This window comes from Paenibacillus sp. FSL R5-0810, from assembly GCF_038002285.1.
In the GTDB taxonomy this organism is placed as follows: Bacteria; Bacillota; Bacilli; order Paenibacillales; family Paenibacillaceae; genus Paenibacillus_AQ; species Paenibacillus_AQ lactis.
The window spans coordinates 634,387-691,345 of sequence record NZ_JBBOCF010000001.1 but is presented as its reverse complement, the minus strand read 5'-3'; the positions used below and the strand labels follow the sequence as shown (position 1 = coordinate 691,345).

General features: G+C 53.2%; 59 protein-coding genes and 2 pseudogenes (2 of these 61 running past the window's edge). 12 read left to right on the top strand and 49 right to left on the bottom strand.

Features of this window, described 5'->3' with window-relative positions:
- Positions 1–565: the beginning of a hypothetical protein gene (locus tag MKX76_RS03225; protein WP_341032974.1), read on the bottom strand. Its footprint begins 1,460 nt before the window's first position; the window shows 565 of its 2,025 coding nt (coding positions 1–565); the start codon lies at positions 563–565; its stop codon lies beyond the left edge, outside the window.
- 84 nt (positions 566–649) lie between these two features.
- Positions 650–1,297: a ribonuclease HII gene (locus MKX76_RS03220; protein WP_260985684.1), complete on the bottom strand. Its 648-nt coding sequence runs from the start codon at positions 1,295–1,297 to the stop codon at positions 650–652.
- Between the two features lie 303 nt (positions 1,298–1,600).
- Between MKX76_RS03220 and MKX76_RS03215 the strand changes: the two genes are divergently transcribed.
- On the top strand, positions 1,601–2,824 hold the full coding sequence (locus tag MKX76_RS03215; protein WP_251537509.1) for an RNA polymerase sigma factor: 1,224 nt from the start codon (positions 1,601–1,603) through the stop codon (positions 2,822–2,824).
- 106 nt (positions 2,825–2,930) lie between these two features.
- Here the strand turns inward: MKX76_RS03215 and MKX76_RS03210 are convergent, their stop codons facing one another.
- From MKX76_RS03210 to MKX76_RS03180, 7 genes are all read right to left on the bottom strand, one after another.
- Positions 2,931–3,500 (bottom strand): YdcF family protein, encoded by a 570-nt coding sequence (locus MKX76_RS03210; protein WP_144879740.1) that lies wholly within the window; start codon positions 3,498–3,500, stop codon positions 2,931–2,933.
- Positions 3,501–3,664: 164 nt separating this feature from the next.
- Entirely contained in the window at positions 3,665–7,477 is a 3,813-nt protein-coding gene (locus MKX76_RS03205) for a GH32 C-terminal domain-containing protein (RefSeq protein ID WP_213617089.1), read from the bottom strand.
- Between the two features lie 144 nt (positions 7,478–7,621).
- Entirely contained in the window at positions 7,622–8,512 is an 891-nt protein-coding gene (locus tag MKX76_RS03200) for an ROK family protein (protein WP_007132087.1), read from the bottom strand.
- A gap of 38 nt (positions 8,513–8,550) precedes the next feature.
- Entirely contained in the window at positions 8,551–10,014 is a 1,464-nt protein-coding gene (locus MKX76_RS03195) for a glycoside hydrolase family 32 protein (RefSeq protein ID WP_213617091.1), read from the bottom strand.
- A gap of 78 nt (positions 10,015–10,092) precedes the next feature.
- Entirely contained in the window at positions 10,093–11,691 is a 1,599-nt protein-coding gene (locus MKX76_RS03190) for an ABC transporter substrate-binding protein (RefSeq protein WP_028406846.1), read from the bottom strand.
- A 43-nt stretch (positions 11,692–11,734) separates the two neighbouring features.
- On the bottom strand, positions 11,735–12,616 hold the full coding sequence (locus MKX76_RS03185; protein WP_007132090.1) for a carbohydrate ABC transporter permease: 882 nt from the start codon (positions 12,614–12,616) through the stop codon (positions 11,735–11,737).
- A gap of 16 nt (positions 12,617–12,632) precedes the next feature.
- Positions 12,633–13,562: an ABC transporter permease gene (locus MKX76_RS03180; RefSeq protein ID WP_050954082.1), complete on the bottom strand. Its 930-nt coding sequence runs from the start codon at positions 13,560–13,562 to the stop codon at positions 12,633–12,635.
- Positions 13,563–14,047: 485 nt separating this feature from the next.
- On the opposite strand from MKX76_RS03180, the gene MKX76_RS03175 reads away from it, so the two are divergent.
- A complete protein-coding gene (locus tag MKX76_RS03175; RefSeq protein ID WP_007132092.1) occupies positions 14,048–15,082 on the top strand; it encodes a LacI family DNA-binding transcriptional regulator in 1,035 nt (344 codons plus the stop codon).
- Between the two features lie 127 nt (positions 15,083–15,209).
- Here MKX76_RS03175 and ylqF read toward each other — a convergent pair whose 3' ends face one another.
- The 13 genes from ylqF to wecB form a co-directional block, all read right to left on the bottom strand.
- Entirely contained in the window at positions 15,210–16,076 is an 867-nt protein-coding gene (gene ylqF / locus MKX76_RS03170) for a ribosome biogenesis GTPase YlqF (RefSeq protein WP_007132093.1), read from the bottom strand.
- Between the two features lie 58 nt (positions 16,077–16,134).
- The gene (gene lepB, locus MKX76_RS03165; protein ID WP_007132094.1) at positions 16,135–16,746 is read right to left on the bottom strand and encodes a signal peptidase I; all 612 of its coding nucleotides are present in this window, start codon (positions 16,744–16,746) and stop codon (positions 16,135–16,137) included.
- A gap of 101 nt (positions 16,747–16,847) precedes the next feature.
- Positions 16,848–17,192 (bottom strand): 50S ribosomal protein L19, encoded by a 345-nt coding sequence (gene rplS / locus MKX76_RS03160; protein ID WP_007132095.1) that lies wholly within the window; start codon positions 17,190–17,192, stop codon positions 16,848–16,850.
- A gap of 228 nt (positions 17,193–17,420) precedes the next feature.
- On the bottom strand, positions 17,421–17,564 hold the full coding sequence (locus MKX76_RS03155) for a hypothetical protein (protein WP_007132096.1): 144 nt from the start codon (positions 17,562–17,564) through the stop codon (positions 17,421–17,423).
- Positions 17,565–17,639: 75 nt separating this feature from the next.
- Positions 17,640–19,265, bottom strand: a complete 1,626-nt coding sequence (locus MKX76_RS03150) for a collagen-like repeat preface domain-containing protein (RefSeq protein WP_007132097.1) — start codon at positions 19,263–19,265, stop codon at positions 17,640–17,642.
- Between the two features lie 229 nt (positions 19,266–19,494).
- Positions 19,495–20,310 carry a tRNA (guanosine(37)-N1)-methyltransferase TrmD gene (gene trmD / locus MKX76_RS03145; RefSeq protein ID WP_007132098.1) on the bottom strand — a complete coding sequence of 272 codons (816 nt, stop codon included), beginning with the start codon at positions 20,308–20,310 and terminating at the stop codon, positions 19,495–19,497.
- A gap of 3 nt (positions 20,311–20,313) precedes the next feature.
- Positions 20,314–20,835 (bottom strand): ribosome maturation factor RimM, encoded by a 522-nt coding sequence (rimM, locus tag MKX76_RS03140; protein ID WP_007132099.1) that lies wholly within the window; start codon positions 20,833–20,835, stop codon positions 20,314–20,316.
- A gap of 112 nt (positions 20,836–20,947) precedes the next feature.
- Positions 20,948–21,178 (bottom strand): KH domain-containing protein, encoded by a 231-nt coding sequence (locus tag MKX76_RS03135; RefSeq protein ID WP_007132100.1) that lies wholly within the window; start codon positions 21,176–21,178, stop codon positions 20,948–20,950.
- Positions 21,179–21,199: 21 nt separating this feature from the next.
- Positions 21,200–21,472 (bottom strand): 30S ribosomal protein S16, encoded by a 273-nt coding sequence (gene rpsP, locus MKX76_RS03130; protein ID WP_007132101.1) that lies wholly within the window; start codon positions 21,470–21,472, stop codon positions 21,200–21,202.
- Between the two features lie 45 nt (positions 21,473–21,517).
- Positions 21,518–22,897, bottom strand: a complete 1,380-nt coding sequence (ffh, locus tag MKX76_RS03125; protein WP_007132102.1) for a signal recognition particle protein — start codon at positions 22,895–22,897, stop codon at positions 21,518–21,520.
- A gap of 21 nt (positions 22,898–22,918) precedes the next feature.
- Positions 22,919–23,275 carry a putative DNA-binding protein gene (locus MKX76_RS03120; protein WP_007132103.1) on the bottom strand — a complete coding sequence of 119 codons (357 nt, stop codon included), beginning with the start codon at positions 23,273–23,275 and terminating at the stop codon, positions 22,919–22,921.
- A gap of 135 nt (positions 23,276–23,410) precedes the next feature.
- A complete protein-coding gene (gene trhA / locus MKX76_RS03115; RefSeq protein WP_007132104.1) occupies positions 23,411–24,058 on the bottom strand; it encodes a PAQR family membrane homeostasis protein TrhA in 648 nt (215 codons plus the stop codon).
- A gap of 82 nt (positions 24,059–24,140) precedes the next feature.
- Positions 24,141–25,256 (bottom strand): non-hydrolyzing UDP-N-acetylglucosamine 2-epimerase, encoded by a 1,116-nt coding sequence (wecB, locus tag MKX76_RS03110; protein WP_007132105.1) that lies wholly within the window; start codon positions 25,254–25,256, stop codon positions 24,141–24,143.
- 192 nt (positions 25,257–25,448) lie between these two features.
- On the opposite strand from wecB, the gene MKX76_RS03105 reads away from it, so the two are divergent.
- The 5 genes from MKX76_RS03105 to MKX76_RS03085 all read left to right on the top strand — a co-directional run bounded on the left by MKX76_RS03105 (position 25,449) and on the right by MKX76_RS03085 (position 29,349).
- A complete protein-coding gene (locus tag MKX76_RS03105; RefSeq protein WP_007132106.1) occupies positions 25,449–26,477 on the top strand; it encodes a glycosyltransferase in 1,029 nt (342 codons plus the stop codon).
- Positions 26,474–27,691, top strand: a complete 1,218-nt coding sequence (locus tag MKX76_RS03100; protein ID WP_007132107.1) for a glycosyltransferase family 2 protein — start codon at positions 26,474–26,476, stop codon at positions 27,689–27,691. Before MKX76_RS03105 ends, MKX76_RS03100 begins: the two co-directional genes overlap by 4 nt.
- Before the next feature lie 42 nt (positions 27,692–27,733).
- The gene (locus MKX76_RS03095) at positions 27,734–28,741 is read left to right on the top strand and encodes a polysaccharide pyruvyl transferase family protein (protein WP_007132108.1); all 1,008 of its coding nucleotides are present in this window, start codon (positions 27,734–27,736) and stop codon (positions 28,739–28,741) included.
- Between the two features lie 18 nt (positions 28,742–28,759).
- Positions 28,760–29,080, top strand: a complete 321-nt coding sequence (locus MKX76_RS03090) for a hypothetical protein (protein ID WP_007132109.1) — start codon at positions 28,760–28,762, stop codon at positions 29,078–29,080.
- Between the two features lie 65 nt (positions 29,081–29,145).
- The gene (locus MKX76_RS03085; protein ID WP_007132110.1) at positions 29,146–29,349 is read left to right on the top strand and encodes a hypothetical protein; all 204 of its coding nucleotides are present in this window, start codon (positions 29,146–29,148) and stop codon (positions 29,347–29,349) included.
- A gap of 157 nt (positions 29,350–29,506) precedes the next feature.
- Here MKX76_RS03085 and ftsY read toward each other — a convergent pair whose 3' ends face one another.
- The 12 genes and pseudogenes from ftsY to MKX76_RS03025 all read right to left on the bottom strand — a co-directional run bounded on the left by ftsY (position 29,507) and on the right by MKX76_RS03025 (position 42,034).
- Positions 29,507–30,505: a signal recognition particle-docking protein FtsY gene (ftsY, locus tag MKX76_RS03080; RefSeq protein WP_007132112.1), complete on the bottom strand. Its 999-nt coding sequence runs from the start codon at positions 30,503–30,505 to the stop codon at positions 29,507–29,509.
- Between the two features lie 29 nt (positions 30,506–30,534).
- Entirely contained in the window at positions 30,535–34,104 is a 3,570-nt protein-coding gene (smc, locus tag MKX76_RS03075) for a chromosome segregation protein SMC (protein ID WP_007132113.1), read from the bottom strand.
- 210 nt (positions 34,105–34,314) lie between these two features.
- A complete protein-coding gene (gene rnc, locus MKX76_RS03070) occupies positions 34,315–35,013 on the bottom strand; it encodes a ribonuclease III (RefSeq protein ID WP_028406687.1) in 699 nt (232 codons plus the stop codon).
- A 12-nt stretch (positions 35,014–35,025) separates the two neighbouring features.
- Positions 35,026–36,264, bottom strand: a complete 1,239-nt coding sequence (gene fabF, locus MKX76_RS03065) for a beta-ketoacyl-ACP synthase II (protein WP_341032973.1) — start codon at positions 36,262–36,264, stop codon at positions 35,026–35,028.
- Positions 36,265–36,425: 161 nt separating this feature from the next.
- Positions 36,426–36,659 carry an acyl carrier protein gene (acpP, locus tag MKX76_RS03060; RefSeq protein WP_007132116.1) on the bottom strand — a complete coding sequence of 78 codons (234 nt, stop codon included), beginning with the start codon at positions 36,657–36,659 and terminating at the stop codon, positions 36,426–36,428.
- A gap of 113 nt (positions 36,660–36,772) precedes the next feature.
- A complete protein-coding gene (fabG, locus tag MKX76_RS03055; protein WP_007132117.1) occupies positions 36,773–37,522 on the bottom strand; it encodes a 3-oxoacyl-[acyl-carrier-protein] reductase in 750 nt (249 codons plus the stop codon).
- Positions 37,523–37,563: 41 nt separating this feature from the next.
- Positions 37,564–38,496: an ACP S-malonyltransferase gene (gene fabD, locus MKX76_RS03050; RefSeq protein WP_007132118.1), complete on the bottom strand. Its 933-nt coding sequence runs from the start codon at positions 38,494–38,496 to the stop codon at positions 37,564–37,566.
- Between the two features lie 52 nt (positions 38,497–38,548).
- Positions 38,549–39,538: a beta-ketoacyl-ACP synthase III gene (locus MKX76_RS03045; RefSeq protein WP_007132119.1), complete on the bottom strand. Its 990-nt coding sequence runs from the start codon at positions 39,536–39,538 to the stop codon at positions 38,549–38,551.
- 8 nt (positions 39,539–39,546) lie between these two features.
- A complete protein-coding gene (gene plsX, locus MKX76_RS03040; RefSeq protein WP_007132120.1) occupies positions 39,547–40,533 on the bottom strand; it encodes a phosphate acyltransferase PlsX in 987 nt (328 codons plus the stop codon).
- Positions 40,517–41,117 (bottom strand): annotated as a pseudogene (gene fapR, locus MKX76_RS03035) (transcription factor FapR). The gene plsX and the pseudogene fapR overlap by 17 nt, the downstream one beginning before the upstream one ends.
- A 181-nt stretch (positions 41,118–41,298) precedes the next feature.
- Complete coding sequence (gene rpmF / locus MKX76_RS03030) at positions 41,299–41,472, bottom strand: 50S ribosomal protein L32 (RefSeq protein ID WP_006211382.1); 174 nt, start codon at positions 41,470–41,472, stop codon at positions 41,299–41,301.
- Between the two features lie 52 nt (positions 41,473–41,524).
- Positions 41,525–42,034 (bottom strand): YceD family protein, encoded by a 510-nt coding sequence (locus MKX76_RS03025; RefSeq protein WP_007132122.1) that lies wholly within the window; start codon positions 42,032–42,034, stop codon positions 41,525–41,527.
- A gap of 199 nt (positions 42,035–42,233) precedes the next feature.
- Here MKX76_RS03025 and MKX76_RS03020 point away from each other — a divergent pair, with 199 nt between their 5' ends.
- Positions 42,234–43,469 carry a nucleotidyltransferase gene (locus MKX76_RS03020; protein WP_007132123.1) on the top strand — a complete coding sequence of 412 codons (1,236 nt, stop codon included), beginning with the start codon at positions 42,234–42,236 and terminating at the stop codon, positions 43,467–43,469.
- Here MKX76_RS03020 and MKX76_RS03015 read toward each other — a convergent pair.
- Positions 43,459–44,499: a SepM family pheromone-processing serine protease gene (locus MKX76_RS03015; protein ID WP_007132124.1), complete on the bottom strand. Its 1,041-nt coding sequence runs from the start codon at positions 44,497–44,499 to the stop codon at positions 43,459–43,461. The genes MKX76_RS03020 and MKX76_RS03015 overlap by 11 nt on opposite strands.
- A 110-nt stretch (positions 44,500–44,609) precedes the next feature.
- On the opposite strand from MKX76_RS03015, the gene MKX76_RS03010 reads away from it, so the two are divergent.
- A complete protein-coding gene (locus MKX76_RS03010) occupies positions 44,610–45,821 on the top strand; it encodes a nucleoside recognition domain-containing protein (RefSeq protein ID WP_007132125.1) in 1,212 nt (403 codons plus the stop codon).
- On the opposite strand, the gene coaD is transcribed toward MKX76_RS03010, so the two are convergent.
- From coaD to MKX76_RS02995, 3 genes are all read right to left on the bottom strand, one after another.
- Complete coding sequence (coaD, locus tag MKX76_RS03005) at positions 45,799–46,314, bottom strand: pantetheine-phosphate adenylyltransferase (RefSeq protein ID WP_007132126.1); 516 nt, start codon at positions 46,312–46,314, stop codon at positions 45,799–45,801. The genes MKX76_RS03010 and coaD overlap by 23 nt on opposite strands.
- A complete protein-coding gene (gene rsmD, locus MKX76_RS03000; RefSeq protein ID WP_028406694.1) occupies positions 46,298–46,909 on the bottom strand; it encodes a 16S rRNA (guanine(966)-N(2))-methyltransferase RsmD in 612 nt (203 codons plus the stop codon). Before rsmD ends, coaD begins: the two co-directional genes overlap by 17 nt.
- Before the next feature lie 577 nt (positions 46,910–47,486).
- Positions 47,487–48,086 carry a short chain dehydrogenase gene (locus MKX76_RS02995; protein WP_007132128.1) on the bottom strand — a complete coding sequence of 200 codons (600 nt, stop codon included), beginning with the start codon at positions 48,084–48,086 and terminating at the stop codon, positions 47,487–47,489.
- Positions 48,087–48,263: 177 nt separating this feature from the next.
- Here MKX76_RS02995 and MKX76_RS02990 point away from each other — a divergent pair, with 177 nt between their 5' ends.
- A complete protein-coding gene (locus tag MKX76_RS02990) occupies positions 48,264–48,947 on the top strand; it encodes a stalk domain-containing protein (protein WP_007132129.1) in 684 nt (227 codons plus the stop codon).
- Between the two features lie 92 nt (positions 48,948–49,039).
- Here MKX76_RS02990 and MKX76_RS02985 read toward each other — a convergent pair whose 3' ends face one another.
- Both MKX76_RS02985 and MKX76_RS02980 read right to left on the bottom strand, forming a co-directional pair.
- Positions 49,040–49,171 (bottom strand): sporulation protein YjcZ, encoded by a 132-nt coding sequence (locus MKX76_RS02985; RefSeq protein ID WP_077567186.1) that lies wholly within the window; start codon positions 49,169–49,171, stop codon positions 49,040–49,042.
- A 170-nt stretch (positions 49,172–49,341) separates the two neighbouring features.
- On the bottom strand, positions 49,342–49,584 hold the full coding sequence (locus MKX76_RS02980; RefSeq protein ID WP_341032972.1) for a helix-turn-helix domain-containing protein: 243 nt from the start codon (positions 49,582–49,584) through the stop codon (positions 49,342–49,344).
- A 177-nt stretch (positions 49,585–49,761) separates the two neighbouring features.
- Between MKX76_RS02980 and MKX76_RS02975 the strand changes: the two genes are divergently transcribed.
- The gene (locus MKX76_RS02975) at positions 49,762–50,433 is read left to right on the top strand and encodes a tetratricopeptide repeat protein (protein ID WP_341032971.1); all 672 of its coding nucleotides are present in this window, start codon (positions 49,762–49,764) and stop codon (positions 50,431–50,433) included.
- A 104-nt stretch (positions 50,434–50,537) separates the two neighbouring features.
- On the opposite strand, the gene MKX76_RS02970 is transcribed toward MKX76_RS02975, so the two are convergent.
- From MKX76_RS02970 to rpiA, 4 genes and pseudogenes are all read right to left on the bottom strand, one after another.
- Complete coding sequence (locus MKX76_RS02970; protein ID WP_007132132.1) at positions 50,538–51,173, bottom strand: GDSL-type esterase/lipase family protein; 636 nt, start codon at positions 51,171–51,173, stop codon at positions 50,538–50,540.
- A gap of 120 nt (positions 51,174–51,293) precedes the next feature.
- A pseudogene (locus MKX76_RS02965) lies at positions 51,294–51,730 on the bottom strand (GNAT family N-acetyltransferase).
- A 50-nt stretch (positions 51,731–51,780) separates the two neighbouring features.
- Positions 51,781–52,230, bottom strand: a complete 450-nt coding sequence (locus MKX76_RS02960) for a MarR family winged helix-turn-helix transcriptional regulator (protein WP_007132134.1) — start codon at positions 52,228–52,230, stop codon at positions 51,781–51,783.
- A gap of 65 nt (positions 52,231–52,295) precedes the next feature.
- Complete coding sequence (rpiA, locus tag MKX76_RS02955; RefSeq protein WP_341032970.1) at positions 52,296–52,994, bottom strand: ribose-5-phosphate isomerase RpiA; 699 nt, start codon at positions 52,992–52,994, stop codon at positions 52,296–52,298.
- Positions 52,995–53,083: 89 nt separating this feature from the next.
- Here rpiA and MKX76_RS02950 point away from each other — a divergent pair, with 89 nt between their 5' ends.
- Entirely contained in the window at positions 53,084–53,281 is a 198-nt protein-coding gene (locus tag MKX76_RS02950) for a hypothetical protein (protein ID WP_007132136.1), read from the top strand.
- A gap of 46 nt (positions 53,282–53,327) precedes the next feature.
- Here MKX76_RS02950 and MKX76_RS02945 read toward each other — a convergent pair whose 3' ends face one another.
- From MKX76_RS02945 to MKX76_RS02925, 5 genes are all read right to left on the bottom strand, one after another.
- Positions 53,328–53,903, bottom strand: coding sequence for a macro domain-containing protein (locus MKX76_RS02945; RefSeq protein WP_007132137.1), 576 nt, complete (start codon positions 53,901–53,903; stop codon positions 53,328–53,330).
- 80 nt (positions 53,904–53,983) lie between these two features.
- Complete coding sequence (locus MKX76_RS02940) at positions 53,984–54,403, bottom strand: hypothetical protein (protein WP_007132138.1); 420 nt, start codon at positions 54,401–54,403, stop codon at positions 53,984–53,986.
- 64 nt (positions 54,404–54,467) lie between these two features.
- Positions 54,468–55,091, bottom strand: a complete 624-nt coding sequence (locus MKX76_RS02935) for a TraX family protein (RefSeq protein ID WP_007132139.1) — start codon at positions 55,089–55,091, stop codon at positions 54,468–54,470.
- Between the two features lie 302 nt (positions 55,092–55,393).
- A complete protein-coding gene (locus MKX76_RS02930) occupies positions 55,394–56,602 on the bottom strand; it encodes an SLC45 family MFS transporter (RefSeq protein WP_007132140.1) in 1,209 nt (402 codons plus the stop codon).
- A gap of 4 nt (positions 56,603–56,606) precedes the next feature.
- Positions 56,607–56,959, bottom strand: partial view of a glycerophosphodiester phosphodiesterase gene (locus MKX76_RS02925; RefSeq protein ID WP_341032968.1) — the 3' portion only. Its footprint extends 385 nt past the window's final position; the window shows 353 of its 738 coding nt (coding positions 386–738); its start codon lies off the right edge, out of view; its stop codon occupies positions 56,607–56,609.

The window sequence follows — 56,959 nt, the reverse complement described above, 5'->3', positions numbered from 1 at the left end:
GGCTTTGCAGCAGCTGATGCAGCTGCGGGCCGAACACCGCCTGATGCAGTCCTCTCACACTCTCCGCGGTAACCGGCAGCCCGCGGTGGAACGCAATTGCCGCCGATTCCGCCCATTCCGCGGCGGGCACTTGGGGAGGCTTAGCCATCATGGCTTCTTTAAACGAAGCGATATGCTCCTTGGTCAATGGGACTCCCGCTTGCTGCATGCTGCGGATCATTTCCCGGTTCTCTTTCGTATCCGGGAGTCCGGCGAATTCCAATACCTCCGACATAGACGATGGCGACAACGGCTGGCCGGGCATTTGAGATAACGGTTTAAGAACCGCGGTTCCCCCTTCACCCGGCGGCTGGACCTGAAGCAGCGCCGTTTCGCCGGCACGCAGCGGAGTCTCCAGCTTGGCCTTCACCTGCACCCCTTGAATTTGTACGACGGCTTCCTGCCCGTCTTCCGATACATTCATTACAACTCCGCGAACGACCTGACCCGGTTTCAGCTCCAGCGCCTTGACGTCTCCCGGCTTCTGCTCTCCCAGCAGCCCGCGTATCAACGATCCGATGTTCACGATGGTTCCTCCAAACGTTCCTTTTCCTATTTATATCGGCAGCAGCCCGCCTTTTGACAAGGGCGGGCTGCTAGCGGGATAAAGTTAGAACAGCGATAATTGCTCGATCTCCATATTTTTCAGAAAGCTTCTTCGGTGCATCGGCGTAGGTCCGTGCAGCTGCAGCTGCTCCCGGTGCGTCTTCGTGGCATAACCTTTATGTACGGCAATCCCGTATCCGGGGTACTGTGCCTCCCATTCCCCTTCGCATAACCGATCGCGGGTCACCTTGGCGATGATCGAAGCCGCCGCAATCGACTGGCTGTTCGCATCTCCCTTGATGATCGCCTGCTGCGGGATATCGCAATCGACCCGTTCGGCATCGACAAGCAGGAACTCGGGAGTGACAACAAGCTGATCCAAGGCCATTTTCATCGCGAGCCGGGCGGCCTGCTTAATATTAATACGATCGATCGTCTCGGCATCCACTCTCCCGATGCCTACGGCCAGCGCCTGGTCCATGATCTGTTCATAGAGGGCATCCCGCTTCTTCGCGCTCAGCTTCTTAGAATCATTGATCCCCTCAATCACAAGACCCTCCGGCAAAATAACGGCAGCAGCGACAACATCTCCGAACAAACAGCCGCGCCCGACCTCATCAACACCTGCAATATGTAAATAACGGGGCCAATACTCCCGCTCGTACATCAATAAATCTGTCATTTGCGATAGCTCCTTAGTACTCCTATACAAAGCATGATGGCTTCACTTTAGCTTGAGGATTATTTTCTCGCTTTCTAGCAGTTTCGTACGAGATCGATCTCCCCTTTTACTAGAGTATCACATCCCTAGGCCAGCGTCATCCCATCCGATTGGATCGATCACCTTGGTTCGACTGGTTTTACCATCCTTCCATCTTGACATATCTTCTGATCGTGTCATGATTCAGGCAATGAAGGATAGGAACGATGTATTCATATATTTTTTTGCAAGTACGTGGCTTTTTGGTTCTCTTCGGTGTCTAATTCATTGTAAATCAAGAGGAGGTTCTATAAAATGTCAGGAGCTCAGGACACCAAGTCTGTTTATCCGGATAAGCAGGCTAGCATTACAAGCTTTGAAAGCACGTATAAGCTGTATCGTCAAAGAATCCGCACCTACTTTTCGGTGAAATTGAACCCCATGGCCGCGGATGATTTGACGCAGCAGGTCTTTTTGAAGGCTGTCGAAAATTTTCACAACTTTAGAGCCGGCTCTAATGTATTCACATGGATCTTCAAGATTGCCCAGAATACGTTAAAAAACGAATATCGGAGACTGTCGCGCAAAAAAGAAGCTCCATTCGATTTTACGGCTTTCGAATCACAATCGATCTCCCTTGAATTTACGAAATATGTTGATTTTCGGATTGATATTGGAGCCGCGCTTAAAGCATGTAATGAGCTCGACCAAGAAATCATTGCATTACGCTTTTTTGTGGACTGCACGCTGCCTGAAATCGCCAAGATCGTTGGCATGCGTGAAAGCGCGGTGAAGAACAGATTGTACCGCTCTCTGGAAAAACTAAGGAAAGAACTGAAAGAATGGGGGGACATCACCATCATGTCGATTCAAGATTTTATTTCCATTGTCAATAAGGGTGACGGCGAGGGGACGCACCAGCGTCTGAATAAGGTGCATCATGACTTGTTCGTTGAACTCGGGAACCATGTTGAACGAGTCTCGTCGAAATACCATCACGATCCATTGCGAAAAGTAATCATTGAAATATACCCCGATCTGCCAACCTTCCATCGGGCAGTAGGAGAAGCCGATGCGCCGAATTGGTTTATGGGCACTTATGAGGGGAATATTCTTAAAATCGTATCTCCGTTGAACCCGGGACCCAAGCATACGTATCAATCTATCTTGAAAAGTACCGTCCACTTGTTCACCATGTGGTTAATCAGTGAAATCAATCCCTCGGTTCCTAAATGGATACGGCAGGGGATCGGCGGGTATGAAGCCAAACAGATGACTGAAGACTTTATCAAAGGCTCGACAGAAGATGCGATCCGCAATCTGGAGATCCCTTCTTTTGATGAATTGAATAACGATACCTGGGACTTCGAAACGATGAAAGGATTTCAGTTCTCCTATAGGTTCGTGGAATTTGTGATTGAGCAATATGGAATCGATACGTTAAACGAAGTGATCCGTAATCCTCATGATTTTAACCGGATCTTCCAATGCTCCGAGCTTGAATTGCATCAGAGGATGGTTGATTATTTAAAAAGATAAACGGTATTCGAACACAAAAAGCCCGGCAATGTACCGGGCTTTTTGCTCTTCGATTCTCGAAACGGGGCATCCATTTCCCCTTGACCGTTTGCCGATCGTTGAACTTCTAACTGTTGCTTCTACTCGACCCCAGTCGGTATATAGCCGGTCTGAAATACTTCCCTACTTTTTCAAGCTCGTTCATTACGTATTTGATTTTTTCTTCATCTTGATGCCAGTTGTCTTTAGAAGTCCCCGTCTTGTCGATCACTGGGCTTACATAAAAAACCGTCTCGCTTGGAAATACAAATTGATAGGTTAAAAGCGCTCTTCGAGCATGGTAGTTTTTACAGACCAGTACTACCTTCCTGGGATGAATGCCATGTTGCTGCAATACTTCCAGTGACAAGCGCGCATTTTCAAAGGTGTTCGCTGCTTTATCTTCCTTCAGGATGGATTCTGGAGGAACGCCTAGTGAAACTCCAACATTTCTCAGAAACTCCCATTCCGTTGTTTCGACATGCGGCGTGGAGCCGCCAGAAGGCAGGATACATGGAGCGATGCCCTGATGAAATAACATTGCAGCCCTTTCCATAAGTTGAGGATGGCTGGCACCTGGTATTAAAATAACATCGGATTGGTCCACCTCTGATTCAAAAAACATGAAGTCGCTAATACAGTCGAATGGAAATGGCATCATAGCCCCTCCTGTCATTGGCTGCGTATTTTCCCCGTTTAGATTAACTAGTAAACGTTCGAAACGGCCCTGATTTATATTCGTTCCTTACAGGATACCGAAGGGAGTAAACGAACATGTTTTTCTTATTCGACATGGCGTCCTCATGTTCCTTGCTATTTGAGTTACGGCGTCTCCAGCCTCCACGCTTGCCTGCGCTGCCCCGCCGGTTCGCCAAGCTGGAGCTTCGTGCCGTCTTCCGACACTTCCAGCGCTTGCCCGTTATGGAGAGAAACAATGGCCACGGTTCCGTCCTGATTGGGTTCAAGCCTCCAGCGCTGGTTGTTGAATCCGAGGTAGCTGTAAAGTTGAAGCCGATTTTGGCCCGTGTCCAAATCCAGCGCCTTCCCTTCGAGCGTTCGAATCGAATAGGTCCCGCTCCCTGCCGGAACGAGCATCCACTGCTGATGCTCCGATCCGTCAGGGGCTTGCACCGTAACCGGCTCCCCGTTCTGGGAACGATCCGCATGCAGCGCTTTGGGCATGGCGGCATTTTCAATCTTGGTCACTTCAAGCTCGGCATTCGACATATGGCTGGCATAGAGATGCTGGAAAGCCGCTTGGCCGCCGAACACGTGCACGCCGAAGCGGCCTTCAGCAAATGTGCCGTCCTCCAAGTCCGCGAGCTCCTGGCCATCCACCTCTACCCGGATATGCGGTCCGTTCGCCTCGACTTTAATCCGATACGTTCTTCCCGACTGAAGAAACGACGCCTTTCTTGCGAGCACCTGGCGCTCCTCGAACCTCCCCTCCACCTTGTAAAACAGCCGGATCGCCTTGAGATTCGGATCGAGATTCACATAATATCCGCTGCGACCGTCCCTACTGGCACGGAATAGAAGGGATCCGGCACCCCCGCTGTCTCCAAGCCTTATTTCTCCCTCATACGTAAAATTGCCTGCGGATATGTCCGACATATATGCGGCATCGCCGATATGGCCGCCCCGGATGCCGTCCTTGGTCAGCACCCATCGGGATGCTGAGACGTCCGACTTCCAACCGGTAAGGTTCGTATGAAAGACACCGCTGGTCACATTCACGCGCGTGCCGGACGATACTTTTCCGTTCGGCGTCGAGGCGGTAATGAGAGCAGTTCCCTCTCCTTTCGCCACGATCACCGTGCTCGAATGTCCAGATGACGTTACCTCCGCAACCTTTGGATCGCTCGACGACCAAACGATCCCGTCTGCCCCTTTACCCTGTCCGTTATCAATGGAAGCAAAGAGCGGTTTGGTCTGTCCCAAGGATAGCTCAAGCGTCTCGGTATCCATAACGACCCGCGGCTCTTTCGCCTCATCCTCCCTCCAAATATGCTGCAATGCATGGACTTGAAGCGATACCACCTTCACCTTCCCGCCCTCACTGTAAAAGCTCATGCCTCTGCTGGCCGGATCCGGGAAGATGACATCGGAGAATACGACCCTGCCGTCATTGCCGAACACTTCTACCGAGGATTCATCCACCAATATTCGCAGCTTGATCCGGTTGCCTTCAGGCTTGAGCGGGGCTTCGTGCAGCGTAGAGAACAAGTCCGAGAAATCCGTCATGCCGGATGCGGAGCGGTCTACGAACATCTTGCTGCCGGCTGCGCGGTAACCGACAAGCGTCCTCTGCCCGTCACCTTCACGCAGCCGGAACCCAAATTCGGAGGCGGCTCCGGTTGGCGGCAGCTCCAGCTCCGCCTCGATTTCATAAGCGCCTGATGTGATCCCTTTGAGCAGATTTTCGCCGGAAGTCCCCACCTCGCGGTTGGTGATGTGCAGAACGGGGCTTCGGAGCTGAGCGAGCTCTTCAATCGGAGTCTGATGCATCCGGATTCCCTCCTCCGTCTCCTTAAGCGACACTTGTCTCGGAATGCTCAGCTGCCCCTTCCACCCCGTTGTCGGAAAGCTGAACGGATAATCCCAATTGGTCATCCAGGCCAGCATGATTCTTCGCCCGTCCGGCATATCGGAGAAAGACATCGATGCATAGTATTCTTTGCCCCAATCCGTCTTCAGGACAGTGCCTGCCGGATTGTCGTTAATGAATTTGCCTTCGGGCGTCAAGTCACCGATGAAATATTCGGCATCGGAGCCCTGCGTGTTCGGATTGGCACCGGTGCTGATCATCAGCACCCATTTGCGCTTTTTGCTCCCTTCGACCGGAAGCTGAAACAGGTCCGGACATTCCCATACGCCTCCGCGGATGTAAGCTCCGTATCCGAATTGATCGGTCAAGGTCCAATTCAGCAGATTGGTAGAGGTGAACAACCGGATATGGTCGCCGCCCGATACAACCATCACCCAGCGATTATTGGCCTCATCCCGGACGACCTTCGGATCGCGGAAATCCCATCCGCCCGGATCCTCGCCGGTCTTCCCCGGATTTTCAATGACAACGGGATGCTCTTCCGAGTACTTCCAAGTCCGCCCGCGGTCGGTGCTGTACGCAAGACCGATTTTTTGATTGCCGTTATGCCGGTCCGGATTGTAGGAGGTATAGTAGGCGATCAGTCCTTTGCCTCCGGAGCTTCCGAACAAACCCGAAGCGTTCGTTGTATCGGCAACCGCGGAGCCGGACCAGACATGACCGAGATCATTCCATGGCAGGGCAATCGGCAGCCGTTTCCAATGAATCAGATCCCGGCTGACAGCATGCGCCCACTGTCCGCCGTCCTGGTGAAAGAGATGATACTCCCCTTCAAAATATACCAGTCCGTTCGGATCGCTTGCCGAGCCCCGAATCGGACTGTAATGATACTGCGGCCGATACTTCTCGGTATAGTAGCTGGCATAGGGCGTTATATAAACGTCTTGAAAATAAGCGATTCCGGAGCTGGCCATAACACCGTGATATCCGCTAGGGAAGGCCGTATCGACCATGTCGATCGCAGCCGGCTCATAACCGTCTACGAATATTTGAATCCGTTCCCCGATCGCTTTTACTTCCAGATGATGCCGGCTTTCCCGTTGACTCGGATAAGTCACACGGGATTCGTGAAGGATCGTCCCGTCGGCCTTTTTTAAATAGACCCTTACCCGCTCCCCCTCTCCCTGAAGAACAGCGGCATACCCTTCCGTTCCCTGCGCATTGCTTCTGAATAATAAGCCGGCCGAGCCTTGCCCGTTCAGGATCAGATCGCCTTCAAGCACAACATCCGCCTCATGGTTCCGGAATACTTTCTTGGCTTCCAGCCCGTCCTCTCCCGTGCCTTTGAGCCCCTTCAAATCCGGCTGCCATAATCCTTGGGAGGAGATGGGCTCCAACGTATTGCCAGACATATCGCTGACCCGGATGTTTTGAAACAGCGCTGAACCGTTCCAGACGTGCAGCCCGAGGCGGCCCGTCCGATGCGCAGCGGCTTCCGTATCAATGACCGGTTCATATTGCTGCCCCCAGTAAACCTGAAGCCGGGTTCCTTCCGCTTTGACTCTTAGATGGTATATGTCTCCCGGTTTCGCTTCGACCTTCCGTTCGACATTAAGGACACCTTCCCCGCCGCTAGCATCCTTCAGGCGGATAACGCCGGCACCGAGAGCGAGCTGCAGCATGTACGAGCTCCACCCGTCTTCACCGGAGCGGAACAGAAGGGTGGCATCTGCCTGGGGATCCGTTACCATAACATCGGCCTCATAAATAAAATCGTCGGCGACCGTTTCCGATATGGCCATCACATTCTCTTGCGGATCCGATGTTAGCCGAAGTCCCTCCCCTGTTACCTCCATCCGCCCTTTGCCATGCAGCTTCCATCCCGTTACATTCGAGTTGATTGCGCTTTCATTAATCATCGCGCTTTTCCCTTCTGCAGCTTCCGAAGCTGCGCTGTCCAGCTGGGTAACCAAACTGGCATGGGTATCCAAGCTCGAATTGGAAGCGCCGAACGATATTGCAGCGCTCGAAGCAGCCATCACGACAGCCAAGCTTAGAGACAGGATTAATTTTGCGAACCATTTCATCATACTCCCTCCAAATCCAACCTTGTATTTAAAACTTCCCTATTCGCAGCTGATGATCTTGCACTCCTTTTTCGTAATCTTCCCCGTCCCTATGACGAAAGCTGCCCTGCGGCTGCAGAGCAGCCATCGCATAAGAAATCGCTGCTAAACGGCGGAACGGCGGTCTTGAATCGCCTTTAATCCCAGTGCCAGCGCACCGTAAAGTCCGGCTTGAGAGCCCAAACCGGGTGGAATGATATATTCCTCGATCCGGTTCATAATTTCATCCGCCTGCACATAGCCGTTTAATATCCGTTGAACTTCGGAACGGACCAGCGGAAACAGATGGGCCTGCTGCATGACGCCGCCGCCCAGAATGATCTTCTCCGGGGAATGCGTCAAAATGATCCCTGCAACGGCCTGGGCGATATAGTAGGCTTCCATAGGCCAGGCCGGGTGGTCTGCCGGCAGCTGATCGCCTTTCACGCCCCAGCGCGCTTCGATCGCCGGGCCGGCAGCCATGCCCTCGAAGCAATCTCCGTGATAAGGACAAGCCCCTGCATATTGATCGTCAGGATGGCGTCTTATCAGGACATGGCCTCCTTCCGGATGAACCAGTCCATGGACGAGCCTGCCTTCGGCATATACGCCGACCCCTACGCCGGTACCGATCGTTATATAAACGCAGCTGCCCAGGCCTTTTGCCGCTCCCCACACCGTTTCGCCGTAGGCTGCCGCGTTCACGTCCGTATCCCAACCGTATGGCACATCATAATGTTTCTTCAGTTTCCCGAGCACGTCGCAATGTCCCCAGCCCTGCTTCGGCGTCGTTGTCACGAACCCGTATGTAGTGCTGCTGGGCTTCAAATCGATCGGGCCGAATGAGCCGATGCCGATCGCATCCACATTTTTTTCGCTGAAGTAGGAAATGACGCGGGACAGCGTAACATCCGGATGCTCTGTCGGAAAATGGACGACATCCTCCATGATCCCAAGCTCATTGCCAACGCCGCAGAGAAACTTGGTGCCTCCTGCCTCAATTGCTCCGATACGCATATCTTCATGCTCCTAACCTGGCTATATATTTTTGCGTGTTACAACGACAATTCGTAGAGACGAAGAGATCGGATCACTTCTGCTTGCTCGGCGTCGCCCGCTTCTACGGTCAAGCTCATCGATGCTTTATCCGGATAGATCAGGTCCGTGAAGACGATCTGACCGCCGCCTGCAAACACTTCGACGGAGGAACGGTCGACCAATATCCGAAGCTCCACATGCTCATCCTTGGTTTTCATTTGCGCTGCGTGTCTTCCGGGAAACGCGGGGTGGAAATCCGAAATGCCGGACCTGGACCGATCCACATAAACCTCGGATGCCGGGCCGTTGTACCCGATGACCGTCTCCTGCTCCGGCCCGATTCTTATTTTAAACGCAATGGCGCTGTCAGCTTTGATGACCGCATGGATTTCATAGCTGTCCAGCCGGAGCTTCGACAGCTTTGCAGCCACCGTAGCTGCGTCTGCCCGCTCAATGGACACAACCGGTCTCCGGTAACGCTCCAGCTCACGCGCCGGCTGCTGAATCAGTTCCGCCACGCCGTCGCGTTCTTCCAGCTTCAGCTCGCGTACCGTGGTCATGGCCCCCCGATAGCCGGAAGTCGGTGTCTGGTTTGCATACTTCCAGTTGCTCATCCAGCCGATAAATAGACGCCTGCCATCCGCTTCCGGGATATCCGACCAGCTGACGCCGGCGTAATTATCCCGTCCGTGATCGAGCCAGCGGATCCGGCTAGCCGACGCTTCATCGGGCTTAAAGCACGCTCCGTCGAACTCACCGGTAAAAAACTGCGTTCGGGAGCCTTCGGCATACGCCGGATTGTCGCCGATGCTAACGAGCATCACCCACTTCGTCATCCCTTCGCCGACCGGCAGCGGGAACAGGTCCGGACACTCCCATACCCCGTCGTGGGATCCGATCCCTTCACCGAACTCGCTTCCAAAAGCCCAATCCTTCAAATCAGGAGACGTAAAGATGCAGACCGTCTGTCCGCATGCCACGATCATGACCCATCTCTTCGTCGCTTCATGCCAGAATACCTTGGGATCGCGAAAGTCAACGTAGCTCTCATGCTTCAGTACCGGATTTCCGGCATATTTCGTCCACGTCCTCCCGCTGTCTTTGCTGTAAGCGAGGCTTTGGTACTGCTTGACTTCGGTGCCGCCGGCAGCTTCGACATGATGCGTAAAGATGGCAACCAGTCCCGGCTCGTCATCGAAGAACCCGGTCGTATTGTGCCAATCGACAACGGCGCTGCCGGAAAATATCATGCCGTGCTCATCGGGCAAGAGCGCGATCGGAAGCTCTTCCCATGCCACCAAATCCTTGCTGACCGCATGCCCCCAATGCATCGGTCCCCAAGTCGTACCGAACGGATGATGCTGATAAAATAAATGGTACTCTCCCTTGAAAAAGACCATCCCGTTCGGATCGTTCATCCAATTCTGCTTCGGGGAAAAATGATATACGCCCCGGTAGTTATCCTGTGTAATCGTTGACATGATCTGTGCTCCTTTAGTTGTAGTCATATAAAAGAGCAGCCGTGAGCCATATTCGGAAACCGCACGGCTGCTGAGTCCTTATTTCGTGCTGCGATCATATCCCGCCTGTTTGATGGACAGCCATTCCTGCAGTCCAAGACGGTCCAGCTCCTTCAGATAAGCATCCCATTCCTGATCGATTTTTCCGTTCTGGTACCATTCGGTGCGCATTCTCTCCAGGTACGGGAATAAATCCGTTTCGATGGTGGACAACCGGTCCAGCTCCTCGATGGAGAAGAACACCTTCGGATACGTATTCTCCGCTTTCATATGCGGTACCATGACATCCTTCATCAGCTTCAGCCTCCATGCCGCGTCATCCGGCATCGTGGTATATTTGCCGTAATATTCGTCGAGGATTGCGAGCGGCCCCGCAATGCTCGTTTTTTGACGCAGTTCGACCGGGGCGGTTCCTTCAAGCGGAAGATGCTTCAGCATTCCCTTCTCCTCGTCCAGCTCGAAGATATTCTGCTGCGTATCGTCTCCGTATGTCCCCCAGTTGTTCTGTACCGACTGCAGCGGCTCATACAGCTGATCGACCCATTTAGCGGTCTCTTCCAGATGCTTGTTGCTGCTTGTAATGACCATTCGGCCGCGGTCAAGACCGATTCCGTTCGTGCGGGTGACATTCTTCTCCCCGCTCGGACCGGCAAGCGGCGGCATCAGATCATAAGCATCGTTCATGCCGGTAATGTTCGCTTTATCCCAAGTGAAGTACAATCCGTATCGATGGTCTTTGCCTTTGGCGAGATAGGTGTTCCAATCCTGCTGGAACGCTTCGATATCGATAAGTCCTTCCTCGTACAGCTCATTCACAAACTTCACGGCATCTTTATAGCCTTCTTCCGCTGCGGTGAAGACGACCTTTCCATCGTCGGTGACCACGGTATGATCCCAGTTCTCTCCAAGCCCGAATGATGCAAAAAGGAAGGTCAGATCCTCGCCGCCCGGCTTATTGATGAACGACAGCGGAATTTCATCCGCTTGTCCGTTTCCGTTCGGGTCCTGCGTCTTGAACGCGATCAGCACCTCTTTCAACTCCTCGGTCGTCGTCGGCATCTCAAGCCCGAGCTTGTTCAGCCACTCGACATTGATCCACGGGAAGTTATCGACCGATTGAATGCGCTCCTTGCCGGATCCCAGCTCTTCGATCCACGGAAACGAATAAATATGTCCATCCGGTGCCGTAATCAAACTTCGGTATTCCGGGGCTTGCTCCAGCACCTTTTTGAAATTCGGCATATGCTGGTCGATCAAATCCTCGACGGGGATGATGACCCCGTCCTTGGCCAGCTTCAGCAGATCGTAATCGCCGTATCCGGCGTCAAAGATCGCGTCCGGGAGATCGCCGCTGGCTACGGCCAAATTCCGTTTCTCCGCAAAAACGTCGCTGGTGTAATTTTTCCAGTTGATATGAATGCCCGTCTTCTCCTCCAGTCGCTTGTTGATCAATTTGTCGTTCGGGTCGGCCGGCGCGAGCGGCGAGCTTTGCGTCAGGAAGTTGAGCGTTACCTTCCCGTCCGGCGATTCGCTCTCCGCCTTGCCGCCCCCGCCGCAGCCGGAAAGGAGCAGCAGCGCAGCGAGCGCCGATATCGACATGACCTTGCCTGCGGTTCTTTGGGTTCTTGTCTTTTTCATTCGAATGACCTCCATATCATTGCTATTTATGCTCAGGGGGTGCCTATTTCAAGGAACCGACCATGACGCCTTTCTCGAAGTATTTCTGGAAGAACGGGTACATGACAAGCAGCGGAAGGCTTGAGATGACAATCGCGGAGTACTTGATCATCTCGGACAGCCGCTTCAGCTCTGCCATGGCAAGCTGGTCGTTGATCATGCCGGGAGCCGCCTGGTTTTGGATCAGGATCGACCGGAGCACCAGCTGCAGCGGGTGCAGCTTCGGATCCTCCAGGTAGATCATGGCATCGAAGAATGCGTTCCACTGGCCGACAAATGCATATAGGGCAAGGACAAAAATGATCGGCTTCGATAAAGGCAGCACGATTCCGAAGAAAATCCGCTTATCCGATGCTCCATCCACATTGGCCGCCTCTTTCAGCTCCTTCGGGATGCCCTTGAAGAAGGTTCTGGACAAAATAATATTCCACACGTTGACGGCTCCAGGTATGATGACAGCCCATACCGTATTCAGCATGCCCAGCTCCCTTACCAGCAGGTATGTAGGAATCAGTCCGCCGCCGAAGAACATCGTGATGATAAACAAGGTCATGAATACATGCCGGCCGGCGAGCCTATTTTCGGAAAGGGCATATCCGGCACAGACCGATACGGTTACGGTGACAAACGCAAAGGCTGCCGAATAAAACACGGCGTTCCCGAACCCTCGAACCATCGCAGGATTGGACAGAATTTTTTTGTAGCCTTCGAGGCTCCAATCCGACAAGTTAAACGAGAGTCCCTTGCTCAGCAGCACCGTCGGATCCATAAACGAAGCCACGACAATGTAAACCAGCGGCACGACGACGATGAGGACGGCAAGAGTAAGAAAAATTCCGATGATCGTTAACAGAAAACGGTCGAACCGCGAGTGCTTGACGGCCATACAATTTAACTCCTTCCTAGTAGAGGCCTTCTCCCTCATTTAGTTTCTTGACGATGAAGTTTACCGAGATCAGCAGGATGACGTTAATGACCGAGTTAAAGAGTCCCACCGCGGCGGAATAGGCATAGTCACCCGATTGCAAGCCGACCTTGTACACATAGGTTGCGATAATCTCGGAAGCCGGAAGGTTCATCGAGGTTTGCATCAAGTAGGCCTTTTCAAACCCGATCGACATGATGCCGCCGGCCGCGAGAATGAATACGATGGCCATGATCGGCCGGATCGTCGGAAGATCGATGTTGCGGATTCGTTGGAGCAGATTGGCGCCGTCCAGGCTAGCAGCGTTATGCAGCTCCGGATCGACGTTCGCGAGTGCCGCCACATAAATGATCGATGCCCATCCGGCTCCCTGCCAAATATCCGATAATATATAAATCCATCGGAAATACTCCGGCTTCGACATGAACATGAGAGGCTCGCCCGTGATCCAGATCACGAACTGGTTAATCGGACCGGTCGGCGACAAGAAGATGAAGAGCATCCCGACAATGACGACAACCGAAATAAAATTGGGGGCGTACAGGAAGAGCTGAATATTTTTCTTCACGGATGCTCTGCGGATCTGATTCAGCATCAGCGCCAAAATGATAGGCACCGGGAAGCTGAAGATGAGGCCGAAAAAGCTTAGTTTAAGCGTATTCATAAAAATGACATCGAAATTAGGCGAAGATAGAAACTTCTCGAAATGCTTCAGCCCCACCCATTCGCTCCCCAAAATCCCTTTGATCGGGCTGAAGTCCTTGAAGGCAATGATCGCGCCGTACATCGGCACATATTTGAAAATAAGGGTCAGTATAAGCGCCGGAGCAAGCAGGATGTACAGAAAGTAGTTTTTTTTCAGGAATTCGAGCCCCTTCCCCGCGGATCGCCTCTCTCTGCGCACCATAGACTGTTGATCGATTTCTGCCGAGCTTTCCAAACCTTCTACCTCCGTTTCACTCAAAAAAGTTTACAGTAAGGGTTTTCATTTTCCCACTGCGGTTGTTCATTGCTTTTACAATTTAACAAAGGATGCCCAACGAGTCAATAACTTTTGTAAATTTATTTTTGTGCATTTGATAATAAATAAATGTTCAATATGTTTAGCTTATACACTGAAATGTCTGTTAAATCATGAATTAAAGCTTGGTAGGGAACGCCCCCCCAAACCCCTTGTTAAGTGATACATAATAAAAAATCCAGGCTGATTGCCCTGCTTTATATCACTTTATCAGCGTGTGTAAATGTAAATATAATTGTGCATTTGTAAAGTTTAAGTTGCTATTTTGTCTGATCTATTATACATTGGACATAAGGTAATCAAGCCGCAAGTCATAACGGCCGCCCTGCGGACTTTAGGTTTGAATTTGAATTCGAGGTGAACTCCCGTACATGGCAAAAGAGAAAGTCACAATCCAGGACATCGCCGATGCGCTCGGCATTTCTAGGAACACGGCGTCCAAGGCGCTCAACGGCAGCGCCAGCATCCCGGACGAGACCCGCAATAAGGTCATTAAGAAAGCGATCGAGCTAAAATATAAGCAGTTTGCGTACATGGAATCGGACAATCTTATGACAAAACCTCCGGGCAATATCGCATTGCTCACGGCGAATATGCCGAGCAACTCCCACTTTGGCTCACGGCTCATCAGCGGATTGGAGAAGCGGATCAGCGCCGAAGGCTATAATTTATCCATTCATATCGTCAGGGACATCGATCGGGCCTCGCTCATGCTGCCCAACAATTTCGAGGCCTCCAAGGTGGACGGGATGATCTGCATTGAGCTGTTTGATTTGGAGTACAGCAAGAAGATTACAAGCCTCGGCCTGCCGACCATCTTCATCGACTGCGCGGCAGACCTGTTCTACCCTGATCTGGAGGCCGACCTGCTGCTGATGGAGAACGAGCACAGCACGTACCGTTTAACGAAGCAGCTGATCGATAAGGGGTGCAGAACTTTAGGATTTATCGGGGATTATCATCATTGCAAAAGCTTCCATGAGCGCTGGACGGGCTTCACGCGCGCATTGAACGAGAAGGGCATTTCCTTGGACCTTAACCAGTGCGTCTTGAACCCGGACCGGGAATTTTTCTCCGATTCCGATTGGATGGACAAGCGGCTGGGTGAGATGAAGCATCTGCCTTCCGGCTTCGTATGCGCCAATGATTTTATTGCGGTGAATGTCATGAAAGCGCTCAAAAACAAAGACCTTCACATTCCGGAGGACATCGTCGTCACCGGATTTGACAACGCCAACGAATCGCGCATCGTTGAGCCTCATTTGACGACGGTCCACATTTACAGCAACGAAATGGGGATTACGGCAGCAAACATGCTGTTATCCCGGATCAAAGAGCCTTCACAGCCTTACCAAGTCACCCATATCCAGACCAAGCCGATCTTTCGCGAATCGACAGGGGACTAAGGATTGCCAGCTCTTCACTATTCTTCAGGACAAAAAAAACCGACCTGTCGGCTAACACCGAAGGACGGTTTTTTTTGATCTTTACCGGGCTCGCAGCTCTTGCATGCGAACGGTTATGATGAACGGCTTAATATGGGGATTCCATGGAGTAGCGGCCCAGCTTCCCTGCACGCAGCTCGCGCAGGAAGATGCTGGAGGCCTTCTCCAGATCCACCCTTCCTCCGCTCACGATGCATCCCCGCTTCCGGCCGATGGCCTCCATGACGGACACGATCTCATCCGGATTCTCGAAATCGCTCGGACGCTCCTTCAGATCGAAGCGCTCGCTCATCGCGTCCCAATAGTACTTGGAGAAATATTTGATTGCAAAGAACGCAATATCCTCCACGTTCAAAATTTCCTCTTTGATCGCTCCGGTCACGGCCAACCGGTATCCTACATTCTGATCCTCGAATTTCGGCCACAGGATACCCGGGGTATCCAGCAGCTCCATCTCGCCGCCGGTAACCTTGATCCATTGCTGGCCCTTGGTGACTCCCGGCCGATCTCCCGTCTCCGCAATGTTCCGGCCGGCTAGCCGATTGATCAGGGTAGATTTGCCCACATTCGGTATGCCCACGATCAAGACGCGCATCGCGCGCGGGTTCATGCCCTTGGCGATCTGCTTGTCGATCTTCTCCTTGAGCAGCAGCTTGATCTGGCCGGGAATCTCCTTGACTCCCGTTCCGGTGGAAGCGTCAACCGGGAAGGCCGGCTGTCCTTGTTCTTTGAAATAAGCGATCCACTGCCGCGTAACTTCGGGATCCGCCAAATCGGCTTTATTCATGAGCATCAGCCGCGGCTTGCCCTGCAGAATCTCATCAACCATCGGGTTTCGGCTGGAGAGTGGAAGCCTGGCATCGATCAGCTCGATGACCGCATCGATGAGCTTCAGCTTCTCCTGAATTTGGCGGCGCGCTTTGGTCATATGTCCGGGGAACCATTGTATTGTCAAACGTCGTCACCTCACTATACTCTGAAAACAACTTGTACTGTAAACTAGATCGAAACCGTTAATGATTGACGATCCCAATATCTTTCAGCGGCCAAAAAACCAAATCGGCCCGACCAATAATATCCCCCAAAGGGACATATCCAATCATCCGGCTGTCGGTGCTGTTCGACCGGTTGTCTCCCATCACAAATACATGCCCTTCAGGCACGACCCCTTCCGTTACGAAGGAATTCGGGAAATCCGTATTGTTGTATAATCTGCCTTCAGCATGGGCCTGATCAATTGCTTCCTGTATGTAGGTTTCATTGATTTGCTCTCCATTGACAAACACCTTATCGCCTTCCACTTTTACAGTGTCTCCTGCAACGGCGATGACACGCTTAATGAAATCCCTGCCTTCGTCCGGTACATGGAACACAATGACTTCCCCCCGCTCCGGCTTGCGGAAATCGTACAGGATCTCATTTACGATCAGCTTTTGATTGGATACAAAGTTAGGCTCCATAGATGGACCTTGTACGATAAACGGTTTGAAGAGAAGCCAGCGAATCAGAACAACGAGTACCAGCGCGATGAGAAGTGCCTTCAGCCATTCCAATAACTCATTCTTTGCCTTCTTGGCTGGTTTCTCCACACCAGGATCCATTGCTCCCTCATGATTTTTCTGCATAATCCACCGTCCTTCTCTAACGATTACTTCGTTCTATCGCAAATTTTGGATATACAAAAGGGGCTTGTATATACGCACAAGCCCCCTTTACCGCCTTGTAATTAACGACGAATTTCTTTAATTCTCGCTGCTTTACCGCGCAGTTCACGAAGATAATAAAGCTTCGCACGACGCACTTTACCACGGCGAGCCACTTCGATTTTCTCGATTTTTGGCGAGTTGATTGGGAAAGTTCTTTCCACACCAACACCGTAAGAAATTTTACGAACTGTAAAAGTCTCACTGATTCCGCCACCGCGACGTTTAATTACTACACCTTCGAACAGCTGGATACGCTCACGAGATCCCTCGATAACCTTAACGTGCACTTTCAAAGTGTCACCAGGACGAAAGCTCGGAATATCCTTGCGCAGTTGTTCTTGAGTAATCGCTTGTACGATATTCATCTAGGACTCCCTCCTCTCACACAGGCGTTCTTGCATCTTCCGGAAATCATGTATTGTTTCCTTCATTATCCGCAGCGGACCACCGTACTCACAACAAAAGAAATATTAACATATTTTATGGGCTGAATCAAGTGAAATTGTTAATCAGCCTCCTCGGTCATCCATATCCTGGCATCGCCGAATTAAAAAACCACCGCCGGCTAACACCGAAAGTGGCTTTGGGATTCATTAGTTTACGGATTCTTTTGTATCCTGGATGCCTTTATGGCGCTTGCTGTAATATTCGAGGATGTCGTCCACCGTGCGGAATTGGACATCGGCATTTTCGTTTTTTTCGCTGCTGGATTCGTAATGATTGGTACGTTCCGTCATTTCCGTATACCTCCTAGTACTTCTCGTTGATCACAAATACTTATTACCCAACAGATAGAACGATGCACCAACAAACTAATTTCTGATTTTGGATATCGATAGTTGGGAGGCTTTTACCGTTACTGCTGCCTCCGATCGATTATAAAGGGCAAGGGTATTGCCAACACTACAATTCAAGACGGCGGATCCTGACACTAAGGCTTTGCCCGAATTCGAAGAAAGGCCTGCCGTGCCGCTCTTATTACCATCGATTACAATCCCGAACGAGCTAGGCGCTGTTTGGCCGGGCGGGAGTGATATCCTCCATTCCAAGTAGTAAAAGCCCGCTGACCTAATCGTTAACGAATCGGTGCCGTTAAAAGACACCCCTTGCAGTGTACTGGCGGTAAAAGCGACAGGCGAATGGGGCATGACATGCTGGCTTCCGCCATCACCGGTATACAGCACGGTGCCTCCGACCACCGGATCGGATACGCCCGATCCTGCCGGTCCGGTCGCTTCGATACGGGCAGGATTTGCTTGATCCGTTTCGCTTTTCTGGCCATGCGGTCCCCTTGAGCTGGATGCTCTTGTAGACTCGGCATCCTCAATCGATTCAGAGGCCCCTGCAGGCCTGTTTAAGCCTGCTGAACCGGTAACCGCGACTGGACGATTCACTGCTCCTCCGGAGGCGCTGCCAGGTCCCTGCTGAGGCGCAGGCGAGACGGTCTCTGTTGTTCTCGCTTCCTCTTCCCCCGATCCCTCCTCCGGTTCTGTTGGAGCTACCGGTAATGTCTTCCCCTCAGGAACGGTCGGCCCCGACATCCCTATTGCAGCTGTGCGCCCCTGGCCATCAGCGATACCTGGCTCCTTCTCATGCCTTCTCTGCAAGCCTTCTGGGTGCTCCTGGACGGTATCCTTCCGAGCAGCCTCTGAACTTGTCCTTGCGGCAGGCAGTAAAGCGTGCGGTGCCGTTTCCGGAGCATTGGCTTGCTTATCCTGCTCAGCGATTTCCCCCGCATGCGCGTGTGCGCCGCTCATCAGCTGTTGATCTAAACGCTCCGATACCGTTTCCGACTCATTAGGCTGCTGAAGCGTATACATCTCTTCCGTAGACTGCTTGGGCAGTGCAGGCTGCTGAGAGGAGTCGTCGTCGAAGCGGCCCGGCTGTTCGTCCATCTCTTGCACGACGGCGCTAAGACGCATTCTCGTCCCCTGTTCAGCCTCTTTATCAGCTGCTGTACGATCAAGCCGGGACGGGTTCGTCAGATTCACTGGCTCTGCTTGATCGGTGCCGGACATTCCCTCTCCCGGAGCAACATCCTGTAAACCGGTTAAAGCCTGGATAATCACCTCTCCAACACCGATGCGCTCCCCGTAAGACCGAATCAGAGCAAGCACGGCATCGATTCTCGTCCATATATGCGGCAAGTTATTCGTATTGGGAATCGTAGCTACCTGCTGCACACTCTGCCGGAAAACCCGTCGCTCCTTAGACGTAAATCCCATCCCGGAGACAAGCTCATTCAAGCTTTGCAGCGTCGTCTTGATTCTGGTAAAATCCTCGTATTCCGGCTGCTGCGCGAAGGCGTTGAGCAATCCTGCTATCTGCTCCGTCAACGTAATATACTGGGTCAATTGCGCCTTCCTTACTCGAATTGTGCCTGTTCCAACCTCCTGGATTCCTGCTCTCAGCCGCCCGCCGTTTCTTCTCCCCCGCATAAGTCCTTCTCACCCCTACGCTCCGTTGTCGCTCCCCATAAAACTACTTAAAGCACAGTACTCATCCTTATAGAATATGCCGGCAACTGAAGCAGCCGTGCCATGGACACCGTACGATTTCATGACCCTCTCAACAAGTCAGACTATCATTACTGTATGTAAAGCACGGCCTTTGTATTATGAGAAAAACGAAAAAAAGGCCCTTTTACTCCAGGCCTCTTTCTCAATGCTATGATTCGGTTGGTGCTTCCGCTTTGCTGCGCAGCTTGTCCAGAAAGGCTTGATCCTTCTTGGACAGCTCAAGCCGCTCCAGCAATTCGGGACGCCGCTGCCATGTGCGCAGAAGCGCCTGCTCACGCCGCCATTGGTCGATATTGGCATGATGCCCGCTGAGCAGAATATCCGGGACCTTCCAGCCGCGGAATTCAGCCGGTCTGGTATAATGCGGATATTCAAGCAGTCCGGTGCTGAACGAGTCCGTTACGGCCGATGTCTCATTGCCCAGCACACCAGGCAGAAGTCTGACGACGGAATCGATAATCACCATGGCCGGCAGCTCCCCGCCGGTGAGAACATAATCCCCGATGGACAGCTCATCGGTCACGAGATGTTCCCGAATTCGCTCGTCATAGCCCTCATAATGACCGCAGATAAAGATGAGATGCTCCTCCTGCGACAGCTCCTCCGCTTTGCTCTGGGTAAAGGTCTCCCCTTGCGGGCACATCAGAATAATCCGCGGCCGCTTCTGCTCTCCGGGTTCCATGAAAGCATCAGCATTCGCTTGGGGCGAGTCCTGTCCCTCCGGAAGCTCTGTCCTTGACAAGATATCCTCCACCGCTGCGAAGATCGGGTCCGGCTTCAACACCATACCGCCTCCCCCGCCGTACGGAGTATCATCCACTGTACCGTGCTTATTGCCCGCATAAGGACGGAAGTTGATGGCGTTCAGCTTCACAATCTCCTTCTCGGCAGCCTTGCCCAGAATACTCGAATGAAAAACGCCATCGAACATCTCCGGGAACAGTGTCAACACATCGATCTTCATTGTTTATAACAGCCCTTCCATCAGATGAACACGTACCAGCTTGGCTTCTTTATCCACATCTAGCACGACATCAGGGATTGCCGGAAGCAAAATCTGTTTGCCCTTCGGTGTCTTTACGACCCAGACATCATTAGCACCCGGGGTCAAGATCTCGGAGATGACGCCGAGTTCCTCGGGCGGCTCCTCATCCGTGACGACACGGCATCCGATGATTTCATGGAAGTAATACTCGTTCTCCGGAAGCTCCTCTTGAAGATCGGCCGTAATTTTCAAGAGAGCTCCCTTGAATTTCTCGACCTCGTTAATGCCGTGAAGCTCCTTGAATTTCACAATATACATATTCTTATGAAAGCGGGACGTGTCCACCGTCACCTCAATCGGGCTTCCCTGCTCCGGAACGATGTGCAGCTGACTTTTGCTCGCAAATCGCTGGTCTGCAAAATCCGAATACGGCATCACTTTGACTTCTCCGCGAATGCCGTGCGTGTTTACGATTTTACCTACCGTAAGTAACTTCTCTGACATGGTGTTCCTCCTGCACACATAATGAATGATCGCTGACATGAGGGTAACCCCGGTTTCTTCAGCATGTACGAAAAAGGGCTAGGACATGCATCCTAACCCCCTTTCGTATATTTTAAGAAATGATATCAACGGTCACCCGTTTATCCATTTTGACTGCCGCTGATGTTACGACTGTACGCAGTGATTTGGCAATACGCCCCTGCTTGCCTATGACCTTCCCGACATCGTCAGGATGCACGTGCAGCTCATATACAATCAGATGCTCCTTCTCAACTGTCTTTACAGTCACATCTTCTGGATGATCCACTAAAGCCTTAGCAATAACGCGAACTAATTCTTCCATAGATAACCCTCGCGATCAGTCTTATTTCTGATGCTTCAGCTCATGGAACTTCTTCATAACGCCCGCTTTGCTCAGCAAGTTGCGAACGGTATCGGATGCTTGCGCACCGTTTTGAAGCCACTGAAGAGCTTTTTCCTCATCGATCTTAACTTCAACCGGTTGTGCAACCGGATTGTAATAACCGATTTCCTCGATAAAACGACCATCACGCGGGGAACGGGAATCAGAAACCACCACGCGGTAGAAAGGAGCCTTGTGAGCACCCATGCGTTTCAGACGAATACGTACTGCCATTTCAACATTCACCTCCTTCAACAGATGTCCTTGCATCTATCCTTCTTAACGGAAAGGAAACTTCATTCCTTTGCCGGTTAATCCTTTAAGCTGTTTCAGTGCCTTGTTCTTGCCGCCCTTAGGGCCCATCATATCCGAAAACTGCTTCATGACGCGCCGCATCTCGTCGAATTGCTTGATGAGACGGTTCACCTCGGCGAGCGATGTTCCGCTGCCAGCGGCAATCCGCTTCCGGCGGTTATGGTTGATGATGTCAGGCTGCTGCTTCTCTTCGGTCGTCATCGAATGCACGATCGCCTCGATGCGCCCCATCTGCTTCTCATCCACCTTCAGATCCTTTGCCTGCTTCATCTTGCCCATGCCGGGGATCATATCCATCAGCTGATCAAGCGGGCCAAGCTTCTTCACCTGCTCCATCTGCTCCAAGAAATCCTCGAACGTAAACTCCGCGTTGCGCATTTTACGTTCCATTTCCTTCGCTTTCTCGGCGTCGATGTTCGACTGCGCCTTCTCGATCAAGGAAAGCATATCGCCCATGCCGAGAATCCGGGAAGCCATCCGTTCCGGATGGAAAGGCTCAAGCGCATCGATCTTCTCGCCGAGTGCGGCGAATTTGATCGGACATCCGGTGACGGCCTTGACCGACAAGGCCGCGCCGCCGCGGGTATCGCCGTCGAGCTTGGTCAGCACGACGCCGGTCAGAGTAAGCTGCTGATTGAAGCTCTCAGCCACATTCACCGCATCCTGACCCGTCATGGCATCCACCACGAGCAGAACCTCATCCGGGTTCACCGCGCTGTGGATTTGCTTCAGCTCCTCCATCAGCTCTTCATCGACATGAAGGCGTCCGGCAGTATCGATGATGACATAATCATGGCCGTTGTCCTTGGCATGCTGCAAGCCCTGCTTCGCAATCTCCACCGGGCTTGTCTTGTCTCCGAGCGAAAACACCGGCACTTTAATCTGTTCGCCAAGCACCTGGAGCTGCTTGATCGCAGCCGGGCGGTAAATATCGCCTGCGACGAGCAGCGGGCGGCTGTTCTGCTTCTGCAGCAGCTTCGCCAGCTTGCCCGAGGTCGTCGTCTTACCTGCACCTTGCAGACCCGCCATCATGATTACCGTAGGCGGCTTGCTGCTCTTGGCCAGCTTCGACTGGGTTCCGCCCATCAGCTCGGTCAATTCCTTATTAACGATATCGATGATGACCATGCCGGGCGTGAAGCTGTCCATCACTTCTTTCCCGATGGCCTTCTCCTTCACCTTGGCCACAAAATCCTTAACCACTTTGAAGTTAACATCGGCTTCCAATAGCGCGAGCCGAACCTCACGCATGGCGGCTGTTACATCTTCCTCGGATACCTTGCCCTTGCCGCGAAGCTTGCTGAATACGTTCTGCAGTCTGCTGGTCAATCCTTCAAACGCCATATCCGCCACCTCCGTTCGTACTTAATCCCATATCTTCAATCGTTCAACCATATCGGTCATCACGTGTTTCTCTTCATCATTCAATCCGCTGACCGCGAGCCGTTCCTGAAGCTTATCCAGCTCACGGATCCGCGCGTCGTGCTTCTTCAGAAGCCCAAGCTTCTCCTCATAGGACTCCAGCACCTGCTCCGCGCGTTTAATATGCTCGTAAACGGCCTGACGGCTGATTTCAAATTCTCCTGCGATTTCCCCCAGGGAAAAATCATCCAGGAAGTAATATTTCAGAAAGGTCCGCTGCTTCTCTGTCAGCAGCTGCTCATAGAAATCGAACAACAGATTGATCCGATTCGTCTTCTCGAGCCGATTCTCCTGACTCATGCAGGGCACCCCCTCGTCAAGGAAAAACACTTTACAGTTCACTTAACGAAACTTATCATACATAAAACAAAGAAGGATGTCAAGATATTTCCCTTGTCATCCTTCAATTTGGTGATCAACGGTTTATGCGGCCCTTCATCCGATCGGAAGAAGGTATATCAAAATTGCAAAGAAATGAAGCACCGAACCGGCCAGCACGAACAAATGCCAGATGGCATGGTGATACGGGAAGCCGCGCCATACATAGAAAATCGTGCCCAGCGTGTACAGAAGGCCGCCAATAACAAGCAGGTTTATGCCTTGGGGCGCAACCACGGCGGTCAGCGGATTCCAGGCAATAACGATCAGCCAGCCCATTGCAATGTAAAAGATGGTCGACAGAAACAGAAACTTTTTCACAAAGAACGCTTTAAATATGCAGCCTGCGATCGCGATTCCCCATACCACGCCGAACAGGCTCCAGCCAAGCGTGCCGCGGACGGCGACAAGCAGAAACGGCGTATAGGTTCCGGCAATGAACAAGTAGATGGAGGAATGATCCATAAACTCGAAAAAATCCTTTGCCTTCCCCTCCTTGAGGCTGTGCACGAGCGTGGAATTCAAATACAGCAGCAGCATCGTCGTACCGTAAATCGTGAAGCTCACCACATGCCAAGCCGTGCCTTTCAGACTGGAAAACACGATCAGGAGCACCAGCGCGGCCACGCTGAGCGCCGCCCCTATGCCATGGGTAATGGCATTAGCGATTTCCTCCCTGCGCGGATAAACGTGCGTATTTGCCATAGCTAAAAAATCCTTTCGCTTTAGATCTTAGCCTCTATTATAAACCCCTGCGGGAGGCAAAATCCAGCGAGCTGCTTAGAACCTACTCACCGGATGCGTCAAAATAGTTGCGGATTGCGCTTACGATCTGCGCGGAGGCGGTGCCGTCCCCGAACGGATTGGCCGCCTTGGCCATGGCCGCATATGCCCTCGGATCGAATAACAGTTCCTTGATTCCCTTTACAACGGCTCGCGTATCTGTCCCGACACATTTCAAGGTTCCCGCAATTACGCCTTCCGGCCTCTCCGTCTTGTCGCGCAGAACAAGGACCGGTTTGCCTAGAGAAGGGGCTTCCTCCTGAATGCCTCCGGAATCCGTCAACACCATGTACGAGCGCTTCATGATATGATGCAGATCCACGACGTCCAGCGGCGCAGTCAGGTGTACCCGATCCTCTCCCGCCAATCCATCCGATACCGCCTTCTGAATCGCAGGGTTCGGATGAACCGGATAGATCACCTCGATGTCCGGATTTTCCCGGATCAGCTGTTTGATCGCTTGAAACACATGGCTCATCGGCTCGCCCCAATTCTCTCTGCGATGCATGGTCATCAGAATCCAGCGCGTATCCTTTCTGAGCTTGTGCTGCAGCGGATGCGTAAACGGCGCGCTCAACGTCCATTTCATCGCATCGATCCCCGTGTTTCCCGTTACATAGATATGCCGGGTCCGATTCTCCTTCATCAGATGCTCAGCCGCCAGCCTTGTCGGGGCAAAATGCATGTCCGCAACCCGGCCGATCCACTCCCGGTTCATTTCCTCGGGAAAAGGCGCGTACTTGTCATAGGTTCTAAGGCCCGCCTCCACATGGCCGATCGGCACCTTTGCATAATAGGCCGCCAACGCTCCAATAAAAGCCGTTGTCGTATCCCCATGGACGAGGACCATATCATATTTGTTCTTTTGAAAGACCTCTTCCATCCCCCGGAGCAGATCCGCACTTAGGCTGTACAGGCTTTGCCCTTCCTTCATCATATTCAAATCCATGTCAGCATGAATATCGAAAAATTGAAGCACCTGATCGAGCATCTCCCGATGCTGCCCGGTGACACAGACAACCGGCATAAAGCCCGGAGTCTGCTCTAACTCCTTGACCAAGGGAGCCATTTTGATCGCTTCCGGTCGCGTACCGAAAACGACAAGCACCTTTTTATCCACAAATCTCACTCCTCACTCGCAATGGATATCATCATCCCGAGCATTATATGAAAAATTGGTAGAATCGTTCCGATTCTGGTGCCGCCCCTAGCATCATAATCAACCAATTTCGCTTCTCTTGTTCAATCGTCCAATCTTAAAAGCTATCAATGCATATAGTAACCCTAGAACCAAAGAAAGGAGGAAAACCTCTTGGCTGTCATCATTTACCCGAGAACGATGAACTGGTCTTATATGAAGCAAAGACCGCAGCAGCTTATGACTCAATTAGGCGCACTAGGTCATCAGGTTTTCTTCGAAAACCTGGCACCGCTGGATTCAGAGTTTACAGAGATTGAAGAGAATGTCTATCTATTTACGGATACGAAGGCGTTCTTGTACAAGAAGCTTCCTGCTCTTCGCAAGGAGCACCCGGTTGTCGTCTGGACGACCTGGTCCAAGCTCCGCACACGCATCGAGACGCTGTTCAAGCCGGACATTACGATCTATGACTGCTGTGATGAATTTCCGCACTGGGCGAAATACGAGCCGAAGATGATCGAATCGGCAGACCATGTTGTGTGCACGGCCGATGTGATCCACACCCGTCTTTCGCTTGCGTATCCGGAAAAACCACTGACCTTGATTCCAAACGGAGCGGATCCTTCATTCTTCCATATCCCGGCAACGGAGCGTCCCGCCGACCTGCCGGAAGGTCCCGTTGCCGCTTATATCGGCGCCTGGGCTTATTGGGTCGATCATGAGCTGTTTGCTAAGGCGGCTGCCGCATATCCCCATGTCCATTTCGTTTCGATCGGCGCTCCTTACGGCAGCTCGGGAGATTACTCGCACCTTCCCAATGTGCATATTCTCGGTGAAAAGCCCCACTATGAGCTCAAGCGCTATCTTCGCCATATCGATGTTGCCTTAATCCCGTTTCAATATCATCCGATTACGCTTGCCACCAATCCGGTAAAAGCCTACGAGTATATGGCAGCAGGCGTCCGCGTATTATCGACCGCCCTGCCGGAGTGCATCGCCATGGAACCGCATGTGAGAACCGCGACCACCCATGACGATTTCATCTCGAAACTTGGCGATATTCTACAGCACCCGGATTCGGAGGAGAGCAAGCAGGCCAGAATCGCCTATGCACGCAGCAACCGCTGGATCGAGCGCGGTAAGGCGGCGGATCAGGTCATTGCGGAAACGATTCGTCTCAGAGGGCTCGGCGGGAGATGAAGACGCTTGACATTCTTCATTCCCGGCCCTTCGGCTTCACCCGGGACGAGATTGCCGCCTATCGCGACCGGATTCTCGAAGAAGTGCGCCGGTCCGGCAGCGAGTGGGTAGTATCAAGCAGCATGAGCCTTCCTGCCCATAGGCAATGGCTCCGATCCTACGACTGGGCTTCCGATATACCGCAGGAAGCCGTCTGTATATGTGTGGACGGGATCCCCTGCTTATGGCGGAGGGAATGGCTCCGAAACCGCCTGTCGGAATGGAACAGCCGCCTTCCGGCAGCACGCTTTCTTCAGGATGATCTGATGCCGGATGACGAGAGCCAAATTTTCCGGACGGAAACGTCTTTTTCGGGAGGCTTAAGCATCGAAGGCTCCGGAAGCCGAAATCTCACCAGCCGAATCCCGATTTCTCAGCTTCATGATCGCGAATATATTGCCCCTCTCCTTGCCGCTGCACAGCAGCATCCGCCCCATTTGCATGTTCCTTCACAACAAGCAGCGTGTTCTGTTACCCGAGTGAAGCCTGCTGTTTCCATTCTCATGAGCGTTCACAATATGCGAGACACCATGGGCTGGAGCATCCGCTCGGTGCTGGCGCAGTCCAGCGAGGATTGGGAGCTGATCATCGGCGATGACGCCTCGGATGACGACACCCTTGAAGAAGCATGCTTTTATTCCGACCCCCGCATTAAGATCCTTCTGCATTCGCGCAATCGCGGCAAGGCGGTCATGATGAACCGGCTGCTTGAGGAAGCCAGGGGCCGCTATATACTGGAGCTGGACGGCGATGACTGGCTTGCTCCAGATACGGTGCGGCTGCTGTCCGAAGCTCTTGACCAGGCGCCGGAAGCCGGCATGGCGACAGCCTCCTATGCGTGGTGGATCCGTACGAGACAATTGGGACCGGTCTGGAAAGGCACCATGAGCAGCGTGAACCCGCCGGAGCAGGCCCTTTCCTCGCAACATTCCGCGCTGGCCCATCCCCTCGTTCCTCGGATGTACCGAGCAGCATCGCTGAAGGCGATCGGAGGGTGGTGGGACCGGGAGGATCGCTTCGGACGAATATTTGAAGATATCGAACTAACCTCCCGCTTGCTTGACCATCACCTTCTCGTTCAGGTTCCGGCTGTGTTGTATCACCGCGTAATTTACGGGAGCAGCATCAGCCAGCGCAGCCGGGACCTGTTCCCGGCCTGGCGTAAATCCCGTTAACGTCGATGCGGTTCGGCTTGACTATAAAGGAGGTGAAACGTTATGCAAATTGCCGCTTCCGGATATTACGGAATGGGAAATTTCGGGGACGATCTGTTCCTTCATACCCTCCGCCAGGTTTTTGACAATCACCACGTCTACCCTTGGAATTCCCGGCTGGACCCGAATCAGACCGATGCGTTCATCATCGGTGGAGGCGATCTGATCACGCCTTACTCCTTCAACAACTATTATTTCCCTGAACAGCTCAAGGGAAGGCCTGTCTGGGTCTATGGCGTTGGCATTGTGGACGCTTACCCCGAGCACACCTGGCCGGAGGATCAGGTCTCCGCTTACCGGGATATGATCTCGGCGGCCCAGCGTGCGGTGTTCCGGGATGAGAGGTCCCAAGCGATCGCGCAGCGGGCTAGGTTTCACCGAAATGCCGAGGTCGCTCCGGATATCGTGTTCGGATACCGGCAGCCGGCCATTCCCGTAAAGCGTTTCTCGAGACGTCCGACGATCGGCGTGGTCGTATTCTCGTATTCTTCCTTCCCGATGGACAATATGACGAAGCTGCTTGCGCATTTGAACCAAAAGGGGTACCACTTGGCTCTCATACCGGTCATCCATCATCCGGGCAATGCCTATTCCGACTACAGCACATGCTTGCAGCTGCAGCAGAAGGTGAAGGAGCTGTCGCCGCACGCGTCGATCGAAACGCTTCCTTTTCTGATGGATATCGAGCTGACGTACAGCTTCATTCAATCCGTCGATTATTTGATCTCCTTCAAGCTTCACCCGTCCCTTGCGGCCCTTCGGGGAGGTAAGCCTGTCCTGGCCTTCAGCACGATGGGCAAAGTGCACAGTCTTCTGTGCTCTTTCGGGCTTGGGCAGTACGTGGTCGATTACCGGCAGCCGCTGGATGAATTGGTTGAACGCGCCGAGCGTTTTTTGAAATACGGGCCCGGCCACCTGGACTGCGCACTGCCGCTCATCCGGGACACCGAGCAACGAAGCCTGGCTTCCCTGCTCGAGCTAAAGTCTGACATTGAACAATTCAAACGATAACAGAAAGGAGAATGACCCATGTGCTGTTTCCTGTTCGGCAGACGACTTGCTGCCAAAGTAAAGGCGTTATCGCGCCAGGTTGAGCTTCTCAGCCGGCAAACCGAACACTTAACCGAACGGGTAGAATCGCTGGAGGACCAGGTTCGAACCGGGTTGATCATCATTCCGGAGCTGATTGAATATTTCGGAGCCCGGATCGGCCAGAGGGTACGTGTAGGCACGACCTTCGTTACCCTGGAAGGCGTCGTTCTGGCGACGGCCGACGACGGAGTCCAGCTCCGGGAGGCTTCTGGCGATCTCGTTCTGATTCCTTTTACCAATATTACGTCCGTGCAGTAACGTTTGCTCGAGAGAGACTGATTGGATTCACTGTTCATGATTTTGAAAAAGGAGGCGAACCCCTTATGCGTTTTGTAGATTGGCTCCAAGGCTTTATCGGATCCGAAACCGAGGTGGCGGTGTCCGGCGATATCATCGTCGGGACGTTAACCGCGGTCGAAGACAGCACCGTGACGTTAAAGGTGCCGCCGATCATTTATGGTCCTCCGACCGATACGGCGATCATTCCGCTCCGGTCGATCGAATTCGTACGCATCGTTTCGTCCTGATCGGGTTCCTGTAACTTAGACAGTAAAAGGAGGGGAGGCATGGCGCGCCCGCATGCCTTGCCAAATAATAAAGAGGCGGCCCTTAGGTCACAGACCTTGAGGCTCGCCTCTTTGTTATGCTTCACGATGTATTCCATAACGGATTAGCGAATACAGATCAATTCGAGTCCGCAGGGCCTTCTTCTTCTTTGATCAGCCCGGCGAACAGCGCATGCACGAACTGCTCGGAATCGAAGGTCTGCAGATCCTCCATCTTCTCCCCGAGGCCTACGAGCTTCACCGGCAGGTTCAGCTCCTGGCGGATGGCGATAACGATGCCGCCCTTTGCCGTTCCATCGAGCTTTGTGAGGACAAGTCCGGTTACGCCGCTCTTCTCGCCGAACAGCTTCGCCTGACTCAGCGCATTCTGGCCTGTCGTAGCATCCAGCACCATCAGCACTTCATGCGGCGCACTCGGAATTTCCCGCTGGATCACGCGGAAGATCTTGTTAAGCTCTTCCATCAGATTCGTTTTGTTCTGGAGGCGTCCAGCCGTATCGCAGAGCAGGACATCCGCTTGCCGCTGCTTGGCCGCTTGTACGGCGTCAAACATGACGGCCGCCGGGTCCGATCCCGCCTGCTGCTTGATGACTTCAACGCCAACCCGCTCGCCCCAAACCTCGAGCTGCTCGATCGCCCCTGCGCGGAAGGTATCTCCTGCCGCCAGCAGCACTTTTTTCCCTTGCTGCTTGTAGCGGTGTGCCAGCTTGCCGATCGTTGTGGTCTTGCCAACGCCGTTGACGCCGACAAACAGGATCACCGTAATGCCGTCCGGATTTTCGCGGAGCTCGTTGCTGCTGTCATCGCGAAGCAGCTCCATCAGCTTCTCGGACAATACCGGCTGCAAATCCGCCGCATCCTCGATCCGGCGCTTCTTGACCTCCGCCCGGAGGTCGTCCATCAGATCCATCACCGTATTGACGCCGACATCGGCACCGATCAGGATCTCCTCCAGCTCCTCATAGAACTCCTCGTCTATTTTTTTGCGCCGGGTTACAAGATCCGATACCTTCTCGATGAATCCCTTCCGCGTTTTTTCGAGTCCGTCGCGGAACTGCTTCGTTACATTCTCGGTCTTGCTCGAAATGCTCTCTTTCAATCTCTTAAAAAAGCTCATAGTTCCCTCCACACATGTTAAATGTTCTATCAGGCAATTTCCGCTTCTTCATTCTCCAGCTTGACGGACACGAGCTTCGATACGCCGCCTTCCTCCATCGTGACCCCGTACAGCACGTCCGCTTCTTCCATCGTTCCTTTACGGTGAGTGACCACGATAAACTGCGTCTGCTCGGAAAACTCGCGCAAATACTGGGCAAAGCGCACAACGTTCGCTTCATCCAGTGCCGCCTCGACCTCATCCAGCACGCAGAACGGCACCGGCTTCACATGCAGAATGGCGAATAGAAGCGCCATGGCGGTCAGCGCACGTTCTCCGCCTGACAGCAGCTGCAGATTTTGCAGCTTCTTGCCCGGCGGCTGCGCGACGATATCGATACCCGTCTCCAAGAGACGATCCGGATCGATCAGAACAAGGTCTGCGCGCCCGCCTCCGAACAGCTTCGTAAATACGGTTCCGAACTCGCGGCGAATCGCATCAAAGGTCTGCTTAAAGCGCCTTGACATCTCATCATCCATTTCTTTGATGACTTGATACAGCGTCGTTTTCGCCTCGACCAGGTCGGCCTTCTGTTCGCTGAGGAACTGATAGCGTTCATTGACGCGCTGGTATTCCTCAATCGCGCCGAGGTTCACGTCCCCGAGGCCAGCAATGGAGCGCTTCAAATCCCGCACTTCATGCTGCGCGGACGTCACGTCCTCCGGCACCGGGTAGCGCTGCTTGGCCAGCTCATAGCTGAGCTCGTAATCCTCGCTTAATTTCTTAAGTATATTCTCCAGCTCCACATCGAGCCGGTTAACTCCGATTTCGGTCTCGCGGAGCTTATCTTCCACCGCTTTCAGCTGGATGCGCTGCTCCTTTGTCTCGCTCTCCGCTAGCTCCAGCTTTCGGCCAAGAGCCGTGCGCGCCGCCCGCTTGAACTCGAGCTGCTGCGCCGCCTCTTCCTTCTTCAGCTTGTACTCGTTCAAATTCTCGATCTGCTTGACGCTTTCGCGCTCATTCTGCTCGAGGTCGGCTTGAACCGAGGCCAGCATCGTACGGTTCTGCTTTTGTTGTTTCTCATGATTATCGACATCGGATTGCAGCCGCTTCAGCTGCTCCTCCAATGAGAAGGTCTCCTGATCCAGCTTGCCCTCACGGACTTTGAGCAGCGTAAGCTGGCTCTGCAGCTCTTCCTTGGCCGACTCATTGGCCTTGCGGGCAAATTCCGCCGCTTGAATGGCCTGATGCGTCGCCTTCTCCTCTTCCTCCAGCTGCTGCAGGAGCTTCTCCGCGCGGGCTCTCGCCTCCTGAATCTGCTTCGCTTCCTGCTCCTGGCTGCTCTTCTCCTCGCCGGCAAGCTCTGCCTGCTCCAGCACGTGACGCAGCTCATGCTCCAGCTGCTTCCGGTCTCCAGCCGCCTGCTGCTCTTCAATGCGCTTGTCGTCCCCTGCTTTACGCAGCGAATCCAGCTTATCCTGAGATTCCAGCATTTGCGTTCGTACGCCTTCGATGCCTTGGCGAAGCTTGTCCAGCTGGCGCTCGGTTTCCGTAATCTCTTGATCCAGCTGCTCCAGCTGGCGTTTGCGGCCAAGCAGGCTGTTCGTTTTCTTATGATGGCTTCCGCCGGTCATCGAACCGCCCGCATTGACGACATCTCCTTCCAGCGTCACGACACGGAAGCGGTAGGAGAACCGCGCTGCAATCTTGTTGGCCTGCTCCAGCGTCTCGGCAATCACGACATTGCCGAGCAAGCTGCCGACGATGTTGCTGTAACGCGGATCGTACTGCACGAGCTCGGAGCCGAAGCCGACAAACCCTGGCTCCCCTTCGGCCAGCGACCGGTCCGATCCGGAGACATTCCGCGGCCGGATGACGTCCAGCGGCAGAAATGTCGCCCGTCCTAGCTGCCGCTGCTTCAGGAAGGAGATCGCCTGCCGCGATACCGCTTCGTTATCCATAACGATATGCTGTACCGATGCTCCGAGCGCCGTTTCCATGGCCAGCTCCAGCCTTTCCGGCACGCGGATCAGCTCCGCCACCGCCCCATGGACACCCTGGAGCACCGATTTGCGCGATGCCTTCAGCACTTCCTTAACGCCCAGCATGAAGCCGTCAAAGTCATCCTGCAGCTCTTTCATGGTATCCCTGCGGGCAATTTGAGCTTCCCGCTTCTGCTCCCATTTCCGTAGCGCGCCCTGCGTCTCATCGAGCAGCTTCTGCAGCGACTGGTAACGCTCGCTCTCGCTGATGTACCCGCTGCGCAGATCGGCGATTTCCTTACCGAAGCGTTCGATGCTGCGGTCGATGCTCTCCTTGCGGCGAAGCAGATCCTCTTTCAAGGCCTCCCATTTGCCGGATTCCTCCTGTGCGCGATTCATCCGGCGCTCCAGCGCTTCCTGCTGTTGATCCGCATAACGGATTTCATTGCGCGCTTGGGCCATCCGGTTCATCAGCTCGAGCAAATTGCCTTTCAGGCTCTCCTCCTGCTCCTGGCTGATCCCGCCGGTGACGCCGACCAGCTTGGCTTCTTCCGCCGAGAGCTGATCCCGAACCTGAATCAGTTCCTGCTTCAGCTCCGACAGCTTGCTCTTCATGCGTTCAAGCTCTCCTACCCGCTCGGCAAGATGGGTATCGCCCGAATGGAGGCTGTCCTCCAGCTGCTCCCGCGTGCGCTCCAGATTCCGGCGGCGCTCCTTGAGCACTTCCCCGTACCCCTCGCTCTTCTCGAACAGCTCGCTGTATTGCAGAAGCTGGCTCTGGATGTCCTCCACTTCCTGCTCCAGCTGCCGCAGCGCCGATCGGTCGCTCTCCAGCTTGGCATCATGCGCGGAAACGACCGTTGACAGGGCAAGCTGCTCTTCCTTCAGCTGCTCGAGCTTTGCATTCGCTTCGCTCCATGCGTTATGAATCTGCTCAATTTGGTATACGTACAGCGATATTTCCTTATGCTTCAGCTCCTCGCGGAGCTCCTTGTAACGGACCGCTTTCTCGGACTGCTCCTTCAGCGGTCCGATCTGATCCTCAAGCTCTGTGACAAGATCGTGGATGCGGAGCAGGTTCTGCTCCGTCTCATCCAGCTTGCGCACGGATTCTTTTTTGCGCGATTTATATTTAACAATACCGGAAGCTTCCTCAAATATGCCCCTGCGGTCTTCCGATCTTGTGCTTAAGATCTCTTCGATACGCCCCTGTCCAATGATGGAATAGGCTTCCTTGCCGATCCCCGTGTCCATGAACAGCTCCGTAATATCCTTGAGCCTGCAGGACTGCCTGTTGATGAAATATTCGCTGTCGCCGCTTCGGTGCACCCGTCTGGTCACCGTTACCTCGTGAAAATCAAGCGGAAGCACATGATCCTCATTGTCGAGCGTAAGCGATACTTCGCCATAGTTGACCGCCTTACGCGCATCGCTGCCGGCAAAAATAATGTCCTCCATCTTCCCGCCGCGAAGCGATTTGGCGCTCTGCTCCCCAAGGACCCAGCGGATCCCGTCGGAGATGTTGCTCTTGCCGCTGCCATTCGGACCTACGACAGCCGTAATGCCGCGCACGAATTCCATCTCCGTTTTATCGGCAAACGACTTAAATCCTGCTAGCTCAATCCGTTTCAAAAACATATACGACCCATCACCTCTTTACGCTATTGTACCACAAGCAGAATCGGCTTTTCCGCTGTCTATGGACGGAGTTTTTCTTCCGAAAAAAGTCGACTCTCCTATCAGGATAGCTGGACAACGAAAAGAGCAAAAAACAGTCATTTCATCCGGATCCGGTTATCTGCCTGACTGCTCTTTGCTCTTTGTTTGTCCTATTCCTAAAGCGAAGCATCAGCCGTCCGAGCGCTTCAGCTGCTTGAGCGCTACCGCCGCCGCTTGCTGCTCGGCTTCCTTCTTGGATCTTCCGCTTCCGCGTCCAAGACATTTGCTTCCCATGTATACCTCTGAGACAAACTCCCGCTCATGTGCCGGTCCACGCTCCTCGACGATGCGATATTCCAGCGCACCCATGCTGTGATGCTGCGTCAGTTCTTGAAGCTCGGTCTTATAATCGCTCATCTGCGGACGGCCATTGACGGTGATTGAAGGAAATACATGATCGTGCAAAAATTGACGCACCGCCTCCAGTCCTTGATCCAGATAAAGCGCCCCCACAAACGATTCGAATACATCAGCCAGAAGAGCCGGGCGGGTACGTCCGCCCGTCATTTCCTCTCCCTTGCCGAGCAATACGTACCGTCCGAAATCCAGACGCAGGGCGAACTGCACAAGCGAAGGCTCGCATACGATGGAAGCCCGAAGCTTGGTCAGCTCTCCTTCCGGCCGGTCCGGAAACAGATTGTATAGAAACTCGCTGACGGTCAGCTCCAGAACCGCATCGCCCAAAAATTCGAGGCGTTCATTGTCCTGGTTCTGACTGAAGCGGTGTTCGTTTACATAAGATGCGTGGGTAAAGGCCTGCTTCAGCAGCATTGCATTTCGAAATTGAATATGGAGTTTATGCTGTAACTGCTTCAGATCTCCACTCAACACACTATCTCCTTACTCGGCGTATTTTTTCAGGATAATCGTTGCATTATGACCGCCGAACCCGAAGGAGTTGGACATGACGACGTCCAGATCGGCTTCGCGCGGATGATTTGGTACATAGTCGAGATCGCATTCTGGATCCTGATTCTCCAGATTGATCGTCGGCGCGATGCGCTGATGCTTCAGGCTCAGACCGCAAATAACCGCCTCAACCCCGCCGGCGGCTCCCAGCAGATGACCTGTCATCGATTTAGTGGAGCTTACCGCCACTTTATACGCATGATCGCAGAGCGCAAGCTTGACGGCTTGGGTCTCGGACCGGTCACCGACCGGCGTCGACGTGCCGTGGGCATTAATGTAATCCACTTCCTCCGGCGAGATGCCCGCGTCGCGGATCGCCATCTTCATGCAGCGTGCCGCTCCGTCAGGATCAGGCTCGGTAATGTGGTGAGCGTCTGCGCTAAGGCCGTAGCCAATGACCTCGGCATAGATTTTCGCTCCGCGCGCCTGAGCATGCTCCAGCGATTCGAGCACAAGCACTCCGGCGCCTTCACCCATGACAAATCCGTCGCGGCCCGTATCAAACGGCCGGCTTGCCTTCTCCGGCTCATCGTTGCGGGTCGACATCGCGCGCATCGCGCAGAAGCCCGCCATGCCGGTCGGACGGATCGTAGCCTCAGCTCCGCCGCAAATCATGACATCCGCATCGCCGCGCTGGATCAAACGGAACGAATCCCCGATCGAGTGCGTCCCGGTTGCGCAAGCCGTAACCTGTGTCGTATTCGGGCCTTTGGCTCCAAGGTTAATGGACATTTGACCGGAAGCCATGTTCGCGATCATCATCGGAATGAAGAACGGGCTGACGCGCTTCGGTCCCTTTTCAAGCAAAATGTTATGCTGGTCTTCCCAAGTACCGAGACCGCCGATGCCCGATCCGATCGACACGCCGACACGCTCTGCATCAACATTGCTTCCGATCTCGAGCCCGCTGTCCTCCAGCGCCTTCGAGCCTGCAGCAACGGCGAACTGTACGAAACGGTCCATTTTGCGGGCTTCCTTCCGGTCCATGTAATCCTCCGGATTGAAGTCCTTCATCGACGCTGCAATCTGCGTGGTGTATTCACTGACATCAAAGGATTCAATGCGGGATACACCCGATTTTCCTTCCATCAGGCTGTTCCAAAATGTGTCCAAGTCCTGACCGAGAGCTGTCATGACTCCCATTCCTGTTACAACGACTCTACGTTTCATCAAGCTCACCTCTATATGGACTGCTTGTCCCTCCCCTTCATCCGGTCAAGGATTCAACGAGAAGGGACATCGCAGCAATAATCTATCATTGGTTGCATGAATACGGCGATTGAATGAGGAGAAGTCCCGCCTGGCTAAAGAACGGGACTTAACTTTATGACTTAGGTATGAGATTGTATGTAGTTTACAACTTCACCTACGGTCGTAATTTTCTCCGCATCTTCATCAGAGATCTCCATATCAAACTCATCTTCCAATTCCATCACCAATTCCACTACATCGAGAGAATCAGCTCCAAGGTCATCTTTGAAAGATGCTTCTAGTGTCACGTCGGCTTCGTCAACACCCAGGCGGTCGACAACGATGCGTTTCACGCGTTCCAATACATCGGACATCCGGCTCACCTCCTCTTGGTAATTATACGAGATATGACTTCAAATTGCCATAGAAGGCATTTGAAAACGTTATAGTTTCGACGCCCTAGGCGTCTAGGCTGCGAAAGCGGCTTCTACATATACATGCCGCCATCCACATGAAGCACCTGGCCGGTCATATAAGAGGCGCTTTCGGATGCCAGAAAAGCAACAACTCCGGCAACCTCCTCCGGCTGACCCAGCCGGGCAAGCGGAATGCCGCCAAGCAGCCCCTCTCTCATATCCTCAGACAGCTCCCGCGTCATGTCGGTATCGATAAAGCCCGGTGCCACTGCATTCACGGTAATGCCCCGTGATGCCAATTCGCGGGCGGCCGACTTCGTCAAACCGATGACGCCGGCCTTCGCGGCCACATAGTTGGCCTGGCCCGGATTGCCGAGCGCTCCGACGACGGAGGAAATATTGATGATCCGACCGTAGCGCTGCTTCATCATCGGACGGGTTACCGCCTTCAGGCAGTTGAACACCCCTTTAAGATTCGTCTCAATCACCTGATCGAATTCCTCTTCCTTCATGCGCATGATTAAATTATCTCTAGTAATCCCTGCATTATTCACAAGGATATCTATTCGACCAAATGCATCCAATACCTGCTTCACCATGGCATCCGCTTCATCAGCCCGTCCAACGTTGGATTGAATCGCGATGGCTGATACGCCTTTCGCGCGGACCGCTTCCACGACTTCCGCAGCGGCAGCTTCACTCCCTGCATAATTGACAGCGACGTTAGCGCCAAGATCGGCGAGCGCAAGCGCGATGCTGCGGCCGATGCCGCGGGAAGCACCCGTAACAAGCGCAGTCTGCCCCTTCAGTCCCTCATTCATACCTGTACCTCCTTTCAAAAAGGATCTCTCTTCATTCGAATTCACATCAAGGATTCGAGTTTTTCAGCGTTCTCCAGGCTGTTCACATTAACCACCTTGACGGATTTGTCAATCTTTCGGATGAGTCCGCTAAGCACGCTGCCCGGACCAATCTCGACAAAAGTATCGACGCCTTGCGCGATCATCCATTCAACGCTGTCCTGCCACAATACCGGAGAGTATACCTGCTCGACCAGCAGACCGCGGATCTCCGAAGCATCCTCCACCGGACGGGCCGTCACGTTCGCCACAACCGGCACGGCTGGAGAATGGAAGGTCGCTGTCTCCAGCTTGTCTCCAAGCCGGCTGGCTGCATCCTTCATCAGCGAGGAATGGAAGGGCCCGCTTACTTCAAGCGGAATGGCGCGTTTGCCGCCTGCTTCCTTCACTCGTTCCGCCGCGGCAGCGACGCCCTCGGCGGAGCCGGAAATAACGATCTGCCCCGGGCAGTTCATATTCGCAAGCTCAACCACATGCCCGTCGGCCGTAATGCTGCTGCACAGCTCGGCCAGCGCCTGACGTTCGGCGCCTAGCACAGCCGCCATGGAGCCTTGCCCGCCCGGAACGGCCGCCTCCATATATTCACCGCGCGCCCTTACGATCGAAACCGCTTCTTCGAATGTCAGGACGCCGGCGCATACAAGCGCGCTGTATTCGCCCAGGGAATGGCCTGCGACAAAGTCGGGCTTAATCCCTTTGCCGCGAATCGCTTCCAGATAGGCCATGCTCGTCGTCAGAAGAGCCGGCTGCGTATTCGCCGTTTGCTTAAGCTCTTCATCAGGCCCGTTGAAAATAATGGAGCTGAGCGAAAAACCCAGCTTGTCATCCGCAGTTTGAAAAATGTCCCGTGCAGAGGGGACCGCGTTGAATGCATCCTGTCCCATCCCCACGGACTGGGCGCCCTGCCCCGGAAATATAAATGCTGTTTTCCCCACAATCGTCGGCTCCCTTCATGCGCGAAGATCCATTCGCGCTAAATGTGCGATGTCACCAGATGAGTACGGACGAGCCCCAGGTTAATCCGCCGCCAAAGCCTACCATGAGCACTTTATCGCCTGGCTTCAACCGGCCGGACTCCTGTGCTTCGACTAGAGCCAGGGGCACGGATGCGGCTGACGTATTCGCATACTTGTCGACATTGATGACAACCTTTTCTTCAGGAAGCTCAAGCCGTTCCATCGCCGATTTGATAATCCGGATATTCGCCTGATGCGGAATGAATAAGTCGATGTCCTTCTTATCGATCCCCGCCTTGGCCAATACGGCCTCCGTTGCGCTTCCCATGACCCGTACCGCAAATTTAAACACTTCGCGTCCGTTCATATAAATGTAATGTTTATTCGTATTTACCGTCTCCGCCGATGCCGGCAGTCTTGAACCTCCAGCCTCGATGTACAGATGCGCGCCGCCTGCGCCTTCGGCGCCAAGATCAAAGGCTTGGAACCCTCGGCCTTCCGGCACTTCTCCGACAATCGCTGCGCCGGCTCCGTCGCCGAACAGCACGCAGGTGTTCCGATCGCTGTAATCCGTGATTCGCGACAGGCAGTCTACACCGATCACCAAGGCATTGTTGTACATGCCCGTTTTCACGAAATTCGTGGCAGTAGCCAGTCCGTATACAAATCCGGAGCAGGCTGCCGAAAGGTCAAATGCCGCCGCCTTCTTGGCGCCTAAACGATCCTGCAGCAGGCAGGCCGTTGACGGGAAGAACATGTCGGGAGTAATGGTAGCCACGATAATCAGCTCCAGATCCTCCGCATGCATGCCCGCCGATTTCAGGGCGTTCACGGCAGCATGATAGGCCAGATCCGATGTTGCCTCATGCTCGGCTGCAACATGACGCTCCTTGATGCCGGTACGGGAGACGATCCACTCATCGCTCGTATCCACCATCTTCTCCAGATCCTGGTTAGTTAAAATCTTCTCCGGCACATATTTGCCGGTGCCAATAATTCCGACCGGACGCAACTTGTTCATATCCTCACTCACTTCCCGCTGATTTCCTTCGAAATGCTCTCTACCAACTGATTCTGCAAAGCTGTGCGCGCCTGGCGGATCCCGTTCTTCACCGCGTTCGCATCCGATGAGCCATGGCTCTTCACAACGAGGCCGCCAAGACCGAGAAGCGGAGCCCCGCCGTGCTCCTTGTAATCCAGCATCGACTTCAAGCTGCGCAGCTCCGGCATCATGAGCGCGGCGGCGAGCTTGGTTTTGAGCGATTTGCCGAACTGCTCCTTGAGCAGCGAGAACAGCGCGCCGGCCGTTCCTTCAATGGATTTAAGCAATATGTTGCCGGCAAAACCGTCGCACACCAGCACATCGCATACGCCGTTCATCACATCACGCGATTCCACGTTGCCGACAAAATGGATCGGCAGCTCCTCAAGCAAAGGGTACGCGTGCTTCGTCAGCTCGTTTCCTTTGCCGGCCTCCGTCCCGACGTTGAGCAATCCGACGCGGGGCTTGGCGATTCCATGCACCTTCTCGCGGTATAGGCTGCCCATTAGCGCGTACTGCTGCAAATGCTCGGGCTTCGAATCCATGTTCGCGCCAAGATCCAGCGCAAGCATTCCCTTGCCGTCAAGCGTCGGAATCATGGGTGCCAGCGCCGGGCGCTCGATTCCGTTCATCCGGCCGACGACGAGCAGCCCCGTTGTCATCAAGGCGCCCGTGTTGCCCGCGGAGATCATGGCGTCTGCCTCCCCTTCGCGGATCATTCGTCCCGCAACGACCATCGAGGCATCCTTCTTCCGGCGCACAGCCTTCACGGGCTCATCCTCCGCCTCGATGACCTCACTGGCATGGACGATCTTCAGATTGGAGGGACGCTCCTGCAGCAGACCTTCGATCCGCGCCTGATCGCCAACGAGGATAACCTCCGTATCCGTCCATTCCTTCGCCGCGAGCAGCGCGCCTTCCACATTGCTGTTCGGCGCATGGTCACCGCCCATCGCATCAACGACAATTCTCATGCCTATTTCCTCCTTCACTTATGTCATTCCCCTGCAGATCGGTATATTACGAAATTCCCCTGGAACACCATTTCATCGGAGACATAAGTAAACACTTCCACCTTCGCCTTCTGCCCCGCAATGTTCCGGACATAAGCCTTGGCTATGCATTTCTCCCCGAGCTTAACCTGTCTCAAAAATCGGATGTCCGCCGAGGAAGTCAGTGCGATTTCGTCGTTTATTACTGCCACAGCAAGTGAATTGGCCTGAGCGAACACATAGTGTCCGCGCGCAATCCGGGTTTTGCTGAATACATGCTCCTCACGAATTTCGAATATTGATATTCCGCTCTTGTCTAATTGCAAGTCAACAACGTCTCCGATGACTTCCTCAAGCGACAACGAGCGAACCTGATCGTAGGAATGCTCGGCCATCTGCTTCATTCGCTCCCGAAGCTCCGGGATGCCGAGTTCCATCCGGTCCAGGCGAATCGTCTGAATGCTGACTTTAAGCTGGCGCGTCAACTCGCGGTCCGTAACAAAGGGATTCTCGTCGATCAGCTGGACCAGCCGCTTGTGACGGTCTTTCTTAGATAAACGATCGATGACGAAACAACTCCTTCTGCCGCTATTATAGCCGCCATACTTCAAACCTATATGTAAATTAGTCGCAAATATTAGAACCTGGTACTAATGTTAAGTATAAATGATGTCACGTTAAAAAGAAAGAGGACCGGGACAAAAAAAATAGCACCTCACCAGAGATGAAGTACTACTTATGAAAAGACTATTGTTTGATGATCTCTCTTGCCTTATACGTTCCGCATACTTTACATACGCGATGAGCAAGCTTCAGTTCTCCGCATTGCTCGCATTTCACCATGCCCGGCACAGCCAGCTTAAAGTGAGTACGACGCTTGTCACGACGTGTTTTGGACGTTCTACGTTGAGGTACTGCCATGTTCCCACCTCCTTATCGGTTCAACCCGCTTTCACGGGTATCCTATCCATCATCATTTAAAGAAGTCCTTTAGCCCGGCCAATCTCGGATCAATTACTTCCGTGTCGCAATCGCAGGCGCCTTCATTAAGATCTTTGCCGCAATTGTGGCAAAGTCCCTTGCAGTCGTCCCTGCATACCGGAGCTAGCGGCAGTTGAAGAAGAAATGCTTCCTCCACATATGGAGCGAGATCCACACTCTCGCCTTGCACATATGTCGTGTCGTCATCTTCGTCCTGAATGGATTCAGGATTCTCCACCTGCTGGAATACTTCATGAAAAGGGATGTGCAGATGTTCGTTGACCGGCTTCAAGCAGCGGGAGCATTTCATCTCCAGCTCAGCTTCCAAGCTTCCCCGAACGTCTACCGAGCCTGCAACGGACGGAACTGCCTTCAAATCCACTTGCAGCGGCTGAACGGCGACGATATCCTTCCGACCCTTTACGGCATTCGTAACATCCACGGTTTGATGGAACTGTAACGGTTGATCGCTGGTTGTCAATTTACGAAATTGAATAAGCATATCCATCACTCCAAACAAACAAAGATTATTATACCGATTCAGCCGGAGTTTTGTCAACAGGATTACCTTTAAGAACCTTGCGGATATCCTTTTTTTGCGCCGCGGCAGGCACTGCATGCAACGCCGCTTACGCATGCGTTTATTCTTGCAGTTTCGGCATCGAATTATGTTATATTCTTAAGCAAGGAGTTGAAGTACAGTGAAAACGGTTGGAATCGTGGTTGAATATAACCCCTTACATAACGGCCATGAGCTGCATTTTCATAAATCCAAAAAAATCACGCGCGCGGATGCGGTAGTCGCCGTCATGAGCGGTCCGTTCCTCCAGCGCGGCGAGCCCGCCATTGCCAGCAAGCGCGCCCGAACGGAAATGGCGCTTGCCATGGGGGTCGACCTCGTGCTCGAGCTGCCGGTCACCTATGCGGTGCAGCCGGCGGAATGGTTCGCATACGGCGCCGTCGCCACCCTTCATGCAACAGGCGTCGTGGACTGCCTGTCATTCGGATCGGAGAGCGGTACGCTGGAGCAGCTTCTCCCTCTCTCCCGCATCCTCGCCAGGGAACCGGACAGACTTCGCGCGGAGCTTGACCAGCGCCTTGCGGAAGGGCTAAGCTTCCCGTCCGCCTACGGCGCCGCGGCTGCCGCCGCCTTTGGCGTTTCCGAAGAAGACGCTGCCGGGCTGCGGGAACTGCTTACGAAGCCGAATAATTCCTTAGGGCTGCATTACCTGATCGCGCTTCACCGGTTAGGGAGCTCCATAGAGCCCTTCACCATCTCCAGGGAAAGCGCCCAGTATCATGACCCCGAGCCAGGGACCGGATCCATCGCCAGCGCAACGGCGGTCCGCAGGATCATTGCCAACCAAGGCATTGAAGCGGCTGCTCCGTATATTCCCGAATATACGCTGCGGATCCTGGAACGCGAAATCCGATCGGGCAGAGCCCCGATGAACTGGGACAGGTTCCGCCAGCCGCTGTTCCAGACCTTGCTCACATCTCCCCCGGCCCAGCTTGCGCAGTGTCTGGAAGTGACCGAAGGGCTTGAGTATCGAATCCGCCGAATGCTCCCCAAGCTCGATAACAGCTCCGTGGATGCGCTGCTGGATTCGCTCAAGACCAAACGATACACCCGTACCAAGCTGCAGCGCATGCTGGTGCATATTATGCTGAACCACCAGAAAGCCGGGATGAATCCCGGCGAGCTTGTCCGTGGCCCGGGCTATATCCGTGTGCTTGGGTTCAATGAGACTGGAAAAAAACTGCTGAGAACGATGAGGAAGACCGCTTCCCTTCCGGTCGTCATTAAACCGGCCTCGCTGGATCATCCCCAGCTTACGCGCGACCTTCAAGCAGCCGCCGTGTACGCCAACGCCTACCCGAATGCGGACGCCCGCGACCTCTACCATGACTATCGGCTGCCGCCCCTTACTCTTTAGGCGGCAGCTGCTCCAGATAGTCCAGCGCATCCTGCAGGCGCTCGACTTGTACAAGCTTCATGTCCGTTCCGATCCGGTCGGCCCGCTTCTTGGCTTCCTCGTAGTTCTTCGTCGGCACGAAGAAGATTTCGGCTCCCTCCCTGTCGGCCGCAACAATTTTGTGCTTCACGCCGCCGATGGGACCAACCTTGCCCGACTTGTCGATCGTGCCCGTTCCGGCGATCCGGTAGCCCTTGCTCAAATCGCCCGGCGTGAGCTGATTGTAAATTTCCAGCGTGAAGATCAATCCGGCCGAAGGTCCCCCGATGTTGGTATCCGCAAAGTTGATCACGTAATCCGGGTTGCTCGGCGCAACCTTCTGCATGGTGGCGATCATGACCCCAAGACCCGGGCGCTCCGCTCCCGTCTTTTCGTCCTTGATGCTGACGAGAGACACATCCTCCTTCAAGGTTTTACCTCCACGCTCCAGCTCCACCGACACCTTGTCTCCGACTTGCTTGCCGCTTAACAATGCGGCGATTTTCTCGTTGTCCTTCGCAGGCTGTCCGTCAATCCGGATCAGTTTGTCTCCCGGCCGAAAATGATCCGCATTGGCGGAATCGTCAGGGATCGACATCACGAACACGTAGGCCGGCTCAATGGCATATTCAACGCCGGCTGCCTGATAGGCAGCCTCCATAGCGGACGATTGGGAGGAGTTCATGTAATAGACCTGGGTGGCCGCGTATTCCTCCTTGCTCTGATCCCCCATCTTTTCAGCCTTTTGCACAACCTCGGCATTCGGATTGAACGTCGACATCATCAGCAAGGCAAGGTTCGCATAACTGGCCGATACGGTCGTCATCATGAACGTCCCCTCTTCCTCGGGATCGCTCTTCTCGACGCGGATCATCGGCCGCACCTCCTCGGCGCTGCCCGGCTGATAAATCAAATAAGGTGTCGGCATGTACACGACCAGGTACACCATTAATCCAACCATCAATAAATACAGTATAATTCTTGAGCCATTCGGTTTAACAGTCTTCTTCATCGCATTCTCCCTCGCCTTCTAAATCCGGGCCTCGCGCCAAGATTGGTCTGACGGTTGTCTCCCTTGCATAAAGTTGTACTAGCTATGTTTACGTCGAAAGGAGATTCCTTATGAATAAAGGCAACGCCACCAAAACCCAGTCCGGATTCGCCAGCACCGTCCTGCTGGGGGCAGCCGCCTTCTTGCTGGTGCTGGCCGTCGTCAGCGCGCCCGAGCCCGCCTTTCAGGCCACCCTGCAAGCTTTGAAATTATGGTGGAACATCGTATTTCCCGCACTGCTGCCGTTTCTTGTCCTTGTGGAAATATTGATGGCCTACGGCTTCGCCCATGGTGCAGGCGTTCTGCTCGATCCGCTCATGCGAAAGCTATTCAAGCTGCCGGGCAGCGGCGGCTGGGTGCTCATTACAGGGATGACCGCCGGATTTCCGGCCGGCGCTCAAGCCGCCGCCTCCATGCACAGGCAGGGCGACCTCGGCCCAGGCGAAGCGGGAAGGCTTGCCGCCATGGCCCACTTCTGCAATCCGATGACGATTCTGGTTGTCATCGGAACCGGGCTGCTCCATCAGCCAGCGGCGGGGTACCTGCTCCTTATCGTGCACTGGATTACCGGCCTCCTGGCCGCGTGGCTGTTCAGTTTTTTCAGAAGAACACCGCATGGACGAAACGATGTTGCAAAACCGAACAAGCCTGCCCGGCAAGTTCCGCTATTAAAGCGAGCCGCTGCGGCTGCATTGGAAGCCCACAAACGGGACGGGCGCAGCTTTGGCAGACTGCTGGGAGACTCCGTCACCCGCTCTGTCCAAACCTTAATGATGGCCGGCGGCTTCATCCTGTTATTTGCCGTGCTTACCCGGGTACTGTCCGAAAACGTGCTGCCCTTGCTTCCTTCTTATTTTACCTCGGGATTGCTGGAAATCCACCTTGCATCCGCATCGATCAGCAGCTCCGCCTTTACGAACAGCGCCATGCAGCTTGCCGTCTTATCCGCCGTACTCGCCTGGAGCGGCATTAGCGCCCAGCTGCAAAGCCTCTCCCTTATGCGGGATGCCGGCCTTTCGTGGAGCTACTTTATCCTGAAGCGAATCGTTCATTCCTTGCTCGCATTCTTGGTTATGCTGGTATGCTGGAAGCCCGCAAGCAGCCTGTCTGCCGCCATCGTCCCGGCCTTCAGAACGGAGCCGCCGCAGACTGGACAGAACGGGAATATCTTCAACCTGTGGACAGGATTTCCGTCCGTTCTTCAAACACAAATTGCCTTTTTCTTGCTGATTGCGGCAGCGCTATGGGTGATTTCATCCATTATTGTTCGCGTGCGGCGTTGAATTTACGGCGCAAAGCCGCATCCACCTCGGGACTGACCAGGTCGGTCGTATCGCCGTTGAAGTGTGCGATCTCTTTAACCAGACTTGAGCTGAGAAAGGAATATTTCGGATGGGTCATCATGAAGATCGTCTCCGCATCGGGATTCAGCTTATGATTGGTCGAGGCGAGCTGCAGCTCATACTCGAAATCCGTAACGGTCCGGATCCCGCGGACGATCACTTGCGCATTCCGCTGACGCACATAATTGGCTAACAGATCGCGGAAGCTGTCGATTTCCACGTTCGGCAGATGACGCGTAGCCTCTCTCAACAGATCCTTCCGCTCCTCCACCGTAAACAGCGGGTTTTTGCTTAAGTTGTTTAGAACGGCCACGATCAGCAAGTCAAACTGCTTTGAAGCCCTCGTAATGATATCCATATGCCCCATCGTCACAGGATCAAAGCTGCCGGGATAAACGGCAATTCGATATGTACTATTATTCTCGGTTGTCATCGTGTGATTCCTCCTCATCCGCACCGGCAGCTTGTCCTTGTACGGTTTCGTATCTGTATATGGTGACGGCGGTTTCGCCGTACCTCGCTGTTCGCATGCCGTGAAAATGGCCGAAGCTCTCCGGATATTCATAGCCCGACTCATATTCCAGAACAATAACGGCTCCCTCGCGTAGAAGCTTGCGCTCCGCCATATCATTCATGAGCTCATCCCCATTTTTGAATTTATAGGGAGGGTCCAGAAACACCAGATCGAATGCCGCGCCCCGCTTCTCCAGCACCTTAAGCGCTCTTGCCGCATCGTTGCGATATACCTCTGCCGCCTCTTGCAGGCGTACAGCCTTCAGATTATCCTTGATCGTCTCAATGCTCCGCTGCTCCACGTCAATAAAAACAGCACGATCCATTCCCCGGCTTAACGCCTCGATGCCAAGGCCGCCCGTGCCCGCAAACAGGTCAAGGACGGTTCCCCCGTCAAAGTAGGGGCCGATCATACTGAATATCGCTTCCTTCACTTTATCCGTCGTCGGACGGGTGCTCATGCCGGGAACGCTTTTCAGCGGTCGGCCTTTTGCACTTCCGGATACTACTCTCACTGCTCGATTCACCCGTTTCATCACATCAAGATTCATGGCCATGACGGCCATAGCATTGATTATCGTAACATAATCCTGCCGCATATGAAAAATGAAACATGCCCCCTCTTCATTTTTTTTCAAACTCAGGTATATTTCCGCTCCTGCCGGGCATCCTAAAGATATCGACATCAATGAATGTCGTAGACAACCGCGGAGAAGACTTACGTTTCCCCATAAGCTCTTCGTCCGGTTTCTCCTCTCCCATGAGGGAGCCTCTTCGGAGGCTCCCGAAAACAATCCCTGCAGTATCAGGATTTTACTGTAGGGATTGTTTTCTTTTTTTTTGTTCCATTTCGATGGATTTCGGCTCGGTATCTTAATTAAAAAAAACCGCTCATTTAAGATGAGCGGCTTCTTTTAACTGAGATGCTATCATCACCGTGATTTCTTAATATACCCCCGGATGTCGTTGAGCAGTTCATCGTCATCTTCCACCAGCTGTAACCGTCCGGCCTCCGTTCGTGTAACCTAAAGCGGGTGCGAACATAATTTTTTCCGAGTTTAAACTTAGGGAGCATATCAGGTGATGCGCAGCTCAATAAACCGTGTACGTTTGTCCGGTTTGGGCACCTTCAACGCTCTTTCGGTAGGCAAGCGCGGCTCTCCCGGCAGATACGGGCTCAAAGCCCGGGAAGTATGGACCGTATGTATCCATCGATTCCTTAAGTACATTGGGGCTGACATTGTTAATACGTATCCCTCGCGGCATTTCAATGGCTGCAGCCTGAACGAAGGCTTTAATCGCTCCTCCAGCCATGGCGGAAGATATACCTCCAATAATGGGACTGTCCATAATAATGCCGGTGGTTAACGTAAAGCTTCCCCGATCATGAACATGGTCCAGCCCGAGCAAAACAAGATTGATTTGCCCCTTCAATTTACCCATAATCGCGATTTCATTCAACTCCGGCGTCAATTCGTGGAGAGGACCAAAGTAAGCCTGGCCTGCGGTACAGACCACTGCATCTACGGAGCCGACAGCCTTATACATACTCGCGATACTTTCAGGAACGGACATATCCATGGTGATATCAGCACCTTTGCGTCCAGCTGTTATAATTTCATGATGCTGCCCCAGCTCTTTGCGAACCGCTGTCCCCAGTGTTCCGGATGCGCCCACCATCAAAATTTTCATGACCCTATTCCTCCATCCTGTTGGTCTGTATATGTCAATAATTGGACAAGTCAAATCGTATCACATGGAATTGCTAAATGCCAGATCGGGGAGCCTTGCTGTTCTATTCTTCAATTATGTATAATGGCCTGGCATGCCCTTACATAGGGGAAAGAGTAAAAAGGAGGAAATGAAACATTGAAGAAAAGGTTTGTAGCATTACTGTCTGCGGCAACATTGGTCGGCGGGATGACGATTGGTGTAAGTGCAGCTCCCGTCCTTGAGAAGATCACAGCTCATTTGAACTGGGGCATTGCCTACGAGGTGAATGGAAAGCAATGGACGCCGAAGGATCAGTCGGGGAACCGCATCGCCGCCATTTCTTATAACAACACGACTTACCTACCTGTCCGAGCGGTATCGGATGCACTGGGCGTTGCAGTGGAATATGATAATAAAGCTCAGAAAATCAAACTAGGCGAAAAATCGGATCTAACCCCGATTACATCGGAAGAGATTAAATTGTCATATGCCTCTGTTATAACCAAGGACAAGCAGCACACCGTACATAATGGTAAAGATTATGGTTCAGGAGTCATCCTCAATAGCATTAATGGGGTAGAAAAAGGATTCACGTTAAGACCTGGAGGCAAACACCAAACCCTCGAATTGTCCGTATTCCCTGTATCGGTTAACAAAGATATCGTGGTAAAAATCATGAGTGGGGGCGTGCTCCTGAAAGAAGTCGTTATCACTCCGAGCGACAGCATTGAAACAGTCACCGTTGATATTGATGGAGCCAAAGAAATCGAGGTTTCGGCTAAGTACCCAAAAGTCGAAATTGGCGACGATATTCTATTCTTCGCTGGAACTTATAAGTAAACGATAATGGAAGAAGAGCCCCTGCCATCGGCAGGGGCTCTTCTAGCGCTTTCAGCAGGTCGTGATTACTCTGTTCACTATAAAAGAATGGATTAGATAAATGCGCGAGTAATGATCACCAACAAGATGAATAATACCAAGATAGCACCTACTGAAGAGCCGTATCCATAACCACCATATCCTCCAGCTACTCCGCTCACATGTATCCCTCCTTTTTTGAACATACACCATACTATGACGCTTCCGCTAAAATGAACTGGGCGATCAACCTGACCGGACAATAATAATGAAAATGCCCCCGGGTCCAGGGGTCCATCCGTCATTAAAACAAAGACGCCAGGGCGCTTCTACTCCCTCGCGTCTTCCGTATATAGGCCTCTAATAAAGGCGGTTGTTATTCTTCTTCTTCGATCAATCGGTTGGGATCCGCCGGATTCAATAATTTCCTGCGCCGGTCAATCAGCCCTTCCTCCCCATGCTCGCGGAATTTGCGCATCCATACCTTTAACCGCCCGATGTCTGAAATTTGCAAGACGGATGCCACCTCTTTCTTCGTTTTACCCGCAAGCCGCATGGCGACTGCCTTCTTCTTCGTTTCGAAACTGTAGGTATGAAATGTCTGCCCCTTTTTCGCCATGATTATCACCTCTTTACTATGTATATCGGCCGAGGCTGCCCGTATTTCAATACCCCGGGTACTCCGGGCAAGTCACGCCTGAGCAGAGCCTTTGAAATCGAAATATGATCTTCCAAAGACCCCAGGATATGGTATAATTTCGTAAGAATTCATGAACTAGAAATTGGGGGATCATCCTTGGGGAAATTCATTATTTTTGGCATGCTGTTTTATATTTTCGGCAATCCGTTCATCGCCATTATTGTTCTTCTGCTTATCGTTTACGTCCTGGACCGCAGATTTGTCGGGGTGTTTCCCAGCATTACGCGTCCGATTCAGCGGGCAAGACAGATATCCAAGCTGCGAAAAAATATCGCAGCCAGTCCCAGCGACGTCTCCTCGCGACATGAGCTGGCAAGGCTGCTGATCGAGCGCCGCAAATACGGGGAGGCGCTGAAGCTGCTGGAGTCCATCTCGGAAAGCTTGCAGGATTCGGCGGAATACTGGGATGATATCGGCACCGCCCGCCTGAAGACCGGAAATACCGCTCAAGGAGAAGCGGATATCCTTCAAGCGCTGGATATCAATCCCCGGGTAAAATACGGCCGGCCATACCTAAGGCTTGCCGACGCGTTCCGCACGGCGGATTCCGCGAAAGCCCTCGATTATTTACAGAAGTTTCATACCATGCACTCTTCTTCTTCTGAAGCATACTACCTCCTGGGAACCATGTATCGGGTTCTGGGACAGCTTCAGGAATCCAAGGAAGCCTTCTCGGAGTCGATGAGCGTATACCGATCCCTTCCCAAGTACAAGCGGCGCCAAGAACGCAAGTGGGCGGTTCGGAGCTTTTGGCGGAACTTATTCTAAACGTGCCTGAAATCCATTATAAGAAGCTCCGCAGCAAGTTCACCCCTTCGAAGCATAACAAGGCCCGCCGGCGATTTGCCAGCGGGCCTTGTCATGCTTCTATGTTATACCAGCGGCTTGTACCCAAGCCGATGCAGCTGCTCGGCGATAATCCGGTAGCCTTTCCCGTTCGGATGAAGCCCATCCACCGATAGCAGCTCCTTCTCTTTGCCTGCAAATGCGGCATTCACATCGGCAATCCGGAAGTACACGTCGCTGAGGCTATGAAGATATCGATTAAACCGCGATACGTATTCCCCTGCTTCCCCGGAAGCAGGATAAGGATTGTACAGCCCGACGGCACGGATGAAATAAGCTTTGCCGCCTCCTGCCTTAATATTTCGAATATGCTTGACGGTGTTAGACATGTAATACTGGCAACGGAGCAGCGCCCGATCCAGAGATTCCCGGTCAGGACGGCCGCCGGCGGATTTCACGGCTCTGATCAAGTCGTTGCCGCCAATCGTTATGGTTATGATATGAGCCTGCTGCAAATGGTAACGATAGGCCGGATTTTGAACGATCCGCTCATACAGCCCCTCGGATGTTAATCCGTTGATCCCCATATTTTCGTGAGCCACAAATTGCTGAAGTCTCTCTTCCGCCATCCGGCGATATAGCGGAACAAAGCCGCTGCCAGGCATCGCCCCGAACCCGAAGGTCAGCGAATCGCCGACAGCGGTATAATGGTACACCAACATGTTCACCCCCTGTCCCGCTCGTTATGACATTATATGAGCGGGAGCATCGGTTGTGAAACGGGACAGTGCCTCGGATAAAAAGAATACAGGCTGATGCTTGTTCTTCGGATTACAGGGCCCTTAATCCGATGTCTCCTCATCGACCTCATAAATACAACGGAACCGTTCAACCCCAGGATATTTCTCGCCGAGGCTGTGCACTTCAAAGCCGATATTCCGGTAAAAGTCCACCGCTTCATCGTCGGTCTCCGCGATAACTCGCTTAGGCTTAGGATCGAGCTGAAGCAGCAGCTCCAATATCATCCCCCGTCCATAGCCTTTCCCCCGGTTCTCCGGGAGTACGGCAAGATGTCTGATCGTAACTTCATCCCGCTGAATATCACAGCCGATAATGCCGACGAGAAGCCCCTCCTCACGTAACCATAGAGCTTGCTCCCGCCTTCGGCCTTATAAAGTGAAACGGCCTTCTCTACCTGATCCGGATCGGGAAAAACCGAATAGCCAAGCAGTTCCCTTACCTCCAGCTTAGCCGCTTGGGATGTCATTTCCTTGAGCATACCTTGTATCTCCCATCATTATTGTGTGTATGAACAGACGAAAGCCTGTGTTAGAGCATTTCCTCCGCGCTTCGGCCTAGCTTCTTCAGAAGCTTGACCGCCTCTGCCTTTTCTTGATCGGTCAAGCCGCTGAGCGCCTTGATCATCAGCTGCTGGTGGCCGGGAAAGATCGATTCGAAGAACGCTTTGCCCTCCGGGGTCAGCTCCGCATATATCACGCGGCGATCCTCTGCTGATGCCCGCCGCACGAGGAGATTTTTCTTCTGCAGCTTGTCTACCACATATGTAATATTGCCGCTCGAGATCAGCACTTTTTCACCGATTTTCTGCAGCGGCTGCGGTCCTTTGTGGTACAGAACATCCAGGACGCCGAATTCCGTGGAATTCAGCCCGTGACTCTGAATGCTGCGGTTGGAATGCGTCATAACCGCATTATAGGCTCTTGCCAAAATAACCATCAAATGCAATGGATAATCCTCTTGTTCTTGAATATCCGACATATTTCACCCTCCGAAAGTTGTCATGTATTAAGGTTAATGAACGCAAGGCTCAACTGTCAAATGGATTATTCACTCGCCGAGTCAGCTCCGATAATCCGCACCGACCCGTCCCGGCATCCAATGATCGCTTGATCGGCCATCCCTAGAAACAAGCCGTGCTCGACCACGCCCGGAATGCCCGTCAGCCCGGCAGCCAGCTCTTCAGGCTCGGAGATCCGCCCAAAGCTGCAGTCTGCAATATAGTTGCCATTATCCGTCTCATAGACGGCTCCTTCGCGGTCACGGCGGATTTGTACAGAGCATCCAAGCTCCTTCAAGGATTGAACGGTCCATTCGTAGGCGAAAGGAATGATTTCGACCGGTAGCGGAAACGCCCCCAGAACGGGCACCTCCTTCGTCTCATCGGCAATGATAATCAGCTTGTCGCTGCGGTACGCCGTCATTTTCTCACGCAGCAGCGCTCCTCCTCCGCCCTTGATTAGCCGTAGCATCCCGTCAAGCTCATCCGCTCCGTCAATCGTCAAATCCAGTCGGTCGATATCCCGGACCGGGGTGAGCGGAATCCCCTGCTGAACCGCGAGCTCCTCGGAAGCCCGAGAGGTCGCTACAGCTTGGATATCGAGCCCCGCCCGGACCATTTCCCCGATTTTGAGAATGGCGTAATAAGCCGTTGAACCGGTTCCGAGACCGACCTTCATCCCGCTTTGGACATAACCGGCAGCACGCTCCGCCGCACTTTGCTTCATATTGTATTCCGTGTTCATACCGTGATCTCACCTTTCTACATCATGGTGCAACCCATGCTATAATATTCAATTATACCGACTTATTTCGTTCAACACGGAGGTTGAATATGCGAACCGAGAATCAGATCAAGTCCAAGCTCAATGAGCTTACCATGCAAAAAAAGCTGCTGCACGCCCGTATTGCACAGCTGGACGAGAGCAGTCCGCAGCGCGCTGCCCTAGTTCAACAGGAGGCCCGCCTCGACGATATGATGATCATGCTGGAATGGGTGCTGAACGAGCCGGAAGGCTCCTACCATATGTAATCAAGTATACCGAAATAACGAGAGGGGCGCCTTGGCGCCCCTGCCCTTATATTTGAGCCTCCTTCTCCCGCGTGAAGCGTTCGAGCCAGTTCTCATAGAGCTCGGCGTTCTCGGGAGAATAACACACAAAGTCAATCCGCTCCAGCCGGTTATCCGGAAGGTCCTCCTCCAGCAGCTTCGTAACAGCCGTAAGGGCAACATCGCAGGCCGGGGCTTTCGGGTATTCATAGATGCCGGTGCTGATATTAGGAAAGGCGATGCTTCGTGCGCCTACCTCAATGGCAAGCAGAAGACTGTTTCGGTAGCATTCCGCAAGCGTGTGCTCCTCGCGGCGCCCGCCTCCCTCCCAGATCGGGCCGACGGTGTGAATGATATGCTGTGCAGCCAAGCGCCCCGCACCTGTAATAACGGCGTTGCCGGGCGGGCACCCGCCCTGCTGCTTGCGAATCTCCATGCACTGCTCCATAATTTCGGGTCCGCCGGCACTGTGAATTGCACCGTCGACCCCTTTTCCGCCCAGCAATCCCGAATTTGCCGCATTTACGATAATGTCGCCCGTCCATGTCGTAATATCGCCTATAATGACGGAGACCGATGTCCTTCCGATTTTAAATGTTTTCATTCGGAAAATCTCCTTTCGGTCTTTTAACCCTTTATTACCCCGCCTGAGGGGCGGTTGACCCTGAATGCCCCGGCTTGGTGTTATCTTTTTTTGGCGACCGCCGTTAGCCGTTCGGTCAGCCGGATCTCATCCTGGCCCTGGAGCGCTTCCTCAACCGTCCGGTAGAACCGGAGCGTCCCCCGGTCCCGCGCGGCTTTCAGATGGGAGAGAAATACATCCCCCGCCTCCTCCAGCTTCAGATCCTCGGCTTTATGCCGAACCCGGCATAAGTACACCTTCATGGGACCTTGAGGATCCTCATATTCCATAACGCCGATCGGTGTCAGGGTCCGTTCATCCTCCCTCGTGAATTGGGGTGTCTTATAAACGGTATATTCCGAAGCCGGCGGAGGAATGTATGCTTCCCGCTTTTTATCTGCGATCAATCTGGAATTCATGAACGCAAGATAACCTGCTGCCGCAAATAAAATTACGGCCGCAGCAATGGCAATATTCATCATCAATAAAGCCTCTCCTTCTAATGGTTCGTATCGATCCACTCCTCTGGGGCGACCGTGCGTCGATCTACATGAAAATCCGCATTACTGCGATGACGAGCAGATGCAACGGATAAAAGGAACGCCACACCCAGCGGCTTACCCGGACGGTTTCAAGCTTTCTCCAAATCTGCGGACCATAAGTAATAAGCACTGTAGGAATAACGCTCCACATTTGAAGCTCCCAGTTATTGACGAACAGGAACAGCAGATTCAGCAGCATATGAAGCGGGGCGAGCCAGCTCGGCTTCGCATATCGAAAGATGAGAATCAGCATGAGTCCATAAGCACCGTAATCAAATGGAAGATCATTCAAGAGCGTGCATGCGGCTATGATGAGCATCGACGACAGTATCCACGATTTCGAGCGTTCCAGCAGATAGAGCACCAGTGCCCCAACAAACAGCGTAACGACCACGTTCAAGCCTCGGGTATCAAGCGCCAGCTGATAGGGGATTTGGGATATAACCGCAATAACGGCAAGTCGCAGCATGTAACGCGGTCTCGAGGAGGTATAACGATGCCCTTGAACCAGGGCGTAAGCGTAGATGGGAAAGGCGATGCGTCCGATGATCCGCCAAAATTCCTGATTCGGATAAAATACGAGCCCCACATGATCAATCAGCATCGTCAGCATAGCGATCCATTGCATCACGGCCCTCCTCCTTTGTACAGCTTTCGAGTACGCTATGTATTTTCGGAACCCAGCATATCTATTATCGGTTGCTTTGGGGACGGTTGCAAGTAGCGTTGAGGCTTGCCGAGTAAAACCTGATCATGCTGCCCGGAACTGCCGGGCTGCTGCAGCGAGATCCTCTGCTGAGGTGTGTGCCAAGAAGGTCAGCCTAATGATCCGGCGAACGGGCTTTCAGCATTTAAAAAAACCACCCGGCTGATGTGCCGGATGGCTGCAATATCCCTTATTCATGGGAGAAGATTCAGGACTTCGTACGCTTACGGCGCCCCGGCCGAAGCCGCTTGCGGCTTGTTATGGCTCGATGACTCGGGATGGCGGATCATCAGGACGCAGATGAGCGCCAGCAGCATGCTGCCCGCCGCACAATAGAACAATATCGAATAGCCCATGCCGTCGATCAGCTTGCCGAGGAGAGGCGGCGAGGATATGGCGGCAAGTGAAGATACAAGATAGTACATCCCCGTTCTCGTGCCGATGCTATCCTCCGAGCCGGTGGACACAACGAACGGGTAGGAATTGATGTTGATGCACGCCCAGAACAATCCTCCCACGGTCAGCAGGATCCGCAGCACAAGCAGCGACTCGATCAGCGGCACGAGGGAGAATACAATAAGCAATCCCAGGACGCCTATGCTGATAACACGCTTCTTCCCGAACCTGCTGCCGAGCCATCCGCTGGGAATCGCGAACAGCACAAACGCCAGCGAGAAGAAGGTCAAGGAAAAGGACGCCTGTGACTCCGTCAGTCCCATTTCATTTTTACCGTACAGGGTAAACAGCGTCTCTACGCCTTGATAGGCAACAAACCAGAAGAAGATGGCAGCAAGCAGAAGCGCCGTCGTACGGTTCAGCTGTTTCTTGAAGGATACCGCGGACTTGGCTTCCGTCTGGGCTTGATAACCTGGAGCATCTCTCCGTTCTTTAATAAACACCGTCAAGATAAGAAGGGACGCCAAGGTGACGACTGCGGCGGCGATGAATGGCAGCGACGGATGGGCATTATAGAGAATGGATCCGGCACCGAATGCCAGTATCGAACCGACGCCTCCCATGAAGTTAATGATCCCGTTGGCGCGCGTACGGCGTCGCTCTTCCGTAATATCGGGCATCAAGGATACGGTTGGCGAGCGGTACAAGCTCATGGCGAGGTTCATCAGCACCATGAACAGGAGCAGCGTCGCCAGTCCGTTATGAAAGGGGATGATTGCCGTAAACAATGCGCCAAGCGGCATCCCGATCAGCAGATAAGGCATCCTTCTTCCGAACCTTGTATGCGTCCGGTCACTCCGACTTCCTATCCATGGCTGCAAAAATAAGGCAAAGTAATTGTCGATTGTCATGAAAAAACCGATCAACGCGACACTGGAGATGTACCGCTCCAGAAAATAAGGCACAAAAGCGTTATACAGTGCCCAGGTGATGCTAATGCTGAAAAAACCGAAGCCCAGCAGCCATGTTTTTCTCAAAAGCTCACACTCCCTTAGTCTGCAGCAATCCGGAGAGCACGTTCGGATAATCGGTAATAATGCCGGCTACTCCGGCTTCGATCAATGATTTCATCTCGTTCTCGTCGTTAACGGTAAACGGATGGTATACGACGCCGTTCCGTTGTGCTTCCGCCACCCATTCAGGAAGAACAGCCTTCTTGTAGGCATGAAGCGCATCGGCTTGAATGCGCTTGGCGTATTCCCAAGGCTCGTACAAGCCTTCCATATATAAAATGCCCGTCCGGATATCCGAATCCACGCGCTTGCAATGAAGGAGCGAATAGTGATTGAAGCTGGATATGACGATACGATCGCCCATCTTAAATTGGTTGACCG

Excerpts from the sequence above, each read along its gene's own strand:
- MKX76_RS03215 (WP_251537509.1), top strand. The coding sequence starts at position 1,601 with ATGTCAGGAGCTCAGGACACCAAGTCTGTTTATCCGGATAAGCAGGCT.
- MKX76_RS03210 (WP_144879740.1), bottom strand. The coding sequence starts at position 3,500 with ATGCCATTTCCATTCGACTGTATTAGCGACTTCATGTTTTTTGAATCA.
- MKX76_RS03205 (WP_213617089.1), bottom strand. The coding sequence starts at position 7,477 with ATGAAATGGTTCGCAAAATTAATCCTGTCTCTAAGCTTGGCTGTCGTG.
- MKX76_RS03200 (WP_007132087.1), bottom strand. The coding sequence starts at position 8,512 with ATGCGTATCGGAGCAATTGAGGCAGGAGGCACCAAGTTTCTCTGCGGC.
- MKX76_RS03195 (WP_213617091.1), bottom strand. The coding sequence starts at position 10,014 with ATGTCAACGATTACACAGGATAACTACCGGGGCGTATATCATTTTTCC.
- MKX76_RS03190 (WP_028406846.1), bottom strand. The coding sequence starts at position 11,691 with ATGAAAAAGACAAGAACCCAAAGAACCGCAGGCAAGGTCATGTCGATA.
- MKX76_RS03185 (WP_007132090.1), bottom strand. The coding sequence starts at position 12,616 with ATGGCCGTCAAGCACTCGCGGTTCGACCGTTTTCTGTTAACGATCATC.
- MKX76_RS03180 (WP_050954082.1), bottom strand. The coding sequence starts at position 13,562 with ATGGTGCGCAGAGAGAGGCGATCCGCGGGGAAGGGGCTCGAATTCCTG.
- MKX76_RS03175 (WP_007132092.1), top strand. The coding sequence starts at position 14,048 with ATGGCAAAAGAGAAAGTCACAATCCAGGACATCGCCGATGCGCTCGGC.
- lepB (WP_007132094.1), bottom strand. The coding sequence starts at position 16,746 with ATGCAGAAAAATCATGAGGGAGCAATGGATCCTGGTGTGGAGAAACCA.
- rplS (WP_007132095.1), bottom strand. The coding sequence starts at position 17,192 with ATGAATATCGTACAAGCGATTACTCAAGAACAACTGCGCAAGGATATT.
- MKX76_RS03155 (WP_007132096.1), bottom strand. The coding sequence starts at position 17,564 with ATGACGGAACGTACCAATCATTACGAATCCAGCAGCGAAAAAAACGAA.
- MKX76_RS03150 (WP_007132097.1), bottom strand. The coding sequence starts at position 19,265 with ATGCGGGGGAGAAGAAACGGCGGGCGGCTGAGAGCAGGAATCCAGGAG.
- trmD (WP_007132098.1), bottom strand. The coding sequence starts at position 20,310 with ATGAAGATCGATGTGTTGACACTGTTCCCGGAGATGTTCGATGGCGTT.
- rimM (WP_007132099.1), bottom strand. The coding sequence starts at position 20,835 with ATGTCAGAGAAGTTACTTACGGTAGGTAAAATCGTAAACACGCACGGC.
- MKX76_RS03135 (WP_007132100.1), bottom strand. The coding sequence starts at position 21,178 with ATGGAAGAATTAGTTCGCGTTATTGCTAAGGCTTTAGTGGATCATCCA.
- rpsP (WP_007132101.1), bottom strand. The coding sequence starts at position 21,472 with ATGGCAGTACGTATTCGTCTGAAACGCATGGGTGCTCACAAGGCTCCT.
- ffh (WP_007132102.1), bottom strand. The coding sequence starts at position 22,897 with ATGGCGTTTGAAGGATTGACCAGCAGACTGCAGAACGTATTCAGCAAG.
- MKX76_RS03120 (WP_007132103.1), bottom strand. The coding sequence starts at position 23,275 with ATGAGTCAGGAGAATCGGCTCGAGAAGACGAATCGGATCAATCTGTTG.
- trhA (WP_007132104.1), bottom strand. The coding sequence starts at position 24,058 with ATGGCAAATACGCACGTTTATCCGCGCAGGGAGGAAATCGCTAATGCC.
- MKX76_RS03100 (WP_007132107.1), top strand. The coding sequence starts at position 26,474 with ATGAAGACGCTTGACATTCTTCATTCCCGGCCCTTCGGCTTCACCCGG.
- MKX76_RS03095 (WP_007132108.1), top strand. The coding sequence starts at position 27,734 with ATGCAAATTGCCGCTTCCGGATATTACGGAATGGGAAATTTCGGGGAC.
- MKX76_RS03090 (WP_007132109.1), top strand. The coding sequence starts at position 28,760 with ATGTGCTGTTTCCTGTTCGGCAGACGACTTGCTGCCAAAGTAAAGGCG.
- MKX76_RS03085 (WP_007132110.1), top strand. The coding sequence starts at position 29,146 with ATGCGTTTTGTAGATTGGCTCCAAGGCTTTATCGGATCCGAAACCGAG.
- ftsY (WP_007132112.1), bottom strand. The coding sequence starts at position 30,505 with ATGAGCTTTTTTAAGAGATTGAAAGAGAGCATTTCGAGCAAGACCGAG.
- smc (WP_007132113.1), bottom strand. The coding sequence starts at position 34,104 with ATGTTTTTGAAACGGATTGAGCTAGCAGGATTTAAGTCGTTTGCCGAT.
- fabF (WP_341032973.1), bottom strand. The coding sequence starts at position 36,264 with ATGAAACGTAGAGTCGTTGTAACAGGAATGGGAGTCATGACAGCTCTC.
- acpP (WP_007132116.1), bottom strand. The coding sequence starts at position 36,659 with ATGTCCGATGTATTGGAACGCGTGAAACGCATCGTTGTCGACCGCCTG.
- fabG (WP_007132117.1), bottom strand. The coding sequence starts at position 37,522 with ATGAATGAGGGACTGAAGGGGCAGACTGCGCTTGTTACGGGTGCTTCC.
- MKX76_RS03045 (WP_007132119.1), bottom strand. The coding sequence starts at position 39,538 with ATGAACAAGTTGCGTCCGGTCGGAATTATTGGCACCGGCAAATATGTG.
- plsX (WP_007132120.1), bottom strand. The coding sequence starts at position 40,533 with ATGAGAATTGTCGTTGATGCGATGGGCGGTGACCATGCGCCGAACAGC.
- rpmF (WP_006211382.1), bottom strand. The coding sequence starts at position 41,472 with ATGGCAGTACCTCAACGTAGAACGTCCAAAACACGTCGTGACAAGCGT.
- MKX76_RS03025 (WP_007132122.1), bottom strand. The coding sequence starts at position 42,034 with ATGCTTATTCAATTTCGTAAATTGACAACCAGCGATCAACCGTTACAG.
- MKX76_RS03015 (WP_007132124.1), bottom strand. The coding sequence starts at position 44,499 with ATGAAGAAGACTGTTAAACCGAATGGCTCAAGAATTATACTGTATTTA.
- MKX76_RS03010 (WP_007132125.1), top strand. The coding sequence starts at position 44,610 with ATGAATAAAGGCAACGCCACCAAAACCCAGTCCGGATTCGCCAGCACC.
- coaD (WP_007132126.1), bottom strand. The coding sequence starts at position 46,314 with ATGACAACCGAGAATAATAGTACATATCGAATTGCCGTTTATCCCGGC.
- MKX76_RS02995 (WP_007132128.1), bottom strand. The coding sequence starts at position 48,086 with ATGAAAATTTTGATGGTGGGCGCATCCGGAACACTGGGGACAGCGGTT.
- MKX76_RS02985 (WP_077567186.1), bottom strand. The coding sequence starts at position 49,171 with ATGTTCAAAAAAGGAGGGATACATGTGAGCGGAGTAGCTGGAGGATAT.
- MKX76_RS02980 (WP_341032972.1), bottom strand. The coding sequence starts at position 49,584 with ATGGCGAAAAAGGGGCAGACATTTCATACCTACAGTTTCGAAACGAAG.
- MKX76_RS02970 (WP_007132132.1), bottom strand. The coding sequence starts at position 51,173 with ATGTTGGTGTACCATTATACCGCTGTCGGCGATTCGCTGACCTTCGGG.
- MKX76_RS02960 (WP_007132134.1), bottom strand. The coding sequence starts at position 52,230 with ATGTCGGATATTCAAGAACAAGAGGATTATCCATTGCATTTGATGGTT.
- rpiA (WP_341032970.1), bottom strand. The coding sequence starts at position 52,994 with ATGAACACGGAATACAATATGAAGCAAAGTGCGGCGGAGCGTGCTGCC.
- MKX76_RS02950 (WP_007132136.1), top strand. The coding sequence starts at position 53,084 with ATGCGAACCGAGAATCAGATCAAGTCCAAGCTCAATGAGCTTACCATG.
- MKX76_RS02945 (WP_007132137.1), bottom strand. The coding sequence starts at position 53,903 with ATGAAAACATTTAAAATCGGAAGGACATCGGTCTCCGTCATTATAGGC.
- MKX76_RS02940 (WP_007132138.1), bottom strand. The coding sequence starts at position 54,403 with ATGATGAATATTGCCATTGCTGCGGCCGTAATTTTATTTGCGGCAGCA.
- MKX76_RS02935 (WP_007132139.1), bottom strand. The coding sequence starts at position 55,091 with ATGCAATGGATCGCTATGCTGACGATGCTGATTGATCATGTGGGGCTC.